This window comes from bacterium (genome assembly GCA_023230585.1).
In the GTDB taxonomy this organism is placed as follows: Bacteria; Ratteibacteria; UBA8468; order B48-G9; family JAFGKM01; genus JALNXB01.
On sequence record JALNXB010000011.1, the window covers coordinates 1 to 40,467 of the forward strand.

Below are 40,467 nucleotides of genomic sequence, written 5' to 3' on the forward strand. Positions count from 1 at the left end.
CAACTACCCCCCCTCATCCTTTCTTGCCCTACGGGCTTCAGTCAGCGGGCTCACCGACTCGCCCTTTGTGCTATACAGTGCTCATTATTCTTCGCACCAGCACTCTTCTCCCTCAAGGGGAGAAGGCAAAAAGGGGAAGGTGTATGCACCGTAGTACCCAGAGAGAATAGACACCCCATACGCTTTTCTTTTATGCTTTTAACCTTGCCTTTGTCTTTTCTTCGTTAAAAAAGTATGTGTCTATGAACGAATTACGAGGTGCTACTACAACTCAAGCAAGAATTGGGCTGTTAACAAAAGGTTTAGGCCTTTTGTTCCCCTACTCTGAGCCTGTTAAGCCCTTCGGAGATGTCTTCTATGCAGAAGGGTGAGTTCTCAGAGTGCCCGATTGTGGCGTAGAAGGTGTATGCACCGTAGTACCCAGAGAGAATAGACACCCCATACTTTTTTATTCTTTATTTCTGCAAACCCGTAAGGCAGACCATCTGCTTTGGGTGGTGTTCACAAAGATTTACAATTAAGTCTTAATCGTCTTTGCTGTAAAATTTGTTGAAATCAATTTTTATACAGAGAAATCAGGGTCAAAGAGTTTCTGGTGTTCAAGAAGAGCGTATCTATCTGTCATACCTGCTATATAATCGCAAATAACAATCTCTTTAGGTTCTCTTTCAATCTTTTTTTGAGTGTGAGGAGGTAGTTGTTTAGGTTCGTCAATATAGGAATTGAAGAGATTTTCTATCACCCGTGCCGCTTTTTGTGCCATTCTTACTACCCTAAAATGAGAATACATATTATCTTCAAGAAGTTTTCTCATCTGTATATGTTTCTCTTTTAATTCTTTTGAATGCGAAAGGATAGGCTCACTCTTTCTCACATCATCCACAGACGATATGCCTGAACGTTTAATATTTGACCAACTCTGTTCAACAAGGTCTTCAACAAGAAAATTTATCAGATTTCTTATTATAACGATTCTTTTGAGTTCATCGTTTAGGTTTTCTGTATAAGAAGCAGATTCTATATCTTTCCATAACTGAATATTTCTTAAATCCTGAAAAGATATCATACCCGACTTAAGCCCATCATCAAGGTCGTGGCAGGTGTAAGCAATTTCGTCTGCAAAATTGACTATCTGCGATTCGAGAGAAGGAGAAGGGTTTTTAACAAACTCTTCATATTCTGTATCTTCAGCGGGAAGATCGTAACTTGTTATATGTTTTATTATTCCCTCCCTTACTTCAAAAGACAGATTTAATCCCTGAAACTGAGGGTACTTGTTTTCAAGTTTGTCAGCTATTCTTAATCCTTGCCTATTATGTTCAAAACCTTTAAAACCATTTTTAAGCATAAGACTATTAAGTATAGTTTCTCCGTTATGTCCAAAAGGTGTATGTCCAATATCATGAGCTAATGATATTGCTTCAACAAGGTCTTCGTTAAGCCGTAAGATTCGCGCAATAGTTCTGGCAATCTGTTGAACTTCAAGGGTGTGTGTGAGTCGGTTTCTGTAGTAATCGCCTTCATGGTAAATAAAAACCTGTGTCTTATATTCAAGTCTTCTGAAAGCAGTTGAGTGGATAATCCTGTCTCTATCTCTCTGAAAAGGTGTTCTTAAAGGATGCTCTTTTTCAGAATATTTTCTACCGAGAGTTTCAAAAGATTTAACTGCGTACGCTGCAAGGTTTCTATGTTCAAATTCATTTGTTTGATTATTATCTATCATTTTTCTCCTGCTGAGGTAAATAAAATAAAGGATTCACAGAAACACTCCCAACACGTATCTCAAAATGTAGGTATCTTATTCTGTGTGTACCGCTTTTGATTTTTGCTATTGTGGCGCCCTTATTGATATTATCGCCTGCCTTAACAAGTATTTCTATATCGTGAGCATATACAGTAAAAATATTGTTCTTATGTTCCAGAATAATAGTTTCTTGATGTTTTGAGGTTGTGCCTGCAAAAACCACTTTGCCAGCATCTGAGGCTACAATTTCTTTTGAAGGTTGTACTATAATATCTATACCTTGATTATTCAACTCCCCAAAATTACAGACGATTCTACCATTGGTTGGCCATAAAAAAACTTTATTACTAATAATTGGTGAAGGTTGTTCAGGTATACTTGTTTCGGATGTTTGTTGTTGTGACGGAGCAACCTGCTGAACAGTCTGTTGTTTGTCTGTTTTTGAACTGGTGGTAGCAGTTTCTGGCGGTGTTAAAGCATAGTTTGGTTGGGTCTTGTTTGTGGCAGGGATTCGAAGTCTTTGACCTATAGATAATCCTTCTGCCTTCATAGAGTTAGCTATTTTTATTTTGTCAACCCCTTTTAATATATCTTCAGTACTTGCAGGTTCATAATAGTATTTAGAGATTCTAAAAAGGTTTTCTCCACCTCTAACGTAATGTAAAGCCTCTTTAGTAGCAATCTGTTCAACAGGGGCAGAATTAGTGCTTCCAGTAGTGCTGCATCCAGTAGTAAGTATAAGAAGAATGATTAGCATTTTAAGTTTTTTTGGTAAAACAATATTTTTGGTTACATTTTTATATTTCATTTTTGTGTTTTTAGTGTATTTTTAAAGTAAGGGCAGAGAGTATCTAATTTACAAATATGACATTTGGGGTTTCTTGCAATACACACTTTTCTGCCATGTAAGATAAGTTGCATTGAAAAATCTATCCAATGTTTTTGTGGAATCAACTCCATAAGGTCGACTTCAATTTTTTCAGGTTTAGTTTCTTCTGTTAGACCAAGCCGAAACGAGAGTCTTTTAACGTGGGTATCAACAACAAATCCTTCAGTTTTTCCAAAAGCCTCGCCCAGAACAACATTTGCTGTTTTTCTGGCAACACCGGGTAAAGTAATAAGTTCTTCCATTGAATCTGGAACTTGGCCTTGAAAATTCTTTAACAGTAACTGAGAAAGAGTTTTAATGTTCTTTCCTTTAGTTTTATAATAGTTGACCGATCTTATTTCATTTTGTATATCTTCAACGGGCGCCTTTGCAAATTGGTCTACTGTCCTATATTTTTTGAAAAGTCCAGGTGTAACCATATTAACTCTTTCATCGGTTGTTTGGGCAGATAGTATTGTAGCAATAAGCATCTGTAAAGGTGTCTGATATTTTAAAGCACTCTTCGCATTTGGGTACTCAGAATCGAGTATTTTAATAATTTGTTTCACAGAGTTTTTCATATTTAAATTTTACAATATTAAGATTATTTTTTCAATTTCATACAAAAATCATTGTTTCAATACTGGCGGTTTCTCTTTTTCCATACCTTTGAAATCTATACAATCATAGAAGAAAAAAGTCATCAAAGGTTCGCCTTTTTCATTTCTTATATGATAATCTTCAATAAGTTCTACCTTAGAAAATAGGGTTTGTAGCATCTCTTCGCACCTTCTATCTTCGTCTACAAATATAGCGTTCATACCTTTCTTTTCATTAATATCTTGCCAGAAATAGTAGCCGTGCCCAACTTTTGTTCTTTGAAAAATCATATAAACTTGTTCCTGTTGTGGGTTATAAAATTCAAGGTATGAAGCCAACGCAAACCCTCTACCTATCAAAAAATAGTTTTCATTGTTAGGTATTGAACTTTTTATATCTCCAAGTTTTTTCCCAACTTTAGAGGGAAAATTAGACAAAAAAGATTCAAACTCGTTCTTAGCATTTGTATTAAAAGGTATTTTGAGAAGCATATTTTTTATTAAAGGAATAGAATGGAGCAGTAAGGTAATACAAATAGCGGTTACAAGAGACGTTGAAAAAAACGCCTTTATAGGTCTGTTAAATTTATTTTTATGAATAAAATATGGTAGTCCAGCAATGATAGTTAAATAACCAGTACCCACCCAATGGGGTGCGGGAATCTCAATAAACAAAGAATATAGTCCAAAAAAAAGGAGTGCAGGGTAAGAAAAAGATAACAAAAAAAACAGTTCTTTATTATTCTTGAACACCCCTTCAATAAATATTTTTACAAACCCGTATAAAAGAAAGATTAACATTAATGGAGATATAATCCCTGCTTGAGCCCCTATATGTTTAATAAGGTTATAAAAATTTATTGAAATAGAAGCAGAGGTTCTTGTTCGACTAAAAAAATTTAATAGAAAACTTGCCCATTCATTTTGTGAGTTCCATATTATTACAGGCATAGATACCAACAGGCCAATCAAAAGAAAAGTGTAAGGGCAGGGGGTTTTAAGGCACTTTCTTTTCTCTTTTGAAACTACCAAATAAAGAAATAGCGATAAAGGTATAAACATTATTAGGTATTTGGAATTAAATCCAAGCCCAAAAGTTATTCCTGCAAGATACCAACAGAGATGTTTTTCTTTAATTATTGCTTGGTAAAGCAGATATACAGATAAAATGTAAAAAAATATGAGCGGTGCTTCCACTCCAGATAACAACCCAGCAAAAGCATAACCAGGTATAAGCATAACCATTAAAGCAGAAAAAAAAGCGGCTTTTTTATTACCTTGAGTAACCTCTTTAGTTAACAAGTAAGAGATGTAAGCAGAAAATGCCATTAAAATTGCAACAAAAGTTCTAACAGCAAACTCAGTGTTTCCAAACAATTTAGTTGATACGTAAATCATAAAAGGGGCAAAAGGGGGAGTGTCATAAAAAGATAAGGCAAGATGTCTACTACATACCCAAAGATACGCCTCATCAGCAGAGAGTGGTAAAAGTGTGATATAGAAGAACCTAAAAAGAGTAGTAAGAGCAATCAAAAAGAAGGTTAAAACTCCGTAATTTATTTTAGTTCTGTTTGTTATATCCATTAGTTGTAATTATAATACAATTATGGTTTAAGTTCAAAAAAGTGTGGTATTTCCTCTTATTTGGGGTAGCGTAGTATCTATTTTATGAAGGTCTAACCGATGTCTTTAGTTAATACAGAAAAAACTTTTTTGATTTTGTAAGAATTTTCAAATTAATGTTATAATTAATAGTATTAAATGGATGTTTATATTAAAATCTAATCAATTACTTTCAACAAGAATAAGAGGGGAGAAAAAATGATATCCAGATTTCTTAGATTTTTTTCAAACGATTTAGGTATTGACTTGGGGACTGCAAACACCTGTGTATACGTTAATGGTAAAGGAGTTATCCTTCAAGAACCTTCTATAGTTGCCATAGATATTAACACCAAAGAGATAAAGGCAACAGGTAGCGAAGCAAAAAGAATGGTCGGAAAAACTCCGTCTAACATTGTTGCAATGAAACCTATGAAAGATGGCGTTATTGCTGATTTTGAAGCCTGTGAGTCTATGTTGAGACATTTTATAACAAAGGTATTAACCCCAAGACATAGGTTTGTTATACCTCCTAAAATTATCATATCGGTTCCTTCTGGTATCACAAGTGTTGAAAGGCGAGCTGTTAAAGAAACGGCTACCAAAGCAGGGGCAAGAATGGTAAGACTTGTTGAAGAGCCGATGGCTTCAGCAGTTGGTGTTGGGTTACCTGTCGCAGAACCTTGTGGAAGTTTTATTCTTGACATAGGTGGCGGAACAACAGAGATGGCAGTTATTTCTCTTGGTGGGATAGTTCTTCCTAAAAGTTTGAGAGTTGCAGGTAACGAAATGGATGAGGCTATTATTGAATACCTTAAGAAAAAATATAACCTATTAATAGGTGAGAAGACTGCAGAAAACATAAAAATAAAGATTGGTTCTGCTTCACCTCTTGAGGAGGAGTTAACCCTTGATGTAAACGGTAGAAGTCTTGTAGAAGGACTACCTAAAATGGTTAAAATACATTCAGAGGAGATAAGGGAAGCATTAAAAGATACCCTTTTTAATATAGTTAGTGCAGTAAGGGACCTTCTTGAGGAGACACCACCAGAACTATCTAGTGATTTAATAGATAGAGGGTTAACTATTGCAGGCGGCGGTGCATTGTTAAAAGGTATTGATAAACTTATTTCTCAAGAAACAAAACTGCCTGTTTTTATTGCAGATGAACCTCTTACAGCGGTTGTTAGGGGTACAGGTAAAATGCTTGAAGAATTTCAATATTTCAAACAATTTCCGAGCGATTGACAAAAGATAAAATAATTTAAAATTAATCAACGTTTTAATATAAAGAGACTAATATGATATGGTGTTTCAGGAGGGAAATAATATTTGCAATGTGCCTGTTTTTCTCTATACTTTTAACAGGTAGAAGTTATGTAAACAAGATTAAATCTATTGAAAAAGAAGGGTTTGTTAAGGAAAAAATAAACTACGGAGAGTTGATTGCTGAAAATGCAAGGTTAAGAGAAATTCTTAATATAAAGAAAAAAGAGACCTATTTTTCTTCATTTGCGGTAGGTGGTGTTACTTCAGTAAACCCGTACGTTTTTCCTGCAGAAATTTTTGTAAACAAAGGTTCGGATGACGGTATAAGGGAAGGTATGTGTGCGGTTTCAAAGGAACTTTTTCTTGTTGGGCGAGTAACAGATGTTAAAAAAAACTCTTCTAAAATAACAACAATTTTTAACTCATCCTCTAAAGTGAGCGTTATCGTTGAAACAACTGAAGAAATAGGAATAATGGAAGGCGGGACTGTTCCTCTCTGTCCTCTAAAATTTATAAGTAATGAAAGTAAGATTAAAAAAAAAGATAGGATATTAACCTCTGGATATAGCGATTTTTTCCCAAAAGGTCTTATTGTTGGAGAAGTGGTTACTGTCACAAAAGTCCCAGATTCTCTTTTTTTTCATATACAAGTTAAACCATACACCTGCGTTTCTCGTATGGACGAGGTGCTTATAGGTGAATAGAAGATTTATAATAAAAATTATTGAACAATTATTTATCGTTTGTAGTCTACAATTTTTCTTGTTAGTCTATTTGAAATCATCGGTTATTCCTTCTTTTTTTCTTGTATGGTTGATGGTACTCACTTGGGACGGGAACATAGAAATAGCACTTTTATTTGCTTTAATTACTGGTATACTTCACGATATTTTTTCTCACGGAGTTTTAGGAACTACAAGTATATGTTTCCTTATACTTGTCTATTTGAATAGTTTTTTAAAATTGAAAAGTATACTTGGCAGGTCTGTTCTTGTTTTTTTTATGAGCATTATCTACTTCCTTGTTGTTCTTTTTAAACCAGATAAAGGGTTTTTGTGGACTTTTATACCGTTAGCTAAGTATTCGTTAATATTTGCTTTTTATAATAGTGTAATATTTTTCTTAATTGAATGGGTGATGAGAAGATACAGATGGAAATGGAAAAAGGATTATTTGGGAATACCATAAAGGTACTACTTGCTATTATTATCTTGAGGTGTTTTTATTTACAAGTTCTAAGAGGCAATCATTATTATCAGCTCTCTATAAGAAATTGTATAAGAATTGTTGAAACAGGTACCCCAAGAGGTGTTATATATGATAGAAATAAAAGGCCTCTTGCAAAAGATACTCCGTCTTTACAACTTGTTTTTATACCTTACGATTTAGACTCTCCTGAAGCAGAAGCTGAACTTCTATCTAAACTTATAAGTATTGATAAAACCTCACTATTAAAAAAACTTACTTCAAAATATTCAAACCCGTTCGACAGGATTGTGTTGAAGAAAAAATTAACAACCGCAGAGGTTTCTTTGATTGAAGAGAACGCTTCAAAACTTGGGGGTATCTTCATACAAGAAGGGTTGCTTAGGGAATATCCATTGGGGCAAGCTACTGCACATATTCTTGGATATGTTGGAGAAATAAGTGAAAAACAATTGCAGTTGCTTAGTTTTAAGAATGCAGGGTTAAAATCTGGTGCTGTAATAGGGCAAGATGGAATAGAGAAGATGTATGACCAATATATACGCGGAATTTCTGGTGGTGTTGAGGTAGAAGTAGATGCAAGAGGGTACCATGGAAAAACTTTAGGGAAAAAACAGTCTATTCCGGGTAACAATCTAATATTAACTATCGACCAGACTATCCAAGAGATAGTTGACGTAGAACTTGGTGGGAGGCAAGGAAGTGTTGTTGCTATGGACCCAAGAAACGGACAGATACTCGCCCTTGTGAGCAAACCTGCTTTTGATGCAGAAAACCTTAAGGAATACTTCACAAAAAAAGGACATCCATTTTTGAATAGAGCAATTAAGGGGCAGTATTCGCCCGGTTCAGTCTTTAAGATAATTACTGCTTTTTCAGCTCTTGAATCAGGAAATATTGCCGAATATGACAGGGTCGAATGTAGAGGGTCTATAGAGGTTGGTAATAGAGTATTTAAGTGTTGGAATTTAGATGGACACGGATGGTTAGATATAAATCGTGCTCTACCTTTTTCTTGCAATGTTTTCTTTGGCACAATTGGAATGAGGGCTGGAGTATCTAAAATGATTGAGTTTGCAAAAATGTTTGAACTGGGGAAAGCAACAGGGATTGACCTTCCTGAAGAAAAATCAGGTTTTGTCCCTGACAAGTCTATGGTTGATGCCTTAAACCTTTCTATAGGTCAAGGTCCTCTTCTGGTAACACCTTTGCAACTTGTTTCTTTAATTTCAACCGTTGCAAACGGCGGAAATATATGGAAACCGTACATAGTGAAAGAGATTACCGATTCTAATGATAATGTAATCAAAGAGTTTGCACCTATTATAAAGAAGACAGTATTTATAAGTTCTGATTCTATGGAAATAGTTAAAAGAGGGTTAAAAAATGTTATGGTTTTTGGTACAGGTGGAAGGTACAAACTTGAAAATATAGAGATTGCAGGAAAAACAGGAACAGTTCAAAGAGCCCAAAGCGAACTTGGGCTTGGAACTCACGGTTTTTTTGCTTGCTATGCTCCAGCAGACAACCCAAGAATTGCAATGGTTGTGTTCCTTGATAGGGCGTCTGGTCCAGAAGCGACAGTGGTTGCTTCAAGAATACTAAAAAAAGTGTTTGCACAAGGCGAAGAAATAGACGATGAAAATGAGAATAGCGATGTTTCTGAGGAAGAAACAGAAACTGTTGAAGAGGTAGAGAATGTTGAAATATTTTAAGAATAAATTTGGAGATAATTTTTTGCTAATTTGGACATACACAATTATTGTAATAGGGTTGTTGGCGTTATTTAGTGCTTCTAAAAGTGTAACCAGTAAAGAAAGTTTTTTTCTTAAACAATTGATATGGGTGCTTTTAGGTAGTGGTTTAATATCTTTTTTAAGAGACATAGATTACCGTGATATAAAAAAATTTTCTCCATTATTATACCTGTTAGGCCTCTTTTTCCTCTTCTTTGTTCTTTTTTTCGGGAAAGGTGCAGGTGCTACACGGTGGATAAGGATGGGATGGTTCCATTTTCAGCCATCAGAATTTGCGAAACTTATAGTTGTAATAACCTTATCTTCATATTTTTCTGAAAAAAACGTTAAAAGATTTTCAGTTCTTTTGGCGGGACTTCTTATATTAAGTATCCCCTTTTTATGTATTCTTAAACAACCTGATTTAGGGACAGCTTTTATTTTTATAATAGTTTTTTTTGCTATATTTTACCAGGCAGGCGGTAGAAAAATCCATATGTTTTTAATGATTGCTACTGGTGTCTTGATGAGCCCTATATTTTGGTTATTTATGAAAGAATACCAGAAAGAACGTATATTAATGTTTTTAAATCCTATGAGGGACCCTCTCGGGAAAGGTTACAACCTTATTCAATCAATTATTACTATTGGTTCAGGTAGAATGTTGGGTAAAGGGTATCTGAAAGGAACTCAATCAAAACTTGCTTTTCTGCCTGAATATCATACCGATTTTATATTTTGTGTTCTTGCTGAGGAGTTTGGTTTAATTGGCGTGATAGTTGTATTGCTTCTATATTATATGTTGTTTAAAGCTATTTTAGATATTATATATTCTACCCAAGACAGTTTCGGTAGACTTTTAGGTACAGGAATACTTTCGATGTTTGCTTCCCACGTTTTTATCAATATAGGTATGACATTAGGACTTTTTCCAGTTGTAGGGCTTCCTTTACCTTTTATAAGTTATGGCGGTTCATCTCTTATAGTATTTCTTATTTCAATTATGTTGCTTGTGAGTATAAAAGAAAATTCCCTAATGTTTTAAAATATTATGAAAAAAACAATCTCTGATATATTACCTTTTGTTCAAACTCCTTCAAGGTACTCAGGAGGAGAGATTAACGTTTATCACAAACACGACCCGAAAGTCTCTTTTGCTTTATCTTATCCTGATTTATATGAAATAGGAATGTCTTCACTTGGAGTAAGGATTATTTACGGGCTTTTAAATGAAATAGACGAAGTGGGTTGTGAGAGAGTTTTTTCTCCTGGGTCGGATATGGAAGAGATTCTTAGAACTAAAAAAATACCTCTTTTTACCCTCGAGTCAAAAAAACCTGTTAAAAATTTTGATTTTTTAGGATTTAGTATCTCTTCAGAACTTAACTACACAAATATTCTTAATATTTTATCCCTTTCTGATATACCTATTCTTTCAAAAGATAGATGTAAAGATTCTCCTATTATAGTTGCTGGTGGTAACAGTGTCTACAACTTTTCTCCACTAACTCCTTTTATAGATATCTTTATTGTAGGCGAAGGAGAGGAAGTATTGCCTGAGTTAATAGAAACATTCAAAGAATATCAAGGATTTGAAAGAGAAAAAATAATTGAAAAAATTTCACACATTCAAGGGATTTACTCGCCTTTATATACGAGTGGTAAAATCAAAAAACGTTTTGTTAAAAATTTTGATGGCTCTTTTTTCCCTACAAAATGGATTGTTCCGTTGACAGAAATAGTTCACGATAGAATATCTCTTGAAATAATGAGAGGTTGTGGGCAGGGCTGTTTTTTTTGTCAAGCTGGTAGTTGTTGGAAACCTGTTAGAGCAAGGAGCGTAGAAAAAATTGTTGAAATAGCCGGACAGACCTATAAAAACACTGGTTATGACGAAGTATCTCTACTATCTTTTTCATCAGGTGACCATCCTAAAATAGAAAAGATTGTTGATGGGCTCTTATCCTTCTTTAAAGAAAAGAGGGTGACCATCTCGTTCCCTTCGGTTAGAATAGATACCTTCTCCTTTGAACTTGCAAGCAAACTTAAAGAAATAAAAAAGACAGGGCTTACCTTTGCACCAGAAACAAGCGAAAGGTTAAGATTTGATATAGGTAAGAAAATTAAGGATGAAGAACTGCTAAAGATGGTTAAACAGGCAAAAGCAGACGGATGGAGACAGATTAAACTATATTTTATGCTCGGACTCCCCGGGGAAGAAGAGAAAGATATTTTAGATATTGCCCGCTTGATAAACGAACTTTCAAGAACAATAACAATAAAGGCAGCATTTAATACTTTTGTGCCAAAACCTCACTCAATATTTGAAAGGAAACGGTTCATATCTCAAGAAGAATATGAAGCAAGAAAAAAGCTTATTGTTGAAAAAGTAAGAAACAGTAGATTTACAAAACTTACATTCCATCCTTACCAGATGAGTTGTGTTGAAGGTCTCCTTGGTAGAGGGGATGAAGCCCTTTCTGATGTTATACTTGATGTTTGGCAGAAAGGTGCAAAAATGGAAAACTGGGGAGAATCTTTTAATTTCTCTTTATGGCAAGATAGTTTTACTAATAAAGGTCTATCTTTCTCAACCTACCTTGACGAGATGAAACAGACAACCCTTCCTTGGGACTTAATAGAGGTCTAATAAAAATACATAAAGGGGTAAAAAAGTATGTGGTGTCTACTCACTCTGGTACTACGGCGCAAACACCTTCTACGCCACAATCGGGCACTCTGAGAACTTACCCTTCTTCACAAAAAGCGTCTCCGAAGGGTTCAACAGGCTCAGAGTAGGGGAACAAAAGGGCTGAACCTTTCGTTAACAGCCCCCCATTCGGTCTTTTGTAGTTTATTTTGCGAGCTTTATCCGCCAAAGCCAACCTACGCTACAATACAAGCTTCGGCAGGTATACCTTGGCGTAGGTGGAGGGGCAGTTAGCAACTTAACCAAAAACGAAAGCCGTAACGATAAAGGATGAGGTTGCCCCCTATATGTCATTCCGGACTTGATCCGGAATCTCGTTTTTGCACCCCCCATTCGGTCTTTGCGAGCCGTTTTTTGGCGTGGCAATCCCATTTTTACAACCACTTAAAAAAGAGCCTGAATTCATTTTAGAAGCCTGCTTTCTCCTTCACAGAAAAGAGTAGGGCAACACTACTTTATTCTCTTCTCCTTCTCGTTAAGAAATCTTATACCAGACTGAAGCACAGAAGCAATAATCCAGGTTGTATTCCATGGGTTAAACCCTCCTCTCCATTCTATCGTAGGAATTTTCTTTCTGCCTAACTTTAAACTTTCAGGTTTATTTAACCCAAACATAAAATTGGTTTGAAAAAACTGTTCACCCTGTTGCCCCGGTATAGAGAATCCCCAATCACCGGGGAACCTGCAAATCCCGTGAGTCCAGGCTTTCATCATTCCCTGGCAAAGTTTTACCAGTCTTTCATTCCCCACCATCTTACCAAGTCTATAAACCTCGTACGGGTAGAAGAAAACATCAAGATGAACATTCTGAACACTTACTCCGGGCCAGAAGGTTGCCTTGAACCCCTGCTTCTCACAGATTGTTCCTTTAAGAAATCCGGGGTCCCACAGATAAGCGAAGGTACTTGACCATTCAGCAGCCAGTTCAGCATATTTTCCGTAAAGAGGGTTTCCAGTAATCAAAAATGCCCTGTATGCTGCAATGAAGAACAGAAGTCCTGCCTCTTTATCCTCACATCGTGCATCAAGGGTGCTGTGGCTAAATGGAGTTCTCAACTTATCCCCAAAGAGCAGGTAGTACCTCTCAAGTATCTCTAAGCCCTTTTTGAGGAACTTCTCTTCCCCTGTTACTTGGTATGCGTAAAAAAGCACGCTAACGCAGGGAGCACCACCCGCAACAACAAGTTCATCCGTTGGGGTGTCGTCTATATAGAAAGAAACAGGAAAGATTCCTGCCTTGTTAAGAACTTCTTTTTTACATAAAAACTCACCTGCTTCTTTAACCGTCTTTAACCAGTTATCTTTTACAGGTAGTGAATTGGCTCTTAACAATAATATACAGTCGCAAAAATTGCTTAATGCTTCGCCAAACGCTCGTGTTGCAATACGATTTGCCCCAAGGGGTACCCATTTTTTCTCTTCAACAATATATCTTAAATACTTTAACCCTTTTTTCCCATTAGGGGAAGGCGCATTTGTAAAGGTGTCCATCACCTTGTTACCCATCTCTATCAAAGTATTATTCTTCTCTCTTATTCCCAGAGCAAAAGAGCACCACGCAAGACGCAAATTCTGTCCGGTCCACCCAAAAGGTATAGCAAAGGGGCTATTGTAAACATTTCCTTCTTCGTAAGAATGTGGTACACTCGTAAACCCGTTAACCTCTCCTTCTCTCCATCTGGATATCATAACGTTCTTTTTTAACCTAATAGTCTCTTCAAGGTCAAACAAACCTTCAGTTTTTGGGCGGAGAACCTCCCACCCCATTGGGAGCATACGTTGAAACCCTCTTCCTTCATCACACTCAGAAAGGTCAATATAGAGTTCTTTCTCAAAGATTCCACCTTTTTTCTGCAAATCAATATATCCACCTCCCGGAAGCTCAACATCATAAAATTTGTTATCATATATAAGGTCAGCAACATCATTTAAGGCAACTATACCGCTCATATTAAGGATATTCCAAACTTTTCCAGTCCTAACAACACCAGACGACCACCAGTGGTCTTCCTTAGATCTTTTACCAAAAACTTTTGAAGGCACAGAAAAGATAGTTAAAGAAGTAAACTTTTCTTTTCTATTCTCCCACTCAACATTAACAGCAGGTATTGGCAGACGGTGTTCTTCCACAACCATTGAATATCCTTCTGTCTCTTTTAGTCTTGGGACCGGTATCTGCTCAAAAGCAGACGGGTTGCCATTATAAATAACATTGGGTATATTTACCTTCTGGTAATTCCCGGGACCGGTCAGGAGGCTTGTCCCAAAAGAAAAATGGGAAATGTTAGGATTTTTGAATAATTGCCATTGACGCTTTATATAAAGATACTCCCCTCTAAAAGAAAAAACATCTTTAATCTTACAGAGTTTGTACTTCGCTTCTACTTTAATACTACCTTTGTTGAGCATATCTACTGTTATTTCTTCAGGTTCTTCGTATAAAATCTTCCAGGGTTTTGTAATAGAGAAAGGGTTCATAGATGAATAAGTAAAGTTGAAAGTAATTTCTTTAGGGGCAGTTAAAATGAACTTAATATCGTTATCAGTTAGATTGAATTTAAGTTTTCTTGAACCATTCTTATTTGAGATTACTTTTACCTGTTTTGACATTTTATCTCTCCTTTAAAAGGTCTTATGATAGGGGCTAAAAAGAATATGTGTATTCTATTATATATATCAAAAAATTACCAATGTTTATAGTGTGACAATAATTTCTAATTAAGAGTGGGTTAATTATTGAATGGCACACAAAGTAAAGTGCGTGGGTTTGCAACCAAAGTGGAACGTGGTAATTTCCCTCACAAATACTATCGGGACAAGACTCCTCTCAATGACAAATATAGGCAAAACGTAAAAGTAGAAAACACAAAAGCCCCCCTCACCTTGCATCCTCTCCCGCAAGGGGAGAGGCAAATAAGGAAAGATTGTCATTCCGGACTTGATCCGGAATCTCGTTTTTTATTACTTACGTTACGGGGTTAGGTTAGAGATCCTGAAACAAGTTCAGGATGGTAAACTGGGGCGTAAAGATTTAAAAGACCTCCCTCAGAACAACTGTTGGGATAAATCTCCAAGTTTGGTAGGAAAATCATAAAGGATAGACCTTCGTTTTAGTCTTCTATAAACTCTTTATGGACAGCTTGAAGCCCTTTTTTACCAGCATCTTTTTTAATAACACAAGATATTTTAGTCTCAGAAGTACTAATCATTTCTATATTTATATCTGCCAACTCAAGAGCCCTAAACATACGTCCAGCAATACCTGCATGGTTCATCATTCCAATACCTATAATTGTAAGTTTGGCTATATCAGTATCACACTCGGTTCTTTCTGCTCCAATCTCTTTAGAGACATCCTCTATTATTTTATTGGCTTTTTCTGCATCTGATATATTTACAGTAAAAGATATATCAGATTTTTTTTCTTTACTAACATTCTGTACAATAATATCAACATTGATATTGGCGTTTCCGAGTGCACTAAAAATTTTCGAAGAAATTCCAGGTCTATCGGGAACTTTATATATCGTAAGTTTTGCTTGTTTTTCATCAAGTGCGGCTGCTGAAACTGCAACCCCTTCATTTAATAGTATTTCTTTTACCATTGTGCCTTCTCCCGTTTTTGAAAAGGTTGATTTAACCACAAAAGGAACATTATATTTTTGTGCAAACTCTACCGCCCTCGAAAACATAACCTTAGCTCCCGCTGAAGCCATCTCTAACAATTCCTCATAACAGAGCAGAGGTATAAGTTTAGCTTTAGGAAGCAGGTTAGGGTCGGCAGTATAAATACCTTCAACATCAGTATAAATTTCACATAAATCGGCCTTTAAAGCCGCAGATACAGCTATAGCGGTTAAGTCAGAACCACCTCTTCCTAACGTAGTGATAGCATTCTCTTTACTTATACCTTGAAAACCAGCCACAACAACTATTTTATCTTTACTTAATTCTTCAAGTATTTTTAGAGGACGGATAGTCTCTATTCTTGCGTTTGTATGAGAATTGTCTGTCATTATACCTGCACAATACCCAGGAAAACCTTCTGCCTCTTCGCCATAGTTTTCAATAGCAATACATAACATAGCCACCGACACCATTTCGCCAGTAGATAGAAGGATATCCATCTCCTTGTTAGGCGGGGAATTATGTATCTGTTTAGCCATATTTATTAAATTATCGGTTGTTTTGCCCATCGCTGAAACAACCACCACTACTTTATTACCCTTTTTTTTGCAGTCAATAATTTTTTGAGCAACATATTGTATATTCTCAACTGTTTTTAGAGAACTGCCACCATATTTCTGAACAATTAACGCCATAAAACCTCCATTTTGAACCATACAGTATAAGAAAAAAAGGTAAAAAAATCAAATATAATTGTGTTATACCAATCTAAATAATATTTTTTAATCAGAACAAAAATACTTTGAATAGAGTAATAAAAGAAGTTTTATTAAAGAAAAACATTAGGTAATTTTTTGAATTATTTAGAAAAAATAAAACCCGGTGACACCCTATATCCGCAAACAAATTCGTACGCTTTATTTCTTTTTTTACCTTCAACCTGCAACTCTTTTATTCTAATACTTCCAACACCACAAGCAACCTCTATGAAATTGTTCTCTATAGAAATTATTTCTCCTGGCTTTCCTTGTGAACTTTGTTGCCCAATATTTTCAGCAGAAAAAATTTTTACATATCTTTTGCAATCTTTTACCTGCATAAATGTAAACGCTCCCGGCCACTCTTTTATACCTCGTATAAGGTTATTTATTTTGTAAGAAGGTAGTTGCCAATCTATCAACCCATCTTTTTTTGTAAGTCTTCTTGCGTAAGAAGGTTTTCCTGATTGAGGTAAAGGGGTTAACCCCGATATAGAAATTTTTTTAATAACTTTTAAAACCATCTCTGCTGAAAAATAAGAGAGTTTGTCTTTCATAGAAAATATATCGTCCTCATCTTCAATTACAACTTCTTTCTGAGCAAGCACTCCTCCTCTATCTATTTTAGGTGTCATAGTAATTATTGTTACCCCTGTTTTTTCTTCCCCGTTTATCAATGCCCATTCTATCGGTGCAGCACCTCTATATTTAGGTAGTAGGGAAGGGTGGGCATTTATTGAAGATATTTTGGGTATTTCAATTATTTCTCTTGGTAGTTTTTTCCCATAAGAGATAAGAAGTATTAAATCTATATCAAGGGTTTTAATAAACTCAACGAATTGTGTATCTAAATTTTCAGGTTGATAAATAGTTACACCTTTTTTTGCAGCCCATTGTTTAGCGTGGTTTGAACATAGTTTCATACCTCTTCCACTCTTTTTATCTGGTGCTGTTACAACACCTATGAGGTTGTGAGATATATGAAGTTTTTCAAGTGTAGGAGTACCAAAATTATCACAACCAAAGTATAGTATATTCATTAATTAAACCTTTTGAAATAGTAACGCTCCAGCAGAAATTATTCCTGTTTCACTTCCAAGTCCTGCAGGAACAACTTTTACATTTTCTGCCAGTTTTTTCATAGCTCTTTTTTTAATAGTATCTCTTATTGTTTCAAATATTATTTCTGCATCTTGTGCAATTCCACCACCAATAACAATTATTTCTGGGTTGAATATATTAACCAAACTGGTAAAGAAAGCACCTAAACAGAGCCCAACATCTAACAAAATTTCTTCTGCAACCTTATCTCCTTTGGCAAACGCTTCTTTAATCAATTTGGGAGTAATATTTTCTAAATTCTTATCGGCTAAAGAATAAATAATTGTTTCTTTCTTTTCTTTTATTGCTTTAACGGCTCTTTCTATAATATATTCTTTACCAACAAACCTTTCTATACACCCATAATTTCCACATTTACATTGAGGTCCATTATGATCTATTGTTATATGCCCCAGTTCAACAGCAGAGTATTTTTTACCTCTAACGATTTTTCCTTTATAAACAATCCCGCCTCCCACGCCAGTACCGAGAGTTGCACAAATCATTATATTGCTACCTTTACCTGCACCAAACAAAAATTCTCCCAACGCAATAGTGTTAACATCATTCTCTACCACAACAGGTAAAGAATATTTTTCTTGAAAAATATCTTTCAGAGGCAGGTTCTCCCATCCCGGTAAATTTGGGGAATCAAACACATACCCTCTGTTATCAACAACCCCGGGGGTACCTATACCAATACCTTTCACTATATTGTTGGTTCCTTGTAGAGAAAAATCTATTGCTTTTGATATCTGCTCAATAACAACATCTCTGCCTTGGTGAGCAAGGGTAGGGAAACTTTTCTTTTTCAATATTTGTCCTTCTTCATTCGTAAGACCAGCTTCAATAAATGTTCCACCTAAATCTATGCCAACAACTTTTTCCATTTTTATGCCTCTTTATTTCTTTTTCCCAAAGGGGAGTTTAAATTTCTTTTGTTCGGGTTTTTCTGGTTTATCACCATTTTTGTCTGCTACAAGAGCACCGTTTTTTGCGGGGGCTTTTGGTTGTGCAACTTTTTCAGGCACTTTAGTAGAAGGTTTTTTACTTTTTCTTTCCCTCTTTTGTCTTTTTTTCTTCACATCTTTTTTACTTGTACCAGAGGTGTCTTCTTCTGGTTGTAATTTTTCCTCAGCTAATATTTTTTCATATTCTGGGTAGACGCCATATTGTTTGACCAACTCTATTACCCTACAATATTGCTGAAAAGAAACATTTTTAGGTATAGAATGGTCAGAATGATATATATAACCACCATTTGATTTTACGATTTCAAACTTTCTTTTTATTTCTTCTTCTATCTTTTTAGGGTCGCTATCAGACATAACCCTAACATCTATACCACCCATAAAAGATAACCTATCCCCAAACTTTTCTTTTAGAGCAAGCATATTTATTCCAGATTTAACTTCGAGCGGTTGGATACAGTCAAGTCCAACCTCAATTAGAGTAGGTATAATTTCTGTAACATCTCCACAACTATGCAGGATAGTCTTCATCCCCTTTGAATGAAAATATTCATAAAGGAGAAGGTCTGCGTCATAGTGGGTCTTTTTATATGTTTCCGGTGAAAACAGTAACCCGTTTCTGTATCCCATATCATTATAGTTAAATAGAGCGTCAAACTTAAAACCGTTATTCAACATCAGGTCGGCGGTTACAACTGCAAGTTCAGATAATGTTGTCAACATTTCTTTTATCCAGTCAGGGTCTTCAGCCATCGCTATGAGTATCTGTTCAGATTTCATATAATACTGTAGAGCATCGTACCCTGTGGCACAGTCAAAACATAAGAATTTCCCTGCTTCATAAGAAGTCTTATTTGCTTGTAGCCCAGCAGCCCAGTTGATTCTTGTCATATCAGGCGCCAATCTCTTTTTAATCTCTTTCCAGTCTTCTTTAGATTTAATTGGCCAATCTATAATTTCAGGAGTGGTAGAATAGTCTCTATAATTCTTTCTTTGACCGCCAAAAGGAGTAGTAGAAATAATGAATTCTTCGTTTTTCTCCAAAATTTTTACTGGAAATCTTGGAGTTAAATCAGCATTAAAAGTTGCAATTTCAAAATCAAAAAACTCTGCTGGAGACAAATCCTCAGGTAATCCTTCTTTCTGCCATCTTTTGATTGTTGAGTCCCATACAACATCATGAATAGGTACTCTATCAGGAATTTTGTGATTTAAAACTCTTAGGATTCTTTCTCGACTTGTCATATTTCTCCTTTGCCCCAGTTGAGTGCATCGAGGGGGCACTGTTTTATACCTACACTTTACTCTTTATTCCTAATCTCTTTTATGGAGAACTATTTTGTATAACTATTTGAATCAAGTGAGGTTATGATTATTTTTTTTGCTTGAAACACGTTCCTCTAACCCAGATATAGAAATTTTCCTTTTCTCATTAATATATTCTATATTTATTAATATTGTTGTCAAAGGAAGCAGGTTTTTAATTCGCTCAGCCCATTCAACAAGAATTATACCTTTCCCAAGATATTCTTCCCATCCAAACGAAGAAAGTTCTTCAATATGTTCTATTCTATAAAGATCAAAATGAAAAACAGGAATTTTCCCGTTATATTCGTTTAAAATGACAAAAGTAGGGCTTGTGGCAATTTTACCAGTAAGAAAGAAAACAATACCTTTAATCATTGTTGTCTTTCCACTTCCCAATTCACCTGAAAAACTAACAATATCACCATACCTTAAAAGGTTGGCAATTTTTTCACCTACCTTTACAGTCTCTTTAGAATTTTTTGTATAAAATACCATAATTGTCTTTTTCAAAAAATAACTTTTTTAAATACATTTTACATTTTTTTTAAAAGAAGGTAAAATATAAATGCCTGTTCCGTGCGTGAGGATTAAATATCCTTGAGCCAACACAAAATATTTGGGAACTAAGTCTGTATAGTGCCAACAAGTTCGCTTTAAGCGAAAAGTTGAAGCTGTCAGGAGAGGTACCCACTTTACCTTGAGGGTCTCAAAGGATACTATCTTTGCGGCGGAACGGGCTTTTAATGTATAATATAGGTTTATAATTTGTATAATATAAATAGGGCAGGTTGCGGAGTGGCCAAACGCACCAGACTGTAAATCTGGCGGCTTAGCCTTCGGAGGTTCGAATCCTCCCCTGCCCATTTTGTCATTCTAAAGGAAATATAGTGATGAATTTCTTTTGCTACATTAAGGATAAAACATCATTAGGTAGGCAAGAGAGAGTATCAACAAATTTAACCACTAAAACAGTTTAGCGGGGTTGGTTTAATGGTAAAACATCAGCCTTCCAAGTTGATTATACGGGTTCGATTCCCGTACCCCGCTCACAATTAGAAGTTGTTACATAACCTGAACTCTAAAATTTAACATCTCTTAAACTTCCAAAAGAAACTTTAACACTTTATTTTCATCTAATAATAAAGACGGAGAAAAAATGAAAGTAGAAGTTATTGAAAAATCGTTGCTTGGCAGAGAATTAGTATTTGTTGTTGAGAAAGAAAAAGTAGATACTGAGAAAAAAAAGATAGTAGATGAGATTAAAAAAGATGCTGTTGTCGAAGGTTTTAGAAAAGGCAAAGTACCAGAAAGCATTATTGAAGCAAAATTTGCAGATACTATTAAAGAAAATCTACTTAACAGAATTATACCAGAACTATATTATGAAACCATAAAAGAGAAGAACCTTAATGTAGTAGTTGAACCATCAATCTACGAGGTAAATCTTGACCAAGAGGGTTTAAAGTTTAAGATTTATACAGAGATTAAGCCAGAAGTCGTTCTGAAAAAATATAAAGGTATACCAGTAAAGAAGAGAATCCCAGAAGTTGTTACTGAAGAAGAAATTGAAAAAGTTCTTGATGAATGGGAAAAAAAGCCAGAATTTAGTGCCGCAATTATAGACCCTTCCAAAAGACGTGCCTGGAAAGATAAGATAAGAGGTCAAATGGAAGGCTACAATAAATATAAAGCATCTGTTCAAGAAGAACAGGAATTGTGGGAAGGTGTTATGAAAGACGTAGAACTTCAAGTTCCTGATAAACTTATACAAGAAAGAGCGGCAAGATACACCGAAGACCATTTTAGAAGCCTTGATTTAAAAGATAAGACAGAAGAAGAAAGAAAAAAGATAGTAGAAGAAGTTTTTGAAAAAATGAAACCTGTCGCTGAACTTGATATTAAAAAATATTTTATACTTGATAAAATATCTGAACTTGAAAAGATTGAAGTCACACCAAAAGATGTTGATGAAAGAATTGAAAAGATTAGTCGTTCTATAGGGGAACCAGTAACAACTTATAAAGAGAAATTAGAGAAAGCTGGAAGAATTCCAGATATTGAAGATGAAATAAGAATAGAAAAAACTTTTAATTTTTTGAAAGAAAATTCACAATCTATAGAAAAAATCATTCTTCCAGAAGATGCTAAGGGGAGGTAATATAATGAAAAATCAACTTGTTCCTTTCATAATAGAAGAGACATCAAAAGGAGAGCGTGCCTACGATATATATTCACGCCTATTAAAAGATAGGGTTATCTTTATAGGTACCGCTATAAATGATTTGCTTGCAAACCTTGTTATAGCACAGTTTCTTTTTCTGCAAAACGAAGATTCAAAAAAAGATATACATTTGTACCTAAACACGCCAGGGGGTTCAATAACAGCAGGGCTTGCGATATATGACACAATGCAGTTTGTTTCGTGTGAAATTGCAACATATTGTATAGGTCAAGCATCAAGTATGGGTGCTATCCTTCTTGCGGCAGGAGCAAAAAACAAAAGGGCACTTCTACCAAATAGTCGGGTAATGATACATCAGCCATGGGGTGGAGTTGAAGGTACCGCTACTGATGTTAATATTCATACTCGTGAAATTATGAGATTAAGAAGTATAGTTAACCAGACACTTGCTTTACATACTGGTAAAACAATAAAAACAATTGAAAAAGATACTGAAAGAGATTATTTTATGGATGCAAAAGAAGCTGTTAAATACGGATTAGGAGACAAAATCATCCATTCTGAAAAAATAAAAGAGATAAATAAAAATGGCAATACTAAAAAAAAGTGAAAGAAACCGAAACAAAATGAAACCCGCAATACCTTTAAGGGATTTAATAGTTTTTCCTAATATGGTGGTTCCTCTCCTTGTTGGGAGGACCCGTTCTTTAAATTCAGTTGATGAATCTTTGGTTAGCGAAGAGAACCTTATAGTTGTTTTTCAGAAAGATCCTCAGGTTGATGACCCTGTTTTTGATGATATTTACAAGGTAGGTGTTGCAGTAAAGATTATTCAAAGCGTTAAAGAGCAGAATGGGGTAATGAAGATATTGGCAGAAGTACTTGATAGGGTGAAGATAACCGATTTTTCAAAGAACAAAAAATTCTACTCAGTCTCAACTGAAAGAATAAAAGAAGTTGCACAAAAAAATAAAGAGAACGAGGCTCTTATGCGTTTTCTGTTAGAACTTTTAGAAAAATATCTTGATTTGAATACATCTATTCCTAAGGAACTGTATTCTACTATCTCTACCATTGAAGACGCTTCAAAACTTGCTGATTCTATTGCAGGGTATCTCCCATTAAAACTTAAAGATAAATCGATTGTTCTTGAAACAATTCCGGTACAAGATAGGTTGCAGTCTTTAATAGATATACTTAACAGCGAAATAGCTGTTCTTGAAGTTCAAAAAAAGATACAGAGTAAAGTAATTAAAAAGATTGAAGATACCCAGAGACAATATTTTTTGAACGAACAACTTAAAGAAATACAGAAAGAACTTGGTAAAGAGGGCGATACCGATGAAGTTACACAGTTAAGAGACAAGATTAAAAAGACTAAAATGCCTAAGACCGCAAGAGATAAGGCAGAAGAAGAATTGGCTCGACTTTCTAAAACAATGCCGCTTTCACCAGAGGCTTCTGTTATTAGAACCTACCTTGAGTGGTTTATAAATCTTCCTTGGGATAACCAAACAAAAGATAATCTTGATGTGCTTCACGCATCAAAAATATTGAATGAAGACCACTACGGTTTAGAGAAGGTCAAGGAAAGGATTCTTGAATATCTTGCTGTTCGAAAACGTGCTGAAGGGTTAAAGGGTCCTATCCTTTGTTTTGTGGGTCCTCCCGGTGTAGGTAAAACCTCTTTAGGAAAATCTATTGCTCGGGCGATGGGGCGGAAATGTGTTAGGATTTCTTTAGGCGGAATACGAGATGAGGCAGAAATACGAGGACATAGGAGAACATATATTGGGTCTATGCCCGGTAGAGTTATACAGTCTTTAAGGAAAGTGCAGGTAAACAATCCAATATTTCTTCTTGATGAAATTGATAAATTAGGTAGGGATTTTAGAGGCGACCCTGCAAGTGCCTTACTTGAAGTTCTTGATCCAGAACAGAACGCTACTTTCTCTGACCATTATTTAGAGGTAGAGTTTGATCTTTCAAAAATATTGTTTTTAACAACTGCTAACACAGAATTTTCTATACCTCCTGCTCTTCTTGATAGAATGGAAATAATTTCTTTACCTGGATACACAATTTGGGAAAAGAGAGAGATATCTAAACATTTTCTAATACCTAAACAACTTAAAGAAAATGGGCTTACAACAAAAAATATTAAATTTTCTGATGACGCTCTATTCTCTATTATAAAAAACTATACAAGAGAAGCTGGCGTTAGAAACCTTGAGAGAGAGATTGCCAATGTGTGTAGAAAGGTTACAAAGAAAATAGTTGAGACTAAAAAAGAGAGTCTATACACAATAACTGTTAAAAATGTAGAAAAATATCTCGGACCAGAAAAATACTCATCTCTACAGGGCGAAAAAGAACATAAAGTTGGAGTTGCAACTGGTATGGCTTGGACAGCATACGGTGGCGAGATACTCTTTACTGAAGTTCTAACGATGAACGGCAAAGGGCAACTCATACTTACCGGTCAACTTGGGAATGTAATGAAAGAATCTGCACAAGCAGCCCTTAGTTATGTTAGAGCTCATACTGCTGAACTTGGGATAGAGAAAGATTTTTATAAAGAACTTGATATACATATACACGTTCCAGAAGGTGCAATTCCAAAAGATGGTCCTTCTGCAGGTATAACAATTTCTACTGCCCTTATATCCTGTCTTGTAGAAAAACCAGTAGATGCTCATATAGCTATGACTGGCGAAATAACTTTGCAGGGTAAAGTTCTTAAGATTGGTGGACTAAAATCTAAAATTCTTGCTGCACACCGTTCAGGAATAAGAAAAATTATTATTCCGTACGAAAACGAGAAAGACCTTAAAGAAATACCTAAAAAGGTAAAAGATGATTTAGAAATTGTATCTGTTAAAAATCTAAGCGAAGTAATAAACCACTCAATAATTGGGTGGAAAGATAAAAAACAGGTTAAAACTCGCACAACTCGTAAAAAATAAAAATCAATAATACCTAAAAGGAAAACAATGTTAAAGAAAAGATTATTTACACCAGGTCCAACATCAGTACCAGAAGAAATACTTCTTGAAATGGCTTCACCGATAATGCATCATAGAACCGACGAGTTTAAAAAAATTGCTGAATCTGTTTTAAAAGATTTAAAATATATATTTCAAACAGAAAACGATGTAATAATACTTTCTTCTTCCGGTACAGGCGCTATGGAATCTGCTGTTGTTAATTTTCTTTCTAAAGGGGACAAAGTTATAGTTGTATCAGGAGGTAAGTTTGGAGAAAGGTTTAAAGAGATATCGGTTAGTTTTGGATTAAACCTTGTACCTATTGAGGTTGAATGGGGTAAAAAACTCAATCCAGAGGTTATACAAAAAACAATAGATAAACATCCTGACGCAAAAGCACTCTTTACAACATTATGCGAAACCTCCACTGGAACACAGTTTGAGATTGATAAGTTTGGTAAGATAGTTTCACAATATCCTGATATGCTTCTTGTGGTTGACGCTATAAGTTCATTAGGGGCTGTTCCTTGTTTAACAGACCAGTGGGGTATAGATTGCCTTATTACTGGTTCACAGAAAGCCTTAATGCTTCCACCTGGTTTATCGTTTATTTCTATTAGCGAGAAAGCCTGGAAAAAATCTGAAACTTCAGACCTTCCAAAATACTATTTTGATTTAAAAAAATATAGAAAAGCAGTATCTAAATACGATTTCCCATACACAATACCTGTTTCTCTTATTGTTGGACTACAGAAATCATTAAGTTTAATGAAAGATATAGGTATTGAAACAATATGGGACCAACATACCAGAAGAGCAGACGCAACCAGAGCAGCTTTTGAAGAGATAGATTTAAAAATTTACTCTGAATCACCTTCCAACGCTTTAACTGCTGTTATGCTCCCCGAAAACGCTGATGGCGAAAAACTTGTTAAACTTTTAAGAAGTAAATATGGAATTTCTATTGCAGGTGGACAAGATACCCTTAAAGGGAAAATAATGAGAATTTCACATCTTGGCTGGCAGGACGATTTTGATGTTTTAACAGTTATATCTGCAATGGGTGTTGGGCTTGCCGAAATAGGTTTTCCTGTAGATATTGAAAAGGGATTGAAAGTTGCCCGTAAAATATTGTTTTCTCAATAGCCATTCTTTTTAGAGGTATATCCAACGTTATTTGTCATTGTGAAGGGATCTTGTCCTAGTATCTCCGAGAGAGGAGAGAGGTCTTTTAAATCTTTACGCCTTATTTTACCATCCGAACGTCCAATTTTACCATCCTGAACTTGTTTCAGGATCTCTAACTTAACCCCGTAACGTAAGTAATAAAAAACGAGATTCCGGATCAAGTCCGGAATGACATGCAGGGCAATCTTAATCTTTATCAACTCAACGTTTAGGAGGCAGATGTATACTTTTTTTGTTTACATCCTCAACTGCTTCCATAATACCTTCTGCATAGGTAGGGTGACAATAAAGAACTTTTTCAAGATCAGAAATCTTCATTTTGTTATTAATGGCAAGAGATGAAAAAGAAACAAGTTCAGTAGAACTTTGACCAAGAATATGAATCCCCAATATTTCATCAGTATCTGAACTAACAATAACTTTTACTATCCCCTCATTATCTTTCCTTGTATACGCTTTTCCAAGAATGGTATGTGGGAATCGACCTGTTTTGAAATTGATACCTTTATTGGTAGCCTCTTTTTCTGTAATACCACAAAAAGACATTTCAGGAATAGTAAAAACAGATGAAGGTATATTATTGTAATCCATAGAAACCTGTTTTCCAATAATATTAGACGCAGCAACCTCACCTTCTCTGGTAGCAACATAAGCAAACTGGTATTTACCATTAACATCACCCACAGCATAAATATTCTCAATATTGGTTTTCATATATGGGTCGGTATTTATTGCACCTTTATTAAGAGTAATCTCCAAATTGTCCATCTTGGGAATATTTGCTTTACGTCCAACAGTAACAAGAATTTTTTCATCTTGGATTTCATTAATACTTTCAATTTTTTTACCTGTTAAAACTTTTACACCACGTTTTTCAAGGTACTTTTTAAACAATTTTGTTATCTCACTATCACCTTCAGGTATAAGGTCTTCTTGCATTTCATATATAGAAATTTCAACTCCAAACTTATTCAAGATAGAAGCAAACTCACATCCTATAACGCCTCCACCAACAATAGCTAAACTTTTAGGGAGTTTCTCCATCTTCCATAAATCATCGCTTGTTAAGGTTCTTTCGTTATCTTTACAAATTTCTGGAGTGATAGGAACACTACCTGTTGAGATAACAATATTTCTACATTCAAGCTTTTTATCCCCAGCAACTACAAGGTTTGGGTTAAGTATAATTCCTTCATCTTGAAAAAGGTCTATCTTATTCTGTTTTATTAGAAAACTTACTCCCATCCTCAAACGTAAAACAACATCAGTCTTGATTTCCGAAAGAACTTTGTCCCATTGGTAACCAACGTTTTTTTGTATAGATTTAAATGGAGATTGACTTACCTGTTCGGCTATTGCAGAAAGAGTTTTTGTAGGGACACATCCTTTATTTAGACAAACACCTCCAAGATGTTCAGATTCAATCAAAGCTACCTTCATTCCAGATTGAGCGCACCTTATTGCACAAGGGTACCCTCCCGGTCCACCACCAATAATTATTACATCATACATTCTTTATAACCCTCCATTAAAAAATATCGTTTAAACTAACGTCTTTCGATTTTTATAAAAAAAAGGAACCGTTTCATCACATCCAACCATTAAATTCATATTATGAACTGCCTGCCCTGCCGCTCCCTTAACAAGATTATCAATTGCAGATACAATTACAACCTGATTGTTCTGTAAAACTTTTAAACCTATATCACAAAAATTTGTGTTAACAACATTTTTTACAGATGGAGAAACAGAATAGTCCATCACCCTTACAAAAGGTTCATCTTTATAAAAATTTTCATACAACTCTTGAATCTCTTCACCAGTTGCAGGTTCTTTTAGGTTGACATAACAGGTAGAAAGTATTCCTTGATTAAAAGGGACTAAGTGAGGTACAAAAGTAATCTTATAATTTTCGGTAGATACACACGATAACACCTCTTCCATCTCGGGGGAATGTCTATGTTCTCCAATCTTATAAGCTCTGATATTTTCATTACATTCAGCAAAAATATTTTCAAGTTTCAGGCTTCTTCCTGCTCCAGTAACACCGCTTTTTGAATCAGAGATGATATTACCTTGTATATACCGTTTTTTTGCAAGAGGTAGTAACGCAAGGATGACAGAAGTGGGATAACAACCAGGGTTAGCAGTATTTTTTGATTTTTTAATTATTGCTCTGTTTATTTCAGGTAACCCATATACAAAGTTATCAAGATATTGAGGGCAAGTGTGTTTCATATACCATCTTTCGTAATTATCCAAATTGCTAAATCGAAAATCTGCACTAAGGTCAATAACAATTTTGCCAAGATTCATAATCTCTGGTATAAGAGTCATTGATACAGAGTGGGGGAGGGCGAGAAAAATAACATCACAGGACTCTTTAATACTTTTCCAGTCATATACATTCTCACACCTTAAATCAATAATATCTTTAACCTTTGGAATGATTTCTGACAGGTGTGGCGTTCCACTTTTTGTAGATACAAACCCTTTAGTTATCTTTACTTTTGGGTGAGAAACAAGTATTTCTGTCAACTTTTGACCAGCATAGCCCGATATACCAAAAATAGCCACTCTTACCATAATAAATCCTTTCTGACTGTTAATTTGTGAAAAAATTCAGTAAACTTGCCCTGCACTCTCCTCTCTCCGTCCATTTTGTCATCCTAAACTTGTTTCAGGGTCTCTAACCTAACCCACGCTGGTAACAAGAAAAACGAGTCTTGTCCCATAGTATTTGTGGGGAAAATTGCTACATTTAGAAATCCCTCAGAAAACCTGTCGGGACAAGCCACTCGCAATGACAAACAGGGGGTATAAAGCACCTCCACCTACTATCATACAAGACATAAGGGTAGAAGGCCAAGTCTTCTTATTTCTGCAAATCCATGAGGCAGACAATCTGCTCTGGACTGTGTTTACTGAGAACTCATAATTTATGAACAAAAATTTGAAGTTAATTAGTTATATTAATAAAACCACAACAAATAGTTGAATGCAAACTAAGGTATTGGTTTGTAAATTGTGGGAAATTATGAAAAAAAGAAATTCTAAAATTATCTCTTAGTCCACTGGAATTTGGCTCTTGCGCCTTTCTGTCCGTATTTTTTCCGTTCTTTCATTCTGGAATTTCTTGTAAGTAGACCGTGTTCCCTAAGTTGTGCGGTAAGGGATTGGTCATACTTTACGAGGGCTCTGGCTATTCCAAGCTTAATTGCGTCTGCTTGTCCAGTAAAACCTCCTCCAAGAACCTTTATCTCAACATCAAACTTATTTCTTAAATCAAGAAGTATAAGAGATTGTATAGCCGCCTCTTGTTGGTATTGTAAAGGGAAAAATTGGTCAAGACTTTTCTTATTGATAGAAATATTTCCTTTCCCTTCTTTTAGTTTTACTATTGCAGTGCTTGTTTTCCGTCGTCCAATTCCAAGTTGGATCTGTTCTGCTGTCTTCTGCTCCATTAAAATTTACCTCCATTCCATTTTATTTCTTATTTATTCTTTTAACAATTCAAACAAACATATATTCTAAACTATTTTTGCAAGAGTGTCAAATGGATTTTAAGCGAAATTTTCAGTAATAAAAAAATATCAACTTCATTCCTTTTTACCTTATAATTATCACCTTAAAATCTCTCACAAAAACATTCTAAAAAAAGGCTCTTTGTAAAGAAGGAACATAAAAATTATACCAACTCACTCATCCTCTTGTGATATAAGAAAAAAGTAAGCACTCTTTTCCTTATACTATTTTTTTCCAAGAGATTTTAATGAATTACTCAATAGTAACTGTTGGCGGATTTATAAAGTTTAAATATCTGTCTGATACACCGCTCTCTTCTGTATAACCTTTATGGATACATATCCTATATTCAAGTGGTAGTTTTTCGTAAGCGGGAAGAATATGTGTTCCAGAATTTGTTTTATCTTTAGTGAAATCAGATATACCTAAAAAGTTTGCAGTAAACAGACCGTAACTTCTTATATGCCAATATGTGGGATACCTAAAATTGGACGGTTGGTCAAAGACAGACACACCACATTTAACCCCTTCAACTTCCCCACAATAGTCGCACCAGTCAGCTCTCTTTCCCCAACATTCATCTTCGCCGATACCACCGTGTGCATTGACCATCCTACCTCCTTTTCTCTCTTCCATTGAAGGGTTCAACCTTACACTCAACAAACCAGACTCTTTTGTATCTTTAAAGATGGTTTCCCCTTCTGTTGCATTCAAAATAATTTTATGGTCGATAATACGAAAATCTTCTGGTAGGTTATATACTGTTATTATACGTTCTTCTTCAAGAATTTTTACCTCTCTTTTTACGTCACCTCTTTCAACAAATTTGACCCAATGGTTAACTGAATGTATTTTAGCAAAGACAGGTCCTGATGTTAGTTCAGAAAAATCTTTATGAAATGTGTACCCATGCTTGCCTTCTTCAGACCAGTTATCAACTCCGTTAACAATACCGTGAGATACCCATATTCCTCTATGGTGTCTATGGTCAACCTTCTCTGGGTTACCGGGTGCGGGTGGAGTTCTAAGAACAGACTTGTTTTTTGGACCTATTACTGGAAAAAGGAAAGGTCTAACAAGGTCTTGGGTTGCGTAGTTATAGGTAGTAAAAAGTGTTTCATTGATAAAAACATCTATTGTGCCATTATCGTTCTGTTTAAGTGCAACAGATTGTGGTGCTTCAGAAGTTTTATTAACTGTATATTCAACTTCAGTATCAGATGAGATACTTGGAGGGATAAAAAGAAGATAAATTTTACCATCTACTTTATTTGTCTGCCCGTAAAAACTGTTTTTACCATCATTAAGTAGAAAAATTCCTTCTTCTTCCCATTCAATTTTTATAGGCGAGTTTTTAAAATCTCGGACCTTATTTTTAATTTTAATTTTTTTCATTTACCTATCTCCATAGTTTTTTGATTTGAAAAATAAAAACTTAAGAAAAATTATATCCCTGTTCTTTTGTGGCATATTTCAGATAACCATACAACCCTTCTTGCACTCTCAGGACTAACAAATAGAGGTACGCCTTCTGTTAGCGTTTTGTAAAGATGGTCATAAAACGCTACTGAAAAATGGACAGCGTCTTCAGGCGTTTTCCAGTATTCTTCTGTCCATTCAATATCTTCGCTACAATATGCACGTCCCTCAGAAATAGCTATTTCAGGGAGTTCTCTATCTGGAAGTGTAGTAGGGTCAAAATATTTCCACCAGATTTCAGAGTAGTTTGCTTTCAATCCACCTTTAGTTCCAGCTATAATATACTTTTCTGGTTGTGTATAAGCAAAAGCTGAAGAAACTTCTAAATCGAGCAGAGGAGATTTTTTTCCCTTCATTATTATTTTTACGTGGTCATCGGCATCCCCTAACGTTAGAGTCTTTTCAAGATGACAAAAGATTTCATAATCATCATCTTCAGGCATAAACTGTAATGCGTGATCAATTGAGTGTGGGCAAGTATTGTTTAGAGTACCACCTTTAAATTTTCTGAGAGTTTGCCAGTCCCATCTTCTTCCAAAACCGTTCCAGTTAATTTTTATTTCAACAATTTTTCCAAGTATTCCAGAATCAACAATCTCTTTCATTTTTTGAAAATGGGTGCAATGTCTTTTATTTTGGAAAGGAGCAAAAATTTTATTATATTTTTTAGATGCTTCTATCATCTTATCAACATCAGCAACATTATCAGATAATGGTTTTTCACATACAGTATTTTTTCCTGCAGCAAGAGAGGCAAGTGTACATTCTGTGTGAAGGTAAGAAGGGGTAGCAACGGAAACAAGTTCAACCTCTTTATCTGTTAAAAATTCATTAAAATCTTTATAAACTCTACATTTTAAATTTTCTTTCGCTTCTTCTCTTCTTTCATCGTTGGGTTCACACAAAGCAACTATGTCATATTTATCGGGTAACTGACCTATACTGTGACAATGAATACCTTTACCGCTTCTTCCATATCCGGCAACACCTGCTTTAATCTTCCTCATCTTCTCTTCTCCTTTACCTCCAACATTATCTTGTTAGAGGCTCTGTTCATTGTTGTAAAAATTGTCAATTACAAACTTGTAAACTGTGAGGGACTTATAATTTTAAATGAATCTTTTAAGGTATTTGATACTTTCAAGCGCAATTGTTTCTGCTCCGTGAGAGAAATCAAATACTTCAAGAGAAATCCATCCTTGATAATCAATCTCTTTTAATGCTTTTAAAATAGGAGCGTAATCTATCTCCCCTGAACCCGGATACATCCTGTTAACATCATTTACGTGGAAATGCCTTAAATACTTTTTTGAATTACTAATAATCTCTGGAATAGATAAAGATTCAGCCGACATAGCCTTAACGTCAAGGTGAAGTTTCAAGTTAGGGTGAGAAATCTCTTCAATCAATTCTATGGCTTCACTAGCAGTATTTATAAAATTAGTTTCATTTTTGGTTAAAGGTTCAAGACAAATATCTATATTTCTTGATTCACATACTTTTAATGCTTCTACCAACCCTTCTTTAACGTGCCCTTTAACCTCTTCTCTGGTCTGTCCTTCTCCAATATTTCTCTGTTTAGGTGAACCCAGTACCATCAGTTCCCCTCCTATATCAGAAGTAAACTCAGCAAGACTACACAAATATTCAGTAGTTCTTTTTCTTATGGAAGAATCACTACTTGACATTGATAACCCATCTGGCTTAGCTAACAGCCAGTGGCTTCCGATTATACTAACACCATATTCTTCTGATAAATCTTTGACCTCTTTCCGTTTATCTAAGGAGATGTTTTCAACAGAGTCATCAAAAGTAAAAGGTGCAATTTCAAGCCCTTCATATCCAAGATTTTTTATAAAAGAAAACACTTTCTTTAGTTCCCATCCTTTAAATATTTCGTTACATATTCCGTGTTTCATTTTTTAAACTCCTTTCCTCTCAAAATAGCTGGTTTATTGATATCTATTTCTGTAGGTATAAAAGGTATCTCGTTTACAATTGTAGTTCCTACAGGTTTTGATACTTCTTCTTCTATTTCTATAGATTTGTCGCCAATACCTGTGGCAAGAATAGTCATCCTTATTTCATTTTCAAGGTTTTCATCAATAGCAACTCCTATAACCTTAGACGGAGAGGCTATTTTTCTCTCTATAAGATTCATTGCGTTCCCCACCTCTCTCAAAGTAAGGTCTTTGCTTCCAGTTAAACTAATAAGTATATTTTTTGCTTCCATTATATTGTTTTTTTCAACAAGAGGATTGTCTATCGCATTATTTGCTGCATCTTCTACTCTATTTTCACCTTTGCCTGAACCAAGCCCCACAATACCTTTTCCTGCTTTTGAAACAATAGAACATATATCTGCAAAATCAATATCAAAAATTTTAGGTTTATAAATCAAGTTAGATAGAGACTCTATTGTCCTTGAAATAATTTCATCTATTTTCCCAAAAGCATCCGTAATCCCAACGTCTTCAGCAACATGGTCATATAACCGTTTGTTTGATAAATGGATAAGTGTGTCTACATTATTTTCAAGGATTTCAAGACCTTTTTTTGAGTACTTGATTTTTTTATCGCCTTCAAATGCAAAAGGAGTAGTAACAAAAGCTATAACTATAGCGCCAAGGTCTTTAGCAATTTTTGCTATAACTGGAGAACTCCCTGTCCCAGTACCGCCTCCTAAACCTGCAACCAGAAAAACAAAATCTGAGTTATCAAGCACTTCTTTAATCTTCTCTTTATCTTCGTTAGCAGCAAACTTGCCTTTCTCAGGGTCTCTGCCTGTCCCACTTCCTTTAGTAATCTTCTCTCCAATCCGTATTTTTATGTCTGCTTTGGAATAGGTTAGAGCATTAGCATCAGTATTAAAAATAATTGATGTTATACCTTTAACATCTTCTGATATCCGTGAAATAATATTACTACCTGCATTACCTATACCAACAATTTTAATATTAATTGCCTTACTTTCTTCTGGAGAGTCAGTTATTAGTTTTGCCATTTCTAATTCTCCCTAAAAATTCATTTGATTTAGTTTTAGTTTTCTGTACTGAGTGTACTACTGTTTTTAATATTTTTTGCCACCATTCGCTATCTTCAAGGTTTCGTATAGATTTTGAAGCAAGCATAACAGTTCCAATAGCTGATGCAAAGTTAGGTGCTTGATAGTTAGAATCAAGGTTAAAAGGTCCAGTAGGGATACCAATCCTTGCTGGTAACCCAAAAACACTCATTGCCAAATGCTCAAACCCTTGAAGCCTTGCTCCACCCCCTGTCAACACTATCCCCGCTATACAACTATGTTTCAATAGATATTGGTCAACCTTTGTTTTTACATAATCAGTTAAAATTTCCGAAGCCCTGGCATAAACAATATGAGATATTTCATTTGTTGAGACGCTTCTGGATAACTTTCCTGTTAAATCAACAATATCTACTTGTCTTTCAAGGATAGGGGATTTTTCTTGAACAAGATTTGGATAATTTGCCCATCCATATTTTTTCTTTAGTTCTTCTGCATTTAACTCAGATGTGTGTAGAATGTGAGAAATATCCCAATCAATGTTTTTGCTACCAATCCCCACTGAATCTGTTGTTAGAACAGAATTGTTTGAAAACATAATCAAATCGGTAGTGCTTTTTCCAATATCTATAAGTATACATCCAAGTTTCTTTTCTTCTTCTGTTAAACACGATTCAGCTGCTGCCCAGGAGTGAGGATAAAACCCTTCAACCAACCCTCCAGCTTTTTTCACACAGGTTTCAATATCTTTCATAGGGTTGGTTTCTGCTGTAACAACGTGCATCTTTAAAAGAAGTGAATTACCGTGCATACCAACAGGAGGTTTTTTTGTCTGGTTAGTATCGTCTATTATATACTCTTGAGGTGTTGTGAACAAAATTTGCCTATCTGCTCCGTATGAAGCAGATACTGAATTGGCTATTTCTCTTTTAACTTTTTCAATATCAGATTCAGAAATAGTTCTTCCTTGTGGCTCAATAGTTATGCTTTTAGGATATGATATACCGGTAAGATGACCACCGCCTAACCCAATATTGACTTTTATAATATTTTCCCCAGAATCGTTCTTTAATGACCTCAAAACTGTATGAATACTGTTGCTAACCTCTTCAATATCGGTTACTCTCCCTCTTTGAACAATATCTTCAGAGAAATTCATAACATTTGCGGCTATAGCCTCAAGTCCAGTCTCTTTTGCGACACAAGTTATTCCAAAAATTTTACTTGTCCCTATATCAAGGGCTGTGATAATTTGGTTTAGCATATTTTTTTCTCTCTTTTTATCGAACTATCGGGTCTTCAAATCGTATATCAACATATTCCCAATTTTGTTGATTTTTTTCTATCTCATTAAACACAATTTTTAAAAATTTGAATTTTTCAGCAATATCTTCTTTTGCGACCAGTATCCTTTTTCCATCAGAATAGATTACCATCTCTTGATTTCTTAAAAATATAATTTTATCTGGGTTGATATGTTTCTTTAAGTTGTTACAATTGTAAGCGTTTTCAATCTCTTTAATTGTGTTTAGTTTCCACAAATCTTTTTCTGTAACCTCTTGATTTTCAATAGAAACATTTTCAATTATAGAAAATGAGGAGAAACCTTCTTTTATAGGATATACAACCTTTCCTTTTCTGTCAACACAAAAAAGGTTTCCATTATCTAAAATGAACATCCAAGGTTTTCTAACAACCACTTCAATTTGAAGAGTATTAGGAAATATTTTTTTTATTTTACAATCCTCAACCTGCTGATTTTCTACAATAACCTCTCTTAAGCCGTTTATATCACAGAAAAGCAGGTTTTTTCCCATTTCCATTTCAAGAAGCCCAGAATTGATAGAACTTTCATACTTAGGAATTACATTTATATTCTTGATATAAAATATTTCCATATTTTTAAGAAATTTTATAGACAATTTTTTTAGAGTAATAGTACCAACAACAAGCAGAACAACCAGAATGATAGACAAAATAATTTTCAGTTTCTTTTTTCTTCTCAAAAAAGTCTGCTTTCTTACATCCCTTATCCTTTCTTGTGTCTTTGATTTTCGCATTTTTTTATTGCCAACTGAACCAGTTTTTCGCAAAGAACTTCAAAAGTTATACCTACTGCTTTTGCTGCATCAGGTAAAAGGCTTGTATTTGTTAAACCAGGTATAGTATTAACATCAAGAATATATGGAACGTCTTTTGAAAGAATTATTTCCATTCTTGCACACCCTGAACATCCAAGGACCTTATATGTTTTTAAGGAAACATCTTCTATTTTTGCAAGAGCGTCTCTGTTTAATCTTGGTGGTATTATATGTTTACTTCCTCCGCTTGTATATTTTGCTTCATAATCATAAAAACCTGTTGGAGTCTCTATTTCTATTATAGGGAGAATCTCTGGGTTTTCATTACCAAGGATTCCAACTGTAACTTCTGTTCCTTTAAGATACTCTTCTACAAAAACTTCATTATCGAGAGAGAAAGATTCTTCAACTGCGTTCAACATTTCTGTACGGTCTTTGACTATCTTAATTCCAATGGTTGACCCGAGGTTTGCAGGTTTTACAACAGCTGGAAACCCAAAAGGTAGGTCATCAGGGGTTGTACCTTCATTTATTTCTACAAAATTAGCAGTAGGTAAACTATGATAAAAAAAGAGTTTCTTCATTATAATCTTGTTTAAGCATATAGCCGAAGAAAGAACACCTGACCCTGTATAAGGTAAATTAAGAGTTTCAAGGAAGCCCTGTATTATTCCACTTTCACCTTTACCTCCATGCAGGGCTATAAAAACGCAGTCAGGTTTTGCCTCCATAAGGTTTACAAGAAAATCTTTTTCTGAAGGGTCAATTAAGGTTACTGTATACCCAATCTTTTTTAATGCTTTAGCAACCTGCATACCAGAAGATATAGACACTTCTCTTTCTGGACTATCTCCACCGTAAAATACTGATATTTTCATTTTCATTTGTCAAAATTACCTATTATTTTAATTTCTGGTTCAAGTGATATATTGAACAATTGTTTAACTTTTTTTTGAACTAAAACAAGGAGCGAATATATCTCCGCAGAAGTTGCACTTCCTGTGTTAATTATAAAATTAGCGTGTTTTTCAGATACCTTAGCTCCACCTACAGAAAAACCTTTAAGCCCTGCCTCTTCAATTAGTTTACCAGCAAAATGATTTTCTGGGTTTTTAAAGATACTTCCTGCTGAAAACCCTTCTGGATGTAAACAATTACCCCTTTTTTTCATATAACAGTTTATGGTATTTTGAATCTCTTTTTTATCAGATTTTTCTAAAACCAAGACAACCTTATACACAAAGACATTTTCTAACCCGCTTATTCTATACCCAAAATTAATATCATCTTTAAGTAAAACACCTGTCTTCAAATTGTTAAGATAAAGTATACCTATCTCTTTTAAGAGATGTGAAATCCAAATATTTTTTAATCCAGCATTAGATATAACTGCACCTCCAAGGGTTCCCGGTATTCCAACCATAAACTCAATACCTTTCAAAGAAGTTGATAAAGTAGTTTTAAGTAAAGAAGCAATACTTACCCCAGATTCACATACAACAATATTGTCTTCCACATAAATGTTATTTAGGTTTTCTGTAGATATAACAACACCTCTAAACCCATCATCACTTATTAGAGTGTTTGTTCCCCTTCCAAGTATAAACACCGGTACCCCAAAACTATTAGAAACTTCATAAACACTTTTAACTTCATCTACATCTTTAGGGCAGATAAAATGCTCTGCTAAACCGCCTGTGTTGAAACTTGTATATTTAGATAAAGAAATATTTTCTTTATATCTATCTCCTGCAATTTTAGTAAACTCTTTTTTAATTTTTAGCAAATCTTTCATTTTTTAGTAGAACACTTGTTTCAAGTATAAACCTTCTGGTTTTGCTGTTGGTGGAGATAATTTTCTATCTTCTGATTCAATTAAAGAAGATATTTTTTCAGGTGCAAATTTTTCCCATCCAGCATACAAAATTGCTCCAACAATGTTTCTTGCCATCTTATAAAGGAACCCGTTAGCTTTAATTTCTATTGAAGTAACCTCTATTGTTTTGTCAACCAATGCTCTCTCTTTTTTAATTTTTATCCAATCTATTTTTCTTACTGTGTTTTTTATAGAGTTTCCTGAGGCTTGAAAAGCTTTAAAATTATGTGTTCCACAAAAAAAAGACGTAGATTCTAACATCTTATCTAAATTAGGAGCAGGTTTTACATAAGTAACATAATTTTTTAAAAAAGGGCTTTTCACATCTGTCAACAAATACCTATATATCTTTCCTTTGGCATCGTATCTACTATGAAAATTTAGAGGAACTTCTTCTGCTTCTTTAATAATTATTTCGGGTGCAACCTTTGAATTTATAGCATTTTTTAAGTTTTCCGCAGACAACCGAGTGTAAGTTATAAAGTTTGCAACATAAGATATAGCGTGTACTTTAGCATCGGTTCTTCCGCACCCAATCAGGTTTACATCTGTCTTTAAAGTATCCCTTATAGCCTCTTCTATGGTTTGTTGAATTGTAGAAGGATTGTCCTGTTTTTGCCATCCCAAAAAACTACTTCCATCATAAGAGATTAGAAGTTTAATATTTTTTTCTTCCATTATTACCATATCAAAACATATATGAGCAAAAACTATTTATTACGCAAGTTGTTCACTTTTAATCGAAGTGCTAAAAATAATTTTTCTTGGACAATTATCTATACAGGTTCCGCAATTATCACATTTTTCATAATCTATGACAGCCAGATTATCTTTAATAGTAATGGCATTTTGAGGGCAAACTCTAACACATTTTCCACACCCAATACAGCCAACTTTACAAACTTTCAAAACAGCAGGACCTCTGTCGCAAGAGGAACAAGATATATGAACAACCTTTTCTTTGGGTTGTAACTCAATTATTTTTGCTGGGCACACAGTAACACATTGCCCACAACCGGTGCAGGTTTCAATATCAATATCAGGCAACCCGTTTTCTTTCATTTTGATAGCATCTACCGGACACACAGAAACACAATCGCCCAGCCCTAAACACCCATACGTACATTCAAGGTTAGTTCCAAAGATAGCATTTAGTGCATTGCAAGATTCAACTGTCTTATATTCAAATTTTGTTTTAGCGTTTAACCCACCAAAACATTTAACTTTTGCAACCTTGTTTACTCTATCTTTGGCTTCGAGCCCAAGTATCGAACATATAGAACTAAAGTTTTCACTTGTAAGCATTGAACATTTATCAGGGGACGCTTTACCTTCAGCAAGCAACTCTGCAAACCCGCTACATCCAGCAACACCACAAGCACCACAGTTGGCTTTTGGCATAAGTTCATAAATATTTGAAATAAGCGGATTTTCCTCTGTCTTAAATTTAATACTAAAAAATGTTAAAAATACCGCAAAAAGTATACCCAACGAACCCAATATAAGTATAGGCATAACCAACTTATCTCTCCTTTCCCTTTAACTTTAAATTAAGGGACAATTCTTATACAAAAAATTTTCATCAGACATTATTTTTTAACCAATCAACACATTTTTTGTATCCTTCTATACCATCTTTGCCTTCATACTCAATGCACCACACACCTTTGTATCCAACCTCTCTTAAAATCTGCATTGTTTCAACCAAAGGAATTTCACCTTCGCCAAGCACTCTTGCAGAATACTTAAAATCAATATCTGCTTTAATACCGTCTTTCAGGTGAGTGTGAAGAGTGTAAGGAGCAATTTCTCTATAAATATCTTTTAACTGTTCAACAGGATATCCATACCATCTGTAATTCATTGTATCAAGGTTGGCTCCAAAATACTTTGAATCAACCTGTTTAAAAACATCTAACTGTAAAAGATAATCGTTAGTAACTTTTCCGTGATTATCTAAAGCAAGATAGACCTCTTCTTTATTGGCAATTTCTGCTGCTTTTTTTAAACCATCTATAACAAGGTCCCTATAAAATTTTTCTTCTACATCTTCTTTCGGCCATCCACCATCTACTCTTAATTGATTAAAACCGAGATCTTTAACCATTTTGCATAATTCACTAATTATACGAAGTTGTTCATCAAACTCTTCAGGGGTTGCTTTAATAAAATCGTTTCCAGCAGCTACTTGAGAAACTTTTAAATCGTACTTTGAGAGAAGTGCAGATACCTTAGTAACATCATTTTCTGTGCTACCAACATCTTTCCATATATCGGCTCTCATCAACTCTGTATATTTAACACCATTATCTTGACACCAAGGAAAAAAATCTTCAACAGGTAAACCAGAAACATTATATTTAATGACACCTATCTTCTCCATTTTCTCTCCTTTTTTTCCCGTTTTTACCTTGCCCCTCCCACTCCGTCACTCACGTAACAAGAGTAGTAAAAGCGAGATTCCGGATCAAGTCCGGAATGACAAACACGGGTAATCCGACGTTTTTTTGCTTTTACGCTTTCCTCCCACTCCGTCACTCACGTAACAAGAGTAGTAAAAGCGAGATTCCGGATCAAGTCCGGAATGACAAACACGGGTAATCCGACGTTTTTTTGCTTTTACGC

General features: G+C 34.9%; 34 protein-coding genes, 2 tRNA genes and 1 other RNA gene. 13 read left to right on the plus strand and 24 right to left on the minus strand.

The window, feature by feature from the left end:
• Positions 1-562: 562 nt before the first annotated feature.
• Genes M0P98_03640 through M0P98_03655 form a run of 4 tightly spaced genes read right to left on the minus strand, consistent with a single transcriptional unit; the run spans position 563 to position 4,795 of the window.
• Positions 563-1,723, minus strand: coding sequence for a deoxyguanosinetriphosphate triphosphohydrolase (locus M0P98_03640; protein MCK9265963.1), 1,161 nt, complete (start codon positions 1,721-1,723; stop codon positions 563-565).
• On the minus strand, positions 1,713-2,552 hold the full coding sequence (locus M0P98_03645; protein ID MCK9265964.1) for a peptidoglycan DD-metalloendopeptidase family protein: 840 nt from the start codon (positions 2,550-2,552) through the stop codon (positions 1,713-1,715). The genes M0P98_03640 and M0P98_03645 overlap by 11 nt, the downstream gene beginning before the upstream one ends.
• The gene (nth, locus tag M0P98_03650) at positions 2,549-3,193 is read right to left on the minus strand and encodes an endonuclease III (GenBank protein MCK9265965.1); all 645 of its coding nucleotides are present in this window, start codon (positions 3,191-3,193) and stop codon (positions 2,549-2,551) included. The genes M0P98_03645 and nth overlap by 4 nt, the downstream gene beginning before the upstream one ends.
• Positions 3,194-3,241: 48 nt before the next feature.
• On the minus strand, positions 3,242-4,795 hold the full coding sequence (locus M0P98_03655) for a glycosyltransferase family 39 protein (GenBank protein MCK9265966.1): 1,554 nt from the start codon (positions 4,793-4,795) through the stop codon (positions 3,242-3,244).
• Positions 4,796-5,032: 237 nt separating this feature from the next.
• Here M0P98_03655 and M0P98_03660 point away from each other — a divergent pair, with 237 nt between their 5' ends.
• From M0P98_03660 to M0P98_03685, 6 genes are read left to right on the plus strand one after another with little or no spacing between them, the layout of a single operon-like run.
• Entirely contained in the window at positions 5,033-6,061 is a 1,029-nt protein-coding gene (locus M0P98_03660; protein ID MCK9265967.1) for a rod shape-determining protein, read from the plus strand.
• Between the two features lie 53 nt (positions 6,062-6,114).
• On the plus strand, positions 6,115-6,786 hold the full coding sequence (gene mreC, locus M0P98_03665) for a rod shape-determining protein MreC (protein ID MCK9265968.1): 672 nt from the start codon (positions 6,115-6,117) through the stop codon (positions 6,784-6,786).
• Positions 6,779-7,270: a hypothetical protein gene (locus tag M0P98_03670; protein MCK9265969.1), complete on the plus strand. Its 492-nt coding sequence runs from the start codon at positions 6,779-6,781 to the stop codon at positions 7,268-7,270. The genes mreC and M0P98_03670 overlap by 8 nt, the downstream gene beginning before the upstream one ends.
• Entirely contained in the window at positions 7,234-9,003 is a 1,770-nt protein-coding gene (gene mrdA / locus M0P98_03675; protein MCK9265970.1) for a penicillin-binding protein 2, read from the plus strand. Before M0P98_03670 ends, mrdA begins: the two co-directional genes overlap by 37 nt.
• The gene (gene rodA / locus M0P98_03680) at positions 8,987-10,069 is read left to right on the plus strand and encodes a rod shape-determining protein RodA (protein MCK9265971.1); all 1,083 of its coding nucleotides are present in this window, start codon (positions 8,987-8,989) and stop codon (positions 10,067-10,069) included. Before mrdA ends, rodA begins: the two co-directional genes overlap by 17 nt.
• A gap of 6 nt (positions 10,070-10,075) precedes the next feature.
• A complete protein-coding gene (locus M0P98_03685) occupies positions 10,076-11,674 on the plus strand; it encodes a radical SAM protein (GenBank protein ID MCK9265972.1) in 1,599 nt (532 codons plus the stop codon).
• 510 nt (positions 11,675-12,184) lie between these two features.
• Here the strand turns inward: M0P98_03685 and M0P98_03690 are convergent.
• The 6 genes from M0P98_03690 to tsaE all read right to left on the minus strand — a co-directional run bounded on the left by M0P98_03690 (position 12,185) and on the right by tsaE (position 19,994).
• The gene (locus M0P98_03690) at positions 12,185-14,344 is read right to left on the minus strand and encodes a hypothetical protein (protein ID MCK9265973.1); all 2,160 of its coding nucleotides are present in this window, start codon (positions 14,342-14,344) and stop codon (positions 12,185-12,187) included.
• Positions 14,345-14,844: 500 nt separating this feature from the next.
• A complete protein-coding gene (locus M0P98_03695) occupies positions 14,845-16,056 on the minus strand; it encodes an aspartate kinase (protein ID MCK9265974.1) in 1,212 nt (403 codons plus the stop codon).
• A gap of 164 nt (positions 16,057-16,220) precedes the next feature.
• Positions 16,221-17,159, minus strand: coding sequence for a methionyl-tRNA formyltransferase (gene fmt, locus M0P98_03700; GenBank protein MCK9265975.1), 939 nt, complete (start codon positions 17,157-17,159; stop codon positions 16,221-16,223).
• Between the two features lie 3 nt (positions 17,160-17,162).
• Positions 17,163-18,110 (minus strand): ROK family protein, encoded by a 948-nt coding sequence (locus M0P98_03705; protein ID MCK9265976.1) that lies wholly within the window; start codon positions 18,108-18,110, stop codon positions 17,163-17,165.
• Between the two features lie 12 nt (positions 18,111-18,122).
• Positions 18,123-19,436 (minus strand): hypothetical protein, encoded by a 1,314-nt coding sequence (locus tag M0P98_03710; GenBank protein ID MCK9265977.1) that lies wholly within the window; start codon positions 19,434-19,436, stop codon positions 18,123-18,125.
• 111 nt (positions 19,437-19,547) lie between these two features.
• Positions 19,548-19,994 carry a tRNA (adenosine(37)-N6)-threonylcarbamoyltransferase complex ATPase subunit type 1 TsaE gene (tsaE, locus tag M0P98_03715; GenBank protein ID MCK9265978.1) on the minus strand — a complete coding sequence of 149 codons (447 nt, stop codon included), beginning with the start codon at positions 19,992-19,994 and terminating at the stop codon, positions 19,548-19,550.
• A 68-nt stretch (positions 19,995-20,062) separates the two neighbouring features.
• Between tsaE and ssrS the strand changes: the two genes are divergently transcribed.
• The 7 genes from ssrS (at position 20,063) to M0P98_03750 (ending at position 25,814) form a co-directional block, all read left to right on the plus strand.
• A non-coding RNA gene (ssrS, locus tag M0P98_03720) (6S RNA) lies at positions 20,063-20,242 on the plus strand.
• A gap of 38 nt (positions 20,243-20,280) precedes the next feature.
• Positions 20,281-20,362 (plus strand) — tRNA-Tyr (locus tag M0P98_03725).
• Between the two features lie 113 nt (positions 20,363-20,475).
• A tRNA-Gly gene (locus tag M0P98_03730) sits at positions 20,476-20,546 on the plus strand.
• 109 nt (positions 20,547-20,655) lie between these two features.
• Positions 20,656-21,657: a hypothetical protein gene (locus M0P98_03735; protein MCK9265979.1), complete on the plus strand. Its 1,002-nt coding sequence runs from the start codon at positions 20,656-20,658 to the stop codon at positions 21,655-21,657.
• Between the two features lie 4 nt (positions 21,658-21,661).
• Entirely contained in the window at positions 21,662-22,291 is a 630-nt protein-coding gene (locus M0P98_03740) for an ATP-dependent Clp protease proteolytic subunit (GenBank protein MCK9265980.1), read from the plus strand.
• A complete protein-coding gene (gene lon, locus M0P98_03745) occupies positions 22,269-24,647 on the plus strand; it encodes an endopeptidase La (GenBank protein ID MCK9265981.1) in 2,379 nt (792 codons plus the stop codon). The genes M0P98_03740 and lon overlap by 23 nt, the downstream gene beginning before the upstream one ends.
• A 27-nt stretch (positions 24,648-24,674) precedes the next feature.
• Positions 24,675-25,814, plus strand: a complete 1,140-nt coding sequence (locus tag M0P98_03750) for an alanine--glyoxylate aminotransferase family protein (GenBank protein ID MCK9265982.1) — start codon at positions 24,675-24,677, stop codon at positions 25,812-25,814.
• A gap of 243 nt (positions 25,815-26,057) precedes the next feature.
• On the opposite strand, the gene lpdA is transcribed toward M0P98_03750, so the two are convergent.
• The 14 genes from lpdA to M0P98_03820 all read right to left on the minus strand — a co-directional run bounded on the left by lpdA (position 26,058) and on the right by M0P98_03820 (position 40,225).
• Positions 26,058-27,368: a dihydrolipoyl dehydrogenase gene (lpdA, locus tag M0P98_03755; GenBank protein MCK9265983.1), complete on the minus strand. Its 1,311-nt coding sequence runs from the start codon at positions 27,366-27,368 to the stop codon at positions 26,058-26,060.
• A 30-nt stretch (positions 27,369-27,398) separates the two neighbouring features.
• Entirely contained in the window at positions 27,399-28,442 is a 1,044-nt protein-coding gene (gene argC / locus M0P98_03760) for an N-acetyl-gamma-glutamyl-phosphate reductase (protein ID MCK9265984.1), read from the minus strand.
• A 473-nt stretch (positions 28,443-28,915) separates the two neighbouring features.
• Positions 28,916-29,320 (minus strand): 30S ribosomal protein S9, encoded by a 405-nt coding sequence (gene rpsI, locus M0P98_03765; GenBank protein ID MCK9265985.1) that lies wholly within the window; start codon positions 29,318-29,320, stop codon positions 28,916-28,918.
• 313 nt (positions 29,321-29,633) lie between these two features.
• Positions 29,634-30,776, minus strand: a complete 1,143-nt coding sequence (locus M0P98_03770) for a PmoA family protein (GenBank protein ID MCK9265986.1) — start codon at positions 30,774-30,776, stop codon at positions 29,634-29,636.
• Between the two features lie 50 nt (positions 30,777-30,826).
• Entirely contained in the window at positions 30,827-31,867 is a 1,041-nt protein-coding gene (locus M0P98_03775) for a Gfo/Idh/MocA family oxidoreductase (GenBank protein MCK9265987.1), read from the minus strand.
• A 102-nt stretch (positions 31,868-31,969) separates the two neighbouring features.
• On the minus strand, positions 31,970-32,779 hold the full coding sequence (locus M0P98_03780) for a sugar phosphate isomerase/epimerase (GenBank protein MCK9265988.1): 810 nt from the start codon (positions 32,777-32,779) through the stop codon (positions 31,970-31,972).
• The gene (gene ftsZ / locus M0P98_03785; protein MCK9265989.1) at positions 32,776-33,864 is read right to left on the minus strand and encodes a cell division protein FtsZ; all 1,089 of its coding nucleotides are present in this window, start codon (positions 33,862-33,864) and stop codon (positions 32,776-32,778) included. Before ftsZ ends, M0P98_03780 begins: the two co-directional genes overlap by 4 nt.
• Positions 33,845-35,149: a cell division protein FtsA gene (gene ftsA / locus M0P98_03790; protein ID MCK9265990.1), complete on the minus strand. Its 1,305-nt coding sequence runs from the start codon at positions 35,147-35,149 to the stop codon at positions 33,845-33,847. Before ftsA ends, ftsZ begins: the two co-directional genes overlap by 20 nt.
• A gap of 16 nt (positions 35,150-35,165) precedes the next feature.
• On the minus strand, positions 35,166-35,891 hold the full coding sequence (locus M0P98_03795) for an FtsQ-type POTRA domain-containing protein (protein MCK9265991.1): 726 nt from the start codon (positions 35,889-35,891) through the stop codon (positions 35,166-35,168).
• A gap of 23 nt (positions 35,892-35,914) precedes the next feature.
• Positions 35,915-36,850, minus strand: coding sequence for a D-alanine--D-alanine ligase (locus M0P98_03800; protein ID MCK9265992.1), 936 nt, complete (start codon positions 36,848-36,850; stop codon positions 35,915-35,917).
• Positions 36,847-37,761, minus strand: a complete 915-nt coding sequence (murB, locus tag M0P98_03805) for a UDP-N-acetylmuramate dehydrogenase (GenBank protein MCK9265993.1) — start codon at positions 37,759-37,761, stop codon at positions 36,847-36,849. The genes M0P98_03800 and murB overlap by 4 nt, the downstream gene beginning before the upstream one ends.
• A 3-nt stretch (positions 37,762-37,764) precedes the next feature.
• Positions 37,765-38,520: a tRNA pseudouridine(38-40) synthase TruA gene (truA, locus tag M0P98_03810; protein ID MCK9265994.1), complete on the minus strand. Its 756-nt coding sequence runs from the start codon at positions 38,518-38,520 to the stop codon at positions 37,765-37,767.
• A 39-nt stretch (positions 38,521-38,559) separates the two neighbouring features.
• Positions 38,560-39,357, minus strand: a complete 798-nt coding sequence (locus tag M0P98_03815; GenBank protein ID MCK9265995.1) for an RnfABCDGE type electron transport complex subunit B — start codon at positions 39,355-39,357, stop codon at positions 38,560-38,562.
• 67 nt (positions 39,358-39,424) lie between these two features.
• Positions 39,425-40,225 carry a sugar phosphate isomerase/epimerase gene (locus M0P98_03820; protein MCK9265996.1) on the minus strand — a complete coding sequence of 267 codons (801 nt, stop codon included), beginning with the start codon at positions 40,223-40,225 and terminating at the stop codon, positions 39,425-39,427.
• Positions 40,226-40,467 lie beyond the last annotated feature (242 nt).

Bases quoted from the DNA above. Each gene is read 5' to 3' on its own strand.
- nth (MCK9265965.1), bottom strand. From the start codon at position 3,193: ATGAAAAACTCTGTGAAACAAATTATTAAAATACTCGATTCTGAGTAC.
- M0P98_03800 (MCK9265992.1), bottom strand. From the start codon at position 36,850: ATGAAAATGAAAATATCAGTATTTTACGGTGGAGATAGTCCAGAAAGA.
- M0P98_03685 (MCK9265972.1), top strand. From the start codon at position 10,076: ATGAAAAAAACAATCTCTGATATATTACCTTTTGTTCAAACTCCTTCA.
- rpsI (MCK9265985.1), bottom strand. From the start codon at position 29,320: ATGGAGCAGAAGACAGCAGAACAGATCCAACTTGGAATTGGACGACGG.
- M0P98_03775 (MCK9265987.1), bottom strand. From the start codon at position 31,867: ATGAGGAAGATTAAAGCAGGTGTTGCCGGATATGGAAGAAGCGGTAAA.
- M0P98_03770 (MCK9265986.1), bottom strand. From the start codon at position 30,776: ATGAAAAAAATTAAAATTAAAAATAAGGTCCGAGATTTTAAAAACTCG.
- M0P98_03660 (MCK9265967.1), top strand. From the start codon at position 5,033: ATGATATCCAGATTTCTTAGATTTTTTTCAAACGATTTAGGTATTGAC.
- M0P98_03780 (MCK9265988.1), bottom strand. From the start codon at position 32,779: ATGAAACACGGAATATGTAACGAAATATTTAAAGGATGGGAACTAAAG.
- M0P98_03655 (MCK9265966.1), bottom strand. From the start codon at position 4,795: ATGGATATAACAAACAGAACTAAAATAAATTACGGAGTTTTAACCTTC.
- mreC (MCK9265968.1), top strand. From the start codon at position 6,115: ATGATATGGTGTTTCAGGAGGGAAATAATATTTGCAATGTGCCTGTTT.
- mrdA (MCK9265970.1), top strand. From the start codon at position 7,234: ATGGAAATGGAAAAAGGATTATTTGGGAATACCATAAAGGTACTACTT.
- M0P98_03690 (MCK9265973.1), bottom strand. From the start codon at position 14,344: ATGTCAAAACAGGTAAAAGTAATCTCAAATAAGAATGGTTCAAGAAAA.
- M0P98_03695 (MCK9265974.1), bottom strand. From the start codon at position 16,056: ATGGCGTTAATTGTTCAGAAATATGGTGGCAGTTCTCTAAAAACAGTT.
- argC (MCK9265984.1), bottom strand. From the start codon at position 28,442: ATGGTAAGAGTGGCTATTTTTGGTATATCGGGCTATGCTGGTCAAAAG.
- M0P98_03645 (MCK9265964.1), bottom strand. From the start codon at position 2,552: ATGAAATATAAAAATGTAACCAAAAATATTGTTTTACCAAAAAAACTT.
- truA (MCK9265994.1), bottom strand. From the start codon at position 38,520: ATGGAAGAAAAAAATATTAAACTTCTAATCTCTTATGATGGAAGTAGT.
- lpdA (MCK9265983.1), bottom strand. From the start codon at position 27,368: ATGTATGATGTAATAATTATTGGTGGTGGACCGGGAGGGTACCCTTGT.
- fmt (MCK9265975.1), bottom strand. From the start codon at position 17,159: ATGAATATACTATACTTTGGTTGTGATAATTTTGGTACTCCTACACTT.
- rodA (MCK9265971.1), top strand. From the start codon at position 8,987: ATGTTGAAATATTTTAAGAATAAATTTGGAGATAATTTTTTGCTAATT.
- M0P98_03820 (MCK9265996.1), bottom strand. From the start codon at position 40,225: ATGGAGAAGATAGGTGTCATTAAATATAATGTTTCTGGTTTACCTGTT.
- M0P98_03710 (MCK9265977.1), bottom strand. From the start codon at position 19,436: ATGACAAGTCGAGAAAGAATCCTAAGAGTTTTAAATCACAAAATTCCT.
- ftsA (MCK9265990.1), bottom strand. From the start codon at position 35,149: ATGCTAAACCAAATTATCACAGCCCTTGATATAGGGACAAGTAAAATT.
- M0P98_03815 (MCK9265995.1), bottom strand. From the start codon at position 39,357: ATGCCTATACTTATATTGGGTTCGTTGGGTATACTTTTTGCGGTATTT.
- M0P98_03735 (MCK9265979.1), top strand. From the start codon at position 20,656: ATGAAAGTAGAAGTTATTGAAAAATCGTTGCTTGGCAGAGAATTAGTA.
- ftsZ (MCK9265989.1), bottom strand. From the start codon at position 33,864: ATGGCAAAACTAATAACTGACTCTCCAGAAGAAAGTAAGGCAATTAAT.
- M0P98_03740 (MCK9265980.1), top strand. From the start codon at position 21,662: ATGAAAAATCAACTTGTTCCTTTCATAATAGAAGAGACATCAAAAGGA.
- tsaE (MCK9265978.1), bottom strand. From the start codon at position 19,994: ATGGTATTTTATACAAAAAATTCTAAAGAGACTGTAAAGGTAGGTGAA.
- M0P98_03750 (MCK9265982.1), top strand. From the start codon at position 24,675: ATGTTAAAGAAAAGATTATTTACACCAGGTCCAACATCAGTACCAGAA.
- lon (MCK9265981.1), top strand. From the start codon at position 22,269: ATGGCAATACTAAAAAAAAGTGAAAGAAACCGAAACAAAATGAAACCC.
- M0P98_03640 (MCK9265963.1), bottom strand. From the start codon at position 1,723: ATGATAGATAATAATCAAACAAATGAATTTGAACATAGAAACCTTGCA.
- murB (MCK9265993.1), bottom strand. From the start codon at position 37,761: ATGAAAGATTTGCTAAAAATTAAAAAAGAGTTTACTAAAATTGCAGGA.
- M0P98_03705 (MCK9265976.1), bottom strand. From the start codon at position 18,110: ATGGAAAAAGTTGTTGGCATAGATTTAGGTGGAACATTTATTGAAGCT.